At 46.7% G+C, this 57,671-nt stretch carries 50 protein-coding genes and 1 pseudogene (2 of these 51 cut by a window edge); 36 read left to right on the forward strand and 15 right to left on the reverse strand.

Translation table 11 applies throughout. The annotated features are described in order from the left end of the window. Positions 1–1,449, forward strand: partial view of a TPM domain-containing protein gene (locus SK066_RS01875; protein ID WP_320543428.1) — the 3' portion only. 609 nt of this gene lie to the left of the window's left edge; only the last 1,449 of its 2,058 coding nucleotides appear in the window; its start codon lies off the left edge, out of view; the stop codon is at positions 1,447–1,449. A 226-nt stretch (positions 1,450–1,675) separates the two neighbouring features. Here the strand turns inward: SK066_RS01875 and SK066_RS01880 are convergent, their stop codons facing one another. The 3 genes from SK066_RS01880 to SK066_RS01890 form a co-directional block, all read right to left on the reverse strand. Continuing rightward, a complete protein-coding gene (locus SK066_RS01880; protein ID WP_320543429.1) occupies positions 1,676–1,900 on the reverse strand; it encodes a hypothetical protein in 225 nt (74 codons plus the stop codon). A gap of 104 nt (positions 1,901–2,004) precedes the next feature. Beyond that, on the reverse strand, positions 2,005–2,844 hold the full coding sequence (locus SK066_RS01885) for an HNH endonuclease (protein ID WP_320543430.1): 840 nt from the start codon (positions 2,842–2,844) through the stop codon (positions 2,005–2,007). A 54-nt stretch (positions 2,845–2,898) separates the two neighbouring features. Then, positions 2,899–3,384 (reverse strand): hypothetical protein, encoded by a 486-nt coding sequence (locus tag SK066_RS01890; protein WP_320543431.1) that lies wholly within the window; start codon positions 3,382–3,384, stop codon positions 2,899–2,901. Between the two features lie 220 nt (positions 3,385–3,604). Between SK066_RS01890 and SK066_RS01895 the strand changes: the two genes are divergently transcribed. From SK066_RS01895 to SK066_RS01915, 5 genes are all read left to right on the forward strand, one after another. Beyond that, complete coding sequence (locus tag SK066_RS01895; RefSeq protein WP_320544780.1) at positions 3,605–4,885, forward strand: ABC transporter substrate-binding protein; 1,281 nt, start codon at positions 3,605–3,607, stop codon at positions 4,883–4,885. A 107-nt stretch (positions 4,886–4,992) separates the two neighbouring features. Further along, complete coding sequence (locus SK066_RS01900) at positions 4,993–5,877, forward strand: carbohydrate ABC transporter permease (RefSeq protein ID WP_320543432.1); 885 nt, start codon at positions 4,993–4,995, stop codon at positions 5,875–5,877. Beyond that, positions 5,874–6,755, forward strand: coding sequence for a carbohydrate ABC transporter permease (locus tag SK066_RS01905; protein ID WP_320543433.1), 882 nt, complete (start codon positions 5,874–5,876; stop codon positions 6,753–6,755). Before SK066_RS01900 ends, SK066_RS01905 begins: the two co-directional genes overlap by 4 nt. A 288-nt stretch (positions 6,756–7,043) precedes the next feature. Further along, a complete protein-coding gene (locus SK066_RS01910) occupies positions 7,044–8,675 on the forward strand; it encodes a DUF4127 family protein (protein ID WP_320543434.1) in 1,632 nt (543 codons plus the stop codon). 481 nt (positions 8,676–9,156) lie between these two features. Continuing rightward, positions 9,157–10,815 carry an FAD-dependent oxidoreductase gene (locus tag SK066_RS01915; RefSeq protein ID WP_320543435.1) on the forward strand — a complete coding sequence of 553 codons (1,659 nt, stop codon included), beginning with the start codon at positions 9,157–9,159 and terminating at the stop codon, positions 10,813–10,815. 179 nt (positions 10,816–10,994) lie between these two features. Here SK066_RS01915 and SK066_RS01920 read toward each other — a convergent pair whose 3' ends face one another. Both SK066_RS01920 and SK066_RS23140 read right to left on the reverse strand, forming a co-directional pair. Beyond that, complete coding sequence (locus SK066_RS01920) at positions 10,995–11,216, reverse strand: hypothetical protein (protein WP_320543436.1); 222 nt, start codon at positions 11,214–11,216, stop codon at positions 10,995–10,997. Continuing rightward, entirely contained in the window at positions 11,168–11,509 is a 342-nt protein-coding gene (locus SK066_RS23140; RefSeq protein ID WP_407673732.1) for a DUF1492 domain-containing protein, read from the reverse strand. The genes SK066_RS01920 and SK066_RS23140 overlap by 49 nt, the downstream gene beginning before the upstream one ends. A gap of 231 nt (positions 11,510–11,740) precedes the next feature. Here SK066_RS23140 and SK066_RS01925 point away from each other — a divergent pair, with 231 nt between their 5' ends. Further along, a complete protein-coding gene (locus SK066_RS01925) occupies positions 11,741–12,256 on the forward strand; it encodes a DUF2179 domain-containing protein (protein ID WP_188774365.1) in 516 nt (171 codons plus the stop codon). A 152-nt stretch (positions 12,257–12,408) separates the two neighbouring features. On the opposite strand, the gene SK066_RS01930 is transcribed toward SK066_RS01925, so the two are convergent. The 3 genes from SK066_RS01930 to SK066_RS01940 form a co-directional block, all read right to left on the reverse strand. Continuing rightward, a complete protein-coding gene (locus tag SK066_RS01930) occupies positions 12,409–14,598 on the reverse strand; it encodes a peptidase domain-containing ABC transporter (protein ID WP_320543437.1) in 2,190 nt (729 codons plus the stop codon). A 35-nt stretch (positions 14,599–14,633) separates the two neighbouring features. After that, a complete protein-coding gene (locus tag SK066_RS01935; protein ID WP_320543438.1) occupies positions 14,634–17,720 on the reverse strand; it encodes a type 2 lanthipeptide synthetase LanM family protein in 3,087 nt (1,028 codons plus the stop codon). 157 nt (positions 17,721–17,877) lie between these two features. After that, the gene (locus SK066_RS01940; RefSeq protein WP_320543439.1) at positions 17,878–18,036 is read right to left on the reverse strand and encodes a type A2 lanthipeptide; all 159 of its coding nucleotides are present in this window, start codon (positions 18,034–18,036) and stop codon (positions 17,878–17,880) included. A 198-nt stretch (positions 18,037–18,234) separates the two neighbouring features. Between SK066_RS01940 and SK066_RS01945 the strand changes: the two genes are divergently transcribed. The 8 genes and pseudogenes from SK066_RS01945 to SK066_RS01980 all read left to right on the forward strand — a co-directional run. Beyond that, positions 18,235–18,948 carry a response regulator transcription factor gene (locus SK066_RS01945; protein ID WP_320543440.1) on the forward strand — a complete coding sequence of 238 codons (714 nt, stop codon included), beginning with the start codon at positions 18,235–18,237 and terminating at the stop codon, positions 18,946–18,948. Continuing rightward, positions 18,945–20,054, forward strand: coding sequence for a sensor histidine kinase (locus SK066_RS01950; protein ID WP_320543441.1), 1,110 nt, complete (start codon positions 18,945–18,947; stop codon positions 20,052–20,054). Before SK066_RS01945 ends, SK066_RS01950 begins: the two co-directional genes overlap by 4 nt. Before the next feature lie 116 nt (positions 20,055–20,170). Next, positions 20,171–21,100 carry an ABC transporter ATP-binding protein gene (locus SK066_RS01955; protein WP_407673733.1) on the forward strand — a complete coding sequence of 310 codons (930 nt, stop codon included), beginning with the start codon at positions 20,171–20,173 and terminating at the stop codon, positions 21,098–21,100. Beyond that, complete coding sequence (locus SK066_RS01960; protein ID WP_320543443.1) at positions 21,097–21,855, forward strand: ABC transporter permease; 759 nt, start codon at positions 21,097–21,099, stop codon at positions 21,853–21,855. The genes SK066_RS01955 and SK066_RS01960 overlap by 4 nt, the downstream gene beginning before the upstream one ends. Positions 21,856–21,866: 11 nt before the next feature. Next, positions 21,867–22,610 (forward strand): ABC transporter permease, encoded by a 744-nt coding sequence (locus SK066_RS01965; protein WP_320543444.1) that lies wholly within the window; start codon positions 21,867–21,869, stop codon positions 22,608–22,610. A 595-nt stretch (positions 22,611–23,205) separates the two neighbouring features. Then, a complete protein-coding gene (locus tag SK066_RS01970) occupies positions 23,206–23,934 on the forward strand; it encodes a LytR/AlgR family response regulator transcription factor (RefSeq protein WP_320543445.1) in 729 nt (242 codons plus the stop codon). Between the two features lie 207 nt (positions 23,935–24,141). Then, complete coding sequence (locus tag SK066_RS01975) at positions 24,142–24,990, forward strand: aldo/keto reductase (RefSeq protein WP_320543446.1); 849 nt, start codon at positions 24,142–24,144, stop codon at positions 24,988–24,990. Positions 24,991–25,038: 48 nt separating this feature from the next. Further along, positions 25,039–25,137 (forward strand): annotated as a pseudogene (locus tag SK066_RS01980) (alpha/beta hydrolase); the annotation flags it as partial. Positions 25,138–25,311: 174 nt separating this feature from the next. On the opposite strand, the gene SK066_RS01985 reads toward SK066_RS01980, so the two are convergent. After that, positions 25,312–25,560: a hypothetical protein gene (locus SK066_RS01985; protein WP_320543447.1), complete on the reverse strand. Its 249-nt coding sequence runs from the start codon at positions 25,558–25,560 to the stop codon at positions 25,312–25,314. A gap of 103 nt (positions 25,561–25,663) precedes the next feature. Then, positions 25,664–26,269, reverse strand: coding sequence for a PadR family transcriptional regulator (locus SK066_RS01990; RefSeq protein WP_320543448.1), 606 nt, complete (start codon positions 26,267–26,269; stop codon positions 25,664–25,666). Between the two features lie 207 nt (positions 26,270–26,476). Here SK066_RS01990 and SK066_RS01995 point away from each other — a divergent pair, with 207 nt between their 5' ends. The 15 genes from SK066_RS01995 (at position 26,477) to SK066_RS02065 (ending at position 44,990) form a co-directional block, all read left to right on the forward strand. Continuing rightward, complete coding sequence (locus tag SK066_RS01995) at positions 26,477–26,974, forward strand: phenolic acid decarboxylase (RefSeq protein WP_320543449.1); 498 nt, start codon at positions 26,477–26,479, stop codon at positions 26,972–26,974. A 449-nt stretch (positions 26,975–27,423) separates the two neighbouring features. Then, positions 27,424–28,617, forward strand: coding sequence for an aminoglycoside phosphotransferase family protein (locus tag SK066_RS02000; protein WP_320543450.1), 1,194 nt, complete (start codon positions 27,424–27,426; stop codon positions 28,615–28,617). A gap of 21 nt (positions 28,618–28,638) precedes the next feature. Continuing rightward, complete coding sequence (locus SK066_RS02005; protein ID WP_320543451.1) at positions 28,639–30,678, forward strand: ABC transporter substrate-binding protein; 2,040 nt, start codon at positions 28,639–28,641, stop codon at positions 30,676–30,678. Positions 30,679–30,930: 252 nt separating this feature from the next. Next, positions 30,931–31,473, forward strand: a complete 543-nt coding sequence (locus SK066_RS02010) for a GNAT family N-acetyltransferase (RefSeq protein WP_320543452.1) — start codon at positions 30,931–30,933, stop codon at positions 31,471–31,473. 296 nt (positions 31,474–31,769) lie between these two features. Further along, positions 31,770–32,771, forward strand: coding sequence for a glycosyltransferase (locus tag SK066_RS02015; protein WP_320543453.1), 1,002 nt, complete (start codon positions 31,770–31,772; stop codon positions 32,769–32,771). Positions 32,772–32,909: 138 nt separating this feature from the next. Then, positions 32,910–33,713: a metallophosphoesterase family protein gene (locus tag SK066_RS02020; RefSeq protein WP_320543454.1), complete on the forward strand. Its 804-nt coding sequence runs from the start codon at positions 32,910–32,912 to the stop codon at positions 33,711–33,713. 179 nt (positions 33,714–33,892) lie between these two features. Continuing rightward, positions 33,893–34,861 carry a nucleoside hydrolase gene (locus SK066_RS02025; RefSeq protein ID WP_320543455.1) on the forward strand — a complete coding sequence of 323 codons (969 nt, stop codon included), beginning with the start codon at positions 33,893–33,895 and terminating at the stop codon, positions 34,859–34,861. 188 nt (positions 34,862–35,049) lie between these two features. Beyond that, positions 35,050–35,796, forward strand: coding sequence for a TolB-like translocation protein (locus SK066_RS02030; protein ID WP_320543456.1), 747 nt, complete (start codon positions 35,050–35,052; stop codon positions 35,794–35,796). A 47-nt stretch (positions 35,797–35,843) separates the two neighbouring features. Beyond that, positions 35,844–36,983 (forward strand): WG repeat-containing protein, encoded by a 1,140-nt coding sequence (locus SK066_RS02035; RefSeq protein WP_320543457.1) that lies wholly within the window; start codon positions 35,844–35,846, stop codon positions 36,981–36,983. A 29-nt stretch (positions 36,984–37,012) separates the two neighbouring features. Next, positions 37,013–37,945, forward strand: a complete 933-nt coding sequence (locus SK066_RS02040; RefSeq protein WP_320543458.1) for a copper amine oxidase N-terminal domain-containing protein — start codon at positions 37,013–37,015, stop codon at positions 37,943–37,945. A 76-nt stretch (positions 37,946–38,021) separates the two neighbouring features. After that, positions 38,022–38,762, forward strand: coding sequence for a LytR/AlgR family response regulator transcription factor (locus tag SK066_RS02045; protein WP_320543459.1), 741 nt, complete (start codon positions 38,022–38,024; stop codon positions 38,760–38,762). Continuing rightward, complete coding sequence (locus SK066_RS02050) at positions 38,762–40,051, forward strand: sensor histidine kinase (RefSeq protein ID WP_320544781.1); 1,290 nt, start codon at positions 38,762–38,764, stop codon at positions 40,049–40,051. The genes SK066_RS02045 and SK066_RS02050 overlap by 1 nt, the downstream gene beginning before the upstream one ends. A 151-nt stretch (positions 40,052–40,202) precedes the next feature. Further along, positions 40,203–42,332 (forward strand): serine hydrolase domain-containing protein, encoded by a 2,130-nt coding sequence (locus SK066_RS02055; RefSeq protein ID WP_320543460.1) that lies wholly within the window; start codon positions 40,203–40,205, stop codon positions 42,330–42,332. Between the two features lie 391 nt (positions 42,333–42,723). Beyond that, positions 42,724–43,149, forward strand: coding sequence for a hypothetical protein (locus SK066_RS02060; RefSeq protein ID WP_320543461.1), 426 nt, complete (start codon positions 42,724–42,726; stop codon positions 43,147–43,149). Between the two features lie 191 nt (positions 43,150–43,340). Next, positions 43,341–44,990, forward strand: a complete 1,650-nt coding sequence (locus SK066_RS02065; RefSeq protein ID WP_320543462.1) for a GGDEF domain-containing protein — start codon at positions 43,341–43,343, stop codon at positions 44,988–44,990. A gap of 161 nt (positions 44,991–45,151) precedes the next feature. On the opposite strand, the gene SK066_RS02070 is transcribed toward SK066_RS02065, so the two are convergent. Both SK066_RS02070 and SK066_RS02075 read right to left on the reverse strand, forming a co-directional pair. Further along, positions 45,152–45,427, reverse strand: a complete 276-nt coding sequence (locus SK066_RS02070; protein WP_188774348.1) for a YesK family protein — start codon at positions 45,425–45,427, stop codon at positions 45,152–45,154. Between the two features lie 109 nt (positions 45,428–45,536). Continuing rightward, on the reverse strand, positions 45,537–45,839 hold the full coding sequence (locus tag SK066_RS02075) for a hypothetical protein (protein ID WP_320543463.1): 303 nt from the start codon (positions 45,837–45,839) through the stop codon (positions 45,537–45,539). Positions 45,840–46,473: 634 nt separating this feature from the next. Between SK066_RS02075 and SK066_RS02080 the strand changes: the two genes are divergently transcribed. The 4 genes from SK066_RS02080 (at position 46,474) to SK066_RS02095 (ending at position 51,940) form a co-directional block, all read left to right on the forward strand. Then, positions 46,474–47,709 carry an ABC transporter substrate-binding protein gene (locus SK066_RS02080; RefSeq protein WP_320543464.1) on the forward strand — a complete coding sequence of 412 codons (1,236 nt, stop codon included), beginning with the start codon at positions 46,474–46,476 and terminating at the stop codon, positions 47,707–47,709. Positions 47,710–48,303: 594 nt separating this feature from the next. Next, a complete protein-coding gene (locus tag SK066_RS02085) occupies positions 48,304–49,170 on the forward strand; it encodes a carbohydrate ABC transporter permease (RefSeq protein WP_188774345.1) in 867 nt (288 codons plus the stop codon). Then, entirely contained in the window at positions 49,170–49,997 is an 828-nt protein-coding gene (locus SK066_RS02090; RefSeq protein WP_320543465.1) for a carbohydrate ABC transporter permease, read from the forward strand. The genes SK066_RS02085 and SK066_RS02090 overlap by 1 nt, the downstream gene beginning before the upstream one ends. A 566-nt stretch (positions 49,998–50,563) precedes the next feature. Further along, the gene (locus SK066_RS02095; RefSeq protein ID WP_320543466.1) at positions 50,564–51,940 is read left to right on the forward strand and encodes an amidohydrolase family protein; all 1,377 of its coding nucleotides are present in this window, start codon (positions 50,564–50,566) and stop codon (positions 51,938–51,940) included. A 173-nt stretch (positions 51,941–52,113) separates the two neighbouring features. Here the strand turns inward: SK066_RS02095 and SK066_RS02100 are convergent, their stop codons facing one another. Next, entirely contained in the window at positions 52,114–53,523 is a 1,410-nt protein-coding gene (locus tag SK066_RS02100; protein WP_320543467.1) for a DUF2252 domain-containing protein, read from the reverse strand. A gap of 284 nt (positions 53,524–53,807) precedes the next feature. On the opposite strand from SK066_RS02100, the gene SK066_RS02105 reads away from it, so the two are divergent. Next, the gene (locus tag SK066_RS02105; protein ID WP_320543468.1) at positions 53,808–54,407 is read left to right on the forward strand and encodes a hypothetical protein; all 600 of its coding nucleotides are present in this window, start codon (positions 53,808–53,810) and stop codon (positions 54,405–54,407) included. A gap of 160 nt (positions 54,408–54,567) precedes the next feature. On the opposite strand, the gene SK066_RS02110 is transcribed toward SK066_RS02105, so the two are convergent. Further along, a complete protein-coding gene (locus SK066_RS02110; protein WP_320543469.1) occupies positions 54,568–55,011 on the reverse strand; it encodes a GNAT family N-acetyltransferase in 444 nt (147 codons plus the stop codon). Between the two features lie 307 nt (positions 55,012–55,318). Here SK066_RS02110 and SK066_RS02115 point away from each other — a divergent pair, with 307 nt between their 5' ends. Beyond that, positions 55,319–56,110: a hypothetical protein gene (locus SK066_RS02115; RefSeq protein WP_320543470.1), complete on the forward strand. Its 792-nt coding sequence runs from the start codon at positions 55,319–55,321 to the stop codon at positions 56,108–56,110. A gap of 171 nt (positions 56,111–56,281) precedes the next feature. Here SK066_RS02115 and pdxR read toward each other — a convergent pair whose 3' ends face one another. Beyond that, on the reverse strand, positions 56,282–57,671 hold the 3' portion of the coding sequence (gene pdxR, locus SK066_RS02120) for a MocR-like pyridoxine biosynthesis transcription factor PdxR (protein ID WP_320543471.1). 113 nt of this gene lie beyond the right edge of the window; the window shows 1,390 of its 1,503 coding nt (coding positions 114–1,503); the start codon falls outside the window, past its right edge; the stop codon is at positions 56,282–56,284.

Genomic DNA, 57,671 nt, shown 5'->3' on the forward strand with positions numbered 1-57,671 from the left:
CTTCAGATTGGAGCAGGCATTTTGCTTCTGCTCGTACTGGCTACTGTTGTACTAATATGGCGGCGTTTGTCCGTCCGGCGTAAGCTGCTTCGGCGTCGAACAGCACTTCAGCGACGCATTAATAAAATAGAGCATCGACTCGCCGTTCTGCTCGGCTCGGATGTGCTCAATACGGATATCGCTGCCAGCGGTGGGAGCAAGGATAAAAGTATGCTGCAATCTCAGCTACGTCAGGAGTCAGAGCAGCAGCTTGCACAGACACAGCAATGCCGTTCAGCTGTGCGAGCGATTCGCCTGCCGCTTCTATCCCTTTCACGTCCCAGGCTAGAGCTTGGACGATTAGAGCATGATCTACTATTGATTGAGGAGCAGCTGGTACCACTGGAGCAGCAGCATGCTTTACTTCATGGTACGGTGCCTGCTGATGTGATAGCGGCGGCGACCTCAACGGCCATCACCGCTGTACCTGGAAAACAAGCACGAGAGCAGGAGCAAGTAGCCGCTCAGTCGATCGATGCTACCTACGATCTGGATCGAATCGCCGATGAATTGGAAGCACAGATTGCCCGTGAAGGATTGTATACAGGTGGGGATGAGAATCCGCTAGCCCTGCTGGAGCTGGCTCGTACCGATCAGCAACGTATGCGCAAGCTACAGGCTCGTGGTGATCGTAATGGTGCGATGGCAGCAAGGCGAACACTGGACAGCCATATTCAGCAGGCACAGCGATTAGTACAGGATATGCTCCGTTTTCGTCAGCAGGCGATGCAGGTATCGGAGGAGGCAGAACGAACGATAGAAGAATATGAATCGCTCCCGGATTGGCATGCCCGTGAGTGGGCAAGTCTGGAAGGGCATTATGCGGTACATCATCTGAATGAGCAGCAGGAGCGCTATGAGGATATGCAACATTTACTGCAACGGATGGAACGACTTTGCCCGCAAATTGTGCATAATCTGCTCGGGAAGACGCCGCATTATGCGCGTGCTTATGAGGATAGCTTGCAGATTAGTGCTGCGATTCAGCGGCTACAGGAGCAGCGTCTCGCGCTAATGAGCTATCCCGAGGAGCTCGATTTACGTAAAAAGCTGGATATGGAGCGCTGGGAAGCATTGAGCAGTCATCATCGTGATATTGCCAGTCGCCTCACCGAGCTGCCATTAGATCATCTACAGATTCGTCCCTTTCAGGAGCAAAGCTTTCAATCATTGGAGCATGCAAGGCTATTACTTTTAGAGGAGCCAATCGATCTGCATGCAGCGGAAGGAGCCCTTGAGGTGATCGAACAGCATCTGGAGCTGCTGATTCGTCAATTCGAGACAGTGGAGCTGCCGATTCGTACGGATGAGTATTCTGAAGAGTCATCGTCGATGAACGATAGCGGACAGGATCAGCAAGAGGATGAGCCGCAGTCAGCGGATGATTGGAAACGCAATGACCGTGAATGATGGGATGAGGCGAAGTCCGCACATCCGCACAGTAGTGCAAGTATGAAGCGCATGCCTCCGTCAGCACCAGTCTATGCAGCGATCATAAAAGCGAAGCCCTGCTTCAACAAGTTAGGCCGCTAATCTAAACGGTCAGACTCGTTGAAGCAGGGCTTTCGATTGTGTAGAGCTTGAGTCTTGTTCAAGCTCCTATGGATACATCCTATCTATTGCAGCGAATAAAAGTTTATTTATCGGGTTGAGAGCGGACGGATTTCCAGCGCCAGATGAGCTCACCTAGCAAATAACCGCATAACAAAAAGAGGGGTACGGTACGCGAAATTTCACCTAAAATGCCGTCCAGCGTCAGTGTAAAGGTATGATCCATATAATGCATCGCCATGACTCCAAGTGAGGTGACGCCGCCATAGCCGCATACTCCCTCACACCAGATGAATTGATATTTGTTCATCCTGACCTCCAACGCTCTGCGTATGATGGTTTTATCATAATGCATTACGAAAGCGGCTTCAATACTAAAAATGGGAACCGATGGAATGCAGCACACTATTCATATTATGCTTCCGCATCAGCAGGCTGGATAAAATGGTGCAGATCATGATCGGCTTTGGCTTGATTGCACAGATTGCAGGCGCACACACAATTGAGCGGTGTGGTGTGTCCACCTCTGGCACGTGGTAGCAAATGGTCGATCGTATCACCAGGCCCACCGCAGAAGTAGCAGGTGTAGTGATCTCGCTCCAAAATATATTTTCGAAAAGAACGGTTGCTGTATAGTCGGCGAATCGTATGGCGATTGACGACGACAGCGGCATATTCCTTCACGAGTGTAATCGCCGTCTCCATATCGGTTTCCTGATGCCAGCGGCGACCTTTGTCCGTGCGTCCACGCATGTGTACAATCCCACGGCGAGTTGGACGCAGAATCGAAAGATCCAGACCATGACCACGAATATCGCTGGCTTCGATCGAGGGCAGGCTGCGAACAGGGCGAGCGGTGACGATCGATGAACCGCTCTCATGACCGATGGCAGGGGTAGAAGGATTATCAGTATGATCTACCGCTGGATGAGCTGGATGCTGGGAAGCATTCGTATAAGTGGCTGCAAGATGCGCTTCGGCGCGTGTAATTTCTGCCTGTGGTGGCGTGATAGAACTGGAACCGTCGATTTTGGCGGCTTTTAATTGTTTGCGGCAGTTCCGACAGGTGCCGCGCCGTCTTGCTCGTCCAGACTTGCGTCCGGTGCGCTTCAAGTAATGGGAGAGCGGATGCATCTGGCCGCAGCGAGAACAGACCTTACCTGAGGCTTGTTCTGCCGCGTGTGCATCGTGCTCCTGAGCCGGGTCGACTTCACCGGCAGCGGCTGCTGCTGATTCCGGATAAATATGCTGCATCGTTCTCACCTGTTTTCTGTAAATTATCCTGTTCCATGTACTGCCATGTTGCCTCTATAGCGGCAGCAGATCCTGACGTTTGGCGATAGGCTCGCAATCTTTACATACGCCGACCAGACCGCCATTATCTGTAGCGTAAAAGGTTAGTCGATGAACTTCTTTTTTGCAATATGAGCATTTTTGCAGGCGTAGCTTAGGTAGCTCACCTGACTTGGATAAAGGAAGCGGTCTGACGGTCGCAGGGACTGCCTTTTTATGCTCGTGTACTTGATCGCGTTTGAGCAATTGTTCTGGTAATTGGTTTGCACGCTTGCTCTCCTTACCTGGTGTGCTGCGGCGCTGGCGAAAGTCGGCAAGATCGACCACATTGCGTGGTGTCGTATCCCGTTCCACTGGTACGGGCGGAAGCGAATCATCTGGCCGTGGTGTATGATGGTTGATCCATTTACGCGGCTGGGAAAACAGCATCAGGATGATCCAGACGGCGACCAACAATATTGCGGCAATTCCGACTGCCAGTAAAATCCATGCAGGCTGCATCTAATTCACCTTCCTCGCTGATAATTAAGCCATGGTACGCTGTACTGTGTGCTTGATTCCCTTTTAATTCCTGCTCATCCCTTTTTTGTTACATTTTAATTTGATATAATGCGTGACAAGGGCAGGGAAGAAGATGGAAAACAATTTTCCCATGCAAGCTACATATGTTTAGAGTACGGAAATGGTAGAGCAGGAGAAGCTGATTGAAACTATGAAAGGAATGAAGCCTGTGAACAAGAAAATGAGACGGTTAACCCTATTTAGTCTGCTGGCTGTCCTGTTCGCTTCTTTGCTCAGTTCGTGCGGATCGGATGCCGGAAGTAGTAAGGAAGAAGATGGACGTGTAACGATTAAGTTTTGGACGATTGCGCTGCAACCGACGTTTAACGATTATTTTAATAATCTAATCTCAGAATACCAAAAAAACCACCCCGGCGTCACGGTCGAATGGAGTGATTATCCATACGATGCCATCTCCAATAAACTATTAACCGGAATTGCGAGTGGTAACGTACCGGATGTGGTCAATTTAAACACGGAATTTGCCAATCAGATGGCTTCCAAGGGAGCACTGGCGGATCTCACGCCATATTTGAGCGATGAGGAGAAGCAATCGTATTTTGATGGCATCTTTAACTCCACCGTGCTTGGTGGCAAGCCATATGCCCTGCCATGGTATACCGGCACCGAGGTATTGTACATGAACACAAGGCTCGTGAAGCAGGCAGGTCTCGACCCATCCAATCCGCCGAAAACGCGTGATGAGCTAAATGAATGGGCACGCGAGATCAAGGCGAAAACCGGAGCGAGCGGCTACGCGTTAACCTTTGCTGCACGATTGTTCCCGGTAGAAGGCATTTCAATCCTGAACGACGATAAAACGGCTGCCGCCTTCAACACACCTCAAGCGCTGCAAATGATCCAAAATATGCAGCAGCTCATTCAACAGGGCGTACTGGTTGGTGAGGATGCTAATTTTGATAAGCAAATTCAATACTATTCCAGCGAGCAAACTGCCTTTGAGATTGCAGGCCCTACCTTTATTAACTTTATTAAAACAGCCGCACCGGATGTGTACCAGAATACGATTGCCGTACCGCTACCAACGGGTAAAGCCGATGTGCGTCTGTCCAACACGATGAATCTGGTTGTACCTGCTAAGTCAGCCAATCTGGAGCAGGCATCAGAGTTTGCCAAATTCATCACCGATGCAACAAATCAGACCTCGTTTGCGAAGGCAGCGAATACATTGCCGAGCACGAAGGCATCGATCAAGGATGCGTATTTTACCGAAAATAACAATTCACTCGAAGCGCAGGCAAAAGTCGCTTCGGCGGAAAGTCTGGATAAGGCTGTTGATTATATGGTCGGCGTGCCGAATGCTGGCGATATCAACTCTGCGATTGCCGTGCAGCTACAGGAGATTTTCCTGAACGGCAAGGATCCTAAGCAGGGTCTTAGCATGGCAGAGCAGGAAGTGAATCAGATTCTCAAGCAGTAATAGAAGGCATGTGTACCCGGGCAACATTTAACGCAAATAGCAGATCATCATGATTCATATCATCTGGAAATGAGAACGGACTGACCCTGAAAAGGCGGTGGACGAGCATGACAAGATGGATGAGAACAGAGACGTTTGCCGCGTGGGCTTTTATGGCTCCCGGTTTGCTGATTGTCGCCGTATTCGTATTGTGGCCGATTCTTTACGGCATTCCGCTATCCCTGACCGACTATTCGGTAATCGGGGAAACGCATTATGTAGGCTTTGAAAATTATGTAACTGCCGTGCACGATCGCAGCTTCCTCACCTCGCTGTGGAACTCGCTCGTGTACGTGCTAATTGTACCGTGTATTCAGATTATCTCGATTCTGATGGCGATTCTGGTCAATACACGCTTGCCGCTGATCAAAGCGTTTCGCGCCGCTTATTATGTGCCGGTCGTAACCTCGATGGTCGCTGTCGCCCTGATGTGGAGCTGGCTGTTCAGTAGCAACGGTGTGGTCAACTATATTCTGATGCAGCTTGGCATTATTCAGGAGCAGGTCGGCTGGCTCTCCACGAGCAGTACAGCACTGTACGCGCTCATGTTTATTACACTCTGGAAAGGTCTCGGCTACTATATGGTGCTGTACCTTGCTGGATTACAATCGATTCCGTCCGAGCTGTATGAAGCAGCGATGATCGATGGCGCGAATCGCGGGCAGATGATTTTGCGGATTACAATTCCGCTGCTACGTCCGCATATTCTGTTCTGTACGCTAATCTCGCTTATGGGTGCGATTCGCGTCTTTGACGAAATGTTCGTGCTGACGAAGGGCGGCCCCGGTAACGCGACCTTAACCTCCAGCCTGTACATTTACCAGAAGGGTCTGGAGCAGTTTAATTTCGGTTATGCGTCTGCACTGGGATTGATCGTTAGCGTGATTATCGGTGCGCTGAGCATCGTCGTGTTCCGTCTGAACCGGAAAGGCGGTGTACAGACTTACTCATGAACAAAGCGATGGAGCATTCTCGTGAGCATACCCTGTCGTCCGCTGCTACTCTGCGTATAGTGAAAAAGATTATTCGTTACACGCTCATTTATGCGCTACTGATTCTGATTGCGCTGCTAATGACCGGCCCATTCCTATGGCTACTCAGCGTATCACTAATGCCGGGGCGAAATGTATTTTCCAATCCGCCAGCGATTCTGCCGACATTTATTGATTTTGCGAACTATGCGCAGGTATGGAATTATATGAATTTCCCGCGCTACATTATGAACACGGTCATGATTACCGCGATGGGCGTAGTAGCCAATATTATTCTGTCCTGTATGACTGCCTATCCGCTCGCATTGTTCCGATTCAAAGGGCGAGATACGGTATTTGCAATTCTGATCGCAACGATGATCATTCCATCTGCGACCGCGATGATCGTGCATTATTTGACGATTCAGTGGCTGCATCTGGGGAATACGTATCTTGGCGTTGTGCTACCGGCGGCCGTATCGGTATTTAATATTTTCCTGATGCGACAGACCTTTCTCAGTATTCCATCTGAGATTCGGGACTCCGGTAAAATGGATGGCGCGTCAGAGCTACGCATCTGGTGGCAGCTGGTTTTGCCACTCGTGAAGCCGGGGATCGCCGTGATTCTGCTGCTGGAAGTGATGGCGTTCTGGAATAACTTCCTGTGGCCGATCGTCGTACTGGATGACCCGGAAAAGTATCCGCTGGCGGCTGCACTCACGTATCTTAATGGACAGTTTTCGTATAATTTTGGCTGGATTGCAGCAGGTACGATCATCTCGGTTATTCCGATTATCGTCGTATTCCTGTTTACCCAGCGCTATTATATGGAAGGTCTGGCGGGTGCGGTGAAGGGCTGATGCTATAGCGAGCAATGGGTTGAACAGATAGAAGGTAAAGAGTATCAGCTCTGTTATCTGTTGAAAGTGATGATATTGCATGAGCTTCCGAGTTAGAACAAACATGTAGGGTGGAGGCATAAGTTCATTTTCGCACGTTGACAGAGCGTTAATCGCTAGCATGGAATCTATATTTTAAATTGTAGGATGAATGGAGCCAGCCTGTATCGGGCCAGAGTGGCAGATGTGCCAGATTCTGTGCAGCCGAGCAGGCTGGTGGTGTGATTATGCGAGAGGAGCTGTAACGACATGAGTATCGGTAATAACACAGAGCATACCGCAAAAATGATCATCATGCCGCTGGATGAGCGGCCATGTAACTACCATTTCCCCTATCGACTCGTTCGCACAACCGATGTGGAGCCAGTACGTCCACCTCTAGAATGGATGGGACGTAAAAAGGAGCCTGCCGATACAGATCGACTATGGACATGGACGGATATGGAGAGCCAGGGAGCTGCTGGAGCCGTATTATCACTGGATACGCTACTATATGGCGGCATTGTGCCATCACGCTTGCATGAGCTGAGCACAGCTACGATTGCCGGAAGACTATCACGTTTGCGTGAGCTAAAGGCGAATCACCCGGAGCTGATCATCTATGCCTTTCAACTCATTATGCGCTGTCCGCAATATTCGTCCTCAGATGAAGAACCGGATTATTATGCCGATTGGGGCAGAGAGATTTTCCGCAAAGGCTATCTGGAGCATCTATCCGAGCATCAGGAGCTGACGGCAGCAGAGCAAAGTGAGCTGGACGATATTAATAGCCGACTGCCGCAGGAGGTGCTGGACGATTATCTCGGTCGCCGCGCCGTAAACCGCGAAGCGAATCGGCTGGCGCTGGAATATGTAGCAGACGGAACGATTGATTTTCTAATTTTCCCACAGGATGATTCCGCACCGTATGGCTATACTGCACGTGATCAGCAGCGAGTACGCGCTGGCATTCGCGAGCGTCAGCTTGGAACGAAGGTATACATGTACCCTGGCGCGGATGAGGTCGGCTGCACGCTGATCGCTCGAATGCTAAATACGTTTAATGGCTACACACCGCGTGTATACCCACGCTTCGGCTCTGTACGCGGCCCGCAGATTGTCCCTGCATACGAGGATCGTCCATTACTGGAAACACTCAAGTACCAGATCATTGCCGCTGGTGGCATGATGGTATCGAGTCAGCAGGAAGCAGATGTTGTGCTGCTGCTCAATACACCGGGCGAACGAATGGGAGAGGCAGTCAATCAGGGCACACCGTCACCGAACTATGACACCGAGCGTGGCATTGTCGAGCTGGTCGAATACGCCGCCTACTTAATGCGTCAGCAGCGAGCAGCTACTAGCATCGCAGATGAGACAGAAGCGCCAGCCCATTCAGATGACAAAGGATGGCGATCATCGAGATCCCATCATCCTGTTGTTGCTGTAGCGGATATCGCCTACGCCAACGGCGGCGATCTGGAGCTGCTTGACCTATTGCGTCAACAAGGCATCTTATACGAGCTAGGAGGCTATGCTGGCTGGAATACAAGCTCCAACACACTCGGCACCGTCATCGCCCAATCGATGCTGTTCGCCCAATACGGACATTCGCAGCGCCAGATGAACTTCCTGGCACTGCGCTATGTCGAAGACTTCGGCTACGATTCCATCGTCCGCAAAGCCCTGAGCAACGGCCCGATTCAGGAACTCGGACTCGACAAATTCAACCTCGACGGCCCACGCGGACACGTATCCGTCATGGTCAAAGAAGGACTGGAACAATTCATCGCTCAATATCTAACACAGGAAGGCTATACCATCGACATTCTGGACTGCTACATGCCATGGAATCGAATGTTCGAGGTCGGCTTATCCGTAAAGGCGAGACAGGAACAATAAGTAAAGGGTAAGTAATGGATGGGCTGGACACCCTATCGTTCCATTCATAATGAGTAACAACCATAGTGAATGAATAACAAATGTAAGTAATGTTATCTGTATGCATCTTACGAGCTGGCTGATCAACATAGGTGAAATGTACATTATGAAATAAGAAGTACATTTAATCATTCATTTGATTGTATAAATCCCCCTTTTATTTACATGAATAGTAAGTCGTACATTTTTACGGCTCAGGCTCACGTACTTGTATGATTTAAATGTTTATACTACGAGCATAGCGGAACGGAGGAAAGGAAATAAGGGGAAAGGACGATTTTGGAGGGGCGGGAATCTACATTCTATCCTACTCCAGTAGATTCCCGCGGCTCCACCCGAGTCCGTCCCCTTATTCCTTACCGGAGTGGTGTAAGCCCCAGCATCCCATTAAATCCAGCAAGTATAGCCAATGATTTTTTATAATCGAAAGGAGATCATACCTATGACCGAACAACAATCGAATTCCCCTGCGCACAAGCAGTCCAACCACGAAACCCTACAAGCCGATGTGATCGTCATCGGAGCCAGCCTGGGTGGAACACTGGCAGCACTGGCAGCAGCCAAGCAGGGCTTGCATGTCATTTTAACCGAGCCTACCGATTGGATCGGCGGACAGCTCACCTCGCAGGCGGTTCCCCCAGATGAGCATCGCTGGATTGAAAAAGGGATTGGCGCACCAGGTACATTTATCGAATTCCGCGAGCGCGTGCGTGAATTTTATCGATTGAATTATCCATTAACCGAGGAAGCGTTGGAAAATCCAATCCTAAATCCCGGCAATGGCTGGGTCAGTCGACTTGCCCATGAGCCGAAAATTGCACTTCAGGTGCTGGAGGACATGCTATCCGTTTATGTGAATACTGGACGAATTCGCATTCTGTATGGCACTGTGCCTGTAGAGGCAGTGACCGAGCAGGATCGAATCGTATCCGTCACTGTGCAAAAGAACGACCATGCCCCGGCTGGCGTAGCTAGCTATACGACACTATTTGGTAGCTACTATCTGGATGGGACAGATGAAGGCGATCTGCTAGAGCTGAGCGGAACCGAGTATGTGAGCGGTGCGGAAGCACGTTCGGATACAGATGAGCCGCATGCGCTGGAGGAAGCTGAGCCGCTTGATATGCAGTCGATCACGCATGTAGCCGCAGTTGATTATATCGAGGGTGGCGACTTTACGATCGAGCGTCCAGCAGAATACGATTACTGGAAGGCGTACAAGCCGTCCTTTTCCGAGTATCCGATTCTGAGCTGGTACGCTACAGATGCCAATGATACGAGCAAGCTTAAAGAATTCACCCTATTCCCAAATGAGCAGGGCGTAACGTCGCTGTGGGATTATCGCCGTATCGTCGACCCAGCAATTTGGACAGAAAAGCTAAGCGCAGAAGTATCGCTACTCAACTGGGCGATGAATGATTACTATGCGTCTCCAGTGACTGGAGTACCCCTACAAGAACGACTGCCCAATCTGGAAAGTGCACGTCAATTAACCCTATCGCTCGTCTACTGGCTACAAACGGAAGCCCCACGATTAGATGGTGGTAAAGGCTATCCAGGAATTCGTCTACGTGGTGATATTCTCGGTACAGAGGATGGGTTGGCGAAGGCGCCATACATTCGTGAATCGCGCCGCATCAAGGGCATGTATACGATCACTGAGCATGATGTGAGCAAGGAGCTACGCGGAGAGCAAGGGATTAAGCGGTATGAGGATAGTGTCGGTATCGGTAGCTATTCACTCGATCTGCATCCAACGGTCGTAACCCATCGGACATTCTACATTCCGAACTATCCGTTTGAGATTCCGCTGGGCTCGCTCATCCCCGTACGGATGACGAACCTGCTGCCAGCCTGTAAAAATATTAGCATGACCCAGATTGCTGGTGGATGCTATCGCCTGCATCCGGTCGAGTGGAATATCGGTGAAGCCGCAGGCTATCTAGCGGCGTATGCGATCGCGAATGAACTGACACCGCAGGAGGTATATGCTTCAACTGAGCATGTGAGTCGTTATCAGGAGCTACTGGAGAACCGCGGCGTTCAGCTTCATTGGCCGGAGGAAGTGGAAGAGGAAGTGCTCCAGCCGCCAACGTCTTGATGGGATTATCGCAGCGAAAGGTAGGAAACTATAGTAACGATTGCTACATGAATTGTAGATAAACGAACTATAGATATATGAACTGGGTGTACACAAACTCTACAGCTATAAATTATGAAGATATGAACTACAATGGATCATCGTAGCAAGTGGCGAATACAATCAACTGACGAGCCGGATTAGAGCTGCTCGACTTTGAGCAGCTCAATCAGCTCCAAACGAAGCGCCTGCATGGCATCCTCGCGCGACATCGGCATATAGCGGCTAAGCTGGCGCATTTCTGGCTCATAATAGTCCAGCAGCTCCAGCATCGCTTGCTGTCCATCCGGGCGACGTGCCTGTTCCAGCAGGCTTATGAATTGTAGGTCTGGGAGAGGTACTGAATGCTTTTGCGTTTCCATCGATTCACCGCCTGTTGACTGATGTGCAGCTTTGCTGCCAATTCTTGCTCGCCCTGTCCTTCTATATACAGGCACGTCATAATTGTACGTGCCTTTTCCCATGGAAGGCTATCGATCCATTGCTGTACAATAATGGTATTCATTTCATCGGATTTTACGGAAAAAGGGTCAATTTGCTCATTTAAACTTAAATTTTCGTGATATAATCGGGTCTTGGCGCGGTATTGCATCCGCCAGGATGCTTGCCGTAGCCGCTGCCTGTATTGTTCGCTTAACGGTAAAATGACTGACATACGATTCAGCTCCTTTATGATCGAATGATGGAAATAATGTATAATGTAGGGAACTTATGTTCTTATTTTACTCTTGAAAGTGTTCCACAGCGCAGGAGTTCGATCGGTTCCATAGCTAAAAAAAAGACGATTTTTGGCGGAACCTTGCTGCTCTGACGGTAGGTTATGCAGCGTGCAGAAGATAGGCACGCGAGGAAGCTGAGGGAATGACCCGGAAAGGTGTTTTGGGGAATGTTTACGATTTTACTGTTTATTTTTGCGATTCAGATCGTGTATGTAACCGCGTATACGCTACGCACGATTTTGACACTCAAAGGTCAGAAATATATCGCCGCTAGTATCGGGACGATTGAGGTTGTCATTTATGTCGTTGGTTTGAATATGGTGCTCAGCTACCTGGATCAGATCGTGAGTCTGATCGTGTATGCTGTCGGGTATGGCATGGGCATTCTGCTTGGCTCATGGATCGAGGAGAAGATCGCGCTCGGTTATATTACGGTTAAAGTAATCAGCGATGCACCAAACTACAAGCTTGCTGAGGTGCTACGTGATAAGGGCTATGGCGTTACCGCCTGGATCGGTCACGGTCGTGACGGTGAACGGATTATGATGGAGATTTTGGCGAAGCGTAAAAACAGGGAGAACCTGTATAAAAACATTTTAGAGATTGATCCAAAAGCATTTGTGATCATGGTTGAACCGCGTGAATTCCATGGAGGATTCTGGACGAAGGCGATCAAGCGGTAGGCGATTGTGCAAGCTTGAGCGATCATATAGTATGACTTGCTGGTGTTATTCTGATAGGAAACTGAAAAAACCGCTACTACATCATTTGGATGTAATAGCGGTTTTTTGTCAATTAAACGGATATTAGTTGATAGAACTGCTTTTAATTAACGTCATGTGCCTTTTTTTTCATAGCTCGCTACTGGAATTTGTTCCTGCTCTTTTTGCTTATAAAATGCTTGATATTTCGTAGAAGATTGCAGTAGCTGAGAATGTGTACCTCGCGCAGCAATTTCGCCATTTTGCAATAAAATGATCTGATCAGCACTCATAATCGTACTCATTCGATGGGCAACTACGATACGTGTACAGCGTAGCTGATCAAGGTTATTGCTGATGATATTTTCGGTAATCGTATCGAGTGCACTGGTGGCTTCATCCATAATGAGTACAGCGGGGCGTCGTGCTAAAGCGCGTGCCATAATGATTCGCTGCTTCTGTCCTCCAGAAAGGTTGGCTCCCATTTCAGATACCATTGTTTCATAACCCATCGGCATTTTGATAATATCTTCATGAATATGTGCGAGCTGACAAGCATATACAATGTCATGGTGAGATATATGCTCATTATACATTCGAATATTTTCAAGAATGCTTCGGTTAAACAATAAGTCTTCTTGTAGTACCATACCAATATGCTGACGCAGACTCGATTTATTCAGTTCAGCAAGCGGAAGCTGATCATAATAAATGGCACCGGTGATAGGGGAGTATAATCCTGCTAGCAATGCAGCTAGTGTGCTTTTTCCTGAACCGGATTGCCCCACAATGGCTACCTTTTGTCCAGACTTGATCGTTAGATTGATGTTATTTAATAACGGCTGTCTGGAACTATAACTAAAGCTAACCTGTTGAACTATCACATTGCCTTGTAGCTGTGGCACTATTTTATCATCAGCAGTATGTTCAGACGAAGTATCTAAAATGTCGCGAATTCGATCTAGTAGCGTATCGATGCGAATTACTTCGCCAAATGAAGTTGCAAGCGAATGAAACGGCGTTAAAAACGTAATGACTAACGCTTGGAACGCAAATAATGTACCAAGCGTAATCTGCTGCTGAAACACCAGTATAGCTCCAATCCAGCTCACCAGTAGCGGAGCAATAAATAGGAAGGATGACTGTAAGGACTGTAGTTCATTTTGAAAAGAAAGCTTACGTCGTGTCGATTCTAATTGCTGGCTGAAAAGCTGATCCCATCCACGATAAGTTCCCTCTTCTGCGCCGAGTGACTTAATCACAGAGATACCTTGTACGGCTTCAGTCAAGTAGCCACTTGTTTGCGTTTGAGCGGTAATTTCTGTTTGAGTCAGATAGCGCAGGCGTGAGCGTGTTACAAATACAATTATCGTCTGAATCAATGCAATACCTAGAATTGTACTGGCGAGTGGAAACGATTGAGTAAACATATAAATCGTAAGTACTACAATAAGCAGTATATTGATTACGCTAGAAATCAATTGATTAGAGATAATCTGCCTGATTGCAACATTGCTGCTCGCTCGCATAATCAGATCTCCACTGGAACGTAGTTGAAAGAAAGAGTAGGGCAATGAAAACAAATGTCCAATAAATCGATGCATTAATGACTGATCCAATCGATTTTGTAGACGAATCAGCAATTGTCCATGAATCCAGTTAAAAGCAAAATATAATACCATCATGACTAGACCGGAAATGCCAATCAAATGAACCCATTGCAGTGAAGTAGTACTCAATACATGATCCACAATATATTTCAGCAATATTGGAATGCTAATCGCAATACCTTGAATTAGCAATGACCAGAGTAAAATCGAATATAACAGCTTCTTTTGCTGCCAGAAAAGCTGAAAAAATGCATATCGCTTTTTAGAGGACATCGATTTTGGCGTGAAGCTAGAATTAGGAATAAATGACATGGCCACACCAGAATAATGCTTTTGGAAGTCGGCTAACTTCCACTTGCTTCTTCCAGTTTCAGGATCAATGATAATCGCTTCTTGATCATTAATTTGCTCTAGTACAACATAATGTTTACGATCCCAGAATAGAATCGCCGGCAACATCATATGTGAAAGCGATTCTGGTGGCATTCGTTGCCCGCTTGCCTCCAGATGGTAACAAGCGGCAAGCTTTTTAAGTGTGAGCAGTGTAGTGCCCTGTCTAGCATCATCAGTATGACGACGAAGCTCTGGCAGATCAATATAATAACCGTGATAGCGAAGAATCATTGCCAGACAACATAAACCGCACTCCGATTGTTGCATTTGTTCAATAAATGGCACTTTCCGCTGTCGCCTGGATATGAATGCAGTCAACATCGTATATCCTCCTTCTGTTCCTTACATATACATCATTAGACTTTTGTTGGAACAGGAGACTCCAAAATAAGTACTGATGGAATCGAATGATTATGTAAACGAAGAAGTACATAACCGATTCCAGCAAGTCCGGTGAACAGATTAGGGGTAGGCTGTTCACTGCCTGGAATTCCACAGCGCCAATCTTCTGCCTTCGTATCCAGCTCATTCAGCATCATATTCATGCGTGTATATACTACATGGAGCAAGGAATCCTCCTTACGCTTAATAGCAGCGGATAGCAGAAAATCGAGATTACCCATATTGCCATGACAAAGGGAATGGCTTGTTTTATCAAATCCAGCTCGAATGGTTTTATAAATTGCTGTCTGCATATCTTGCTCCAGTATTTCATCCACGGCATAATCGCTAGCAAACAGTCGACTCAATCCTACACCAACGGCTCCATTGCACCAGTACACAGGGAATAATGGCTCATTAGTCACCTCAACATTGCGCAGGTCAGTCCAGTTTTGCTGTTGTTCATTGAATAGCGAATTATCGTAGCGAACTGCTCCCTGTGCTGCTTGCAAATAACTCATCTCACCTGTGGCGTGGTGCAGGCGATATAGTGCAAAAGCGATACCTGAGCTACCATGGGCTAACCCCGCAAGCGGTTTGCCGTGACTACGGTTGCTTTGTAGCCAAGCAAGTCCTCCATGCAGTGGAATGGCTTGTTCGATTAATCTCTCTCCATAGACTTTAGCGGTCTGCAGACTGTTTTCATAACCAGATAACTCATAAAAGTCGAGCAAAACTGGAATAATTCCTGCTGCTCCACCCAGAAAGTCATACATCGAATCCTGGGATGGCTGAGCAGCAATGCGATCAACAATATGTCTTCCTCTAGCTAGTAATTCTGTTTGTGGAAATAGATGATAATAATGATGAATAGCATACAATATTGAAGCATAGCCAGTGAACGCGGAAGCACTAGCTTTAGGATAAGTCGTATCGGTATACTCTTTCCATACACCTTCAAGACAGGCCCAGGCAGCCTGTTCAAAGCGAGCTTGTCCACTTTCTTTAGCCAGATAAGCGTAGAAAATACCGATGCCCATCAGACCATCATAAATGCCCAACTCCATTGCTTTATATTCTACCTGCTCAAAAGGGTTAATACCTAATGATATCCATGTTACATCCTGATCATTCTTACCCCAGATCGCTTCTTCCAGCAGGCGCTCTCCAATTTGAATCGCTTCTTGCACATAGCGTTTGGTTTCATATTGATAACGACGATTATCATCAAGAGGCTGAGGTGTAAGCTGATGCTGATTATCATCCGTTAATTGATGAATAACACGTACCGTGCTTAGTGCATACTCGATATGTTGAAGCTGCTCTGCCAGATCTAACGTAGTCAGCTTCTCGACTGTGCGCATGACTCTCGTATAACTACCCTGCTGATAAAATCCATTAATGCGAGTTGCCCTCTGGTCATAGACGACTGGAGAGCATGGAAGTGACCAGAAATAAGGCACATCATCTTGGAGCAGATCCATTATTTCCGATTGTACGACTTTGGCAAGAATCGGAAAGCGATCAGCACCCTTCTGTACAATGGAGCATAGCTGCTCGCGTGCCTGACCATTTTTTAAATATTTGGGATGCCTGCTCGCATCCAGAATTGTACTATACACTTGAGTTTCTCTGACGATATTACGAATAGGCACGTACTTAAAAGGCGCTAACAGACCGTTTTCGCTGAGAAATACTTCTCTGTGTTGCATAATAACTTCATACATGGCTGTAAAACCGTGCTTGATCTCAGTTATAAAATGTCCTGCGTCATCGAATAGTTCCTGTTCATAAATAGGATGATTATGTTGAATTTTGACTGGAATGAATGATTTGGCAATTCGCATTTGATCCGTAAATGGCTCAGCAAATTGATAGGCGACCATTTGCTGTGCTTGCTGAGATCCTAATCCACTAATGTCCAATCGGATATCAGTGGTGTTACGTATAGAGATAGGCAGCAGACTTGTGCGAAGTACCGATTCATTCAACTTGCTTAGTGCACGATTGGTAGCTGTATCCGTTTTCGCATACAGTGTATTGTTATGGAATAGTGCTTCTAGATCGATGAGTACCGGATCTTTTCCGGAAGCGATAATATTCTCATAATGCATATCTGTAGCATTCAGTATGTATAGCAAAGCAAGATACTGACCTTGACGTATATAAAATTCAGTCACATCCGTCATCTTCTCGCATGGTTGATGATAGACAAATTCAACCCAGCCATAATCGTCGCGATTGGTGACAGCGATTGTACGGAATGGCGCAGGGATCGGTTTATCATTGAACCATTGCAATAGGTTCTGGAACTGCTGATCTACAGCGAGCGAATGCGGTTTGTAGACGATTGAAGTATGATCTCTAAAATGGAATAACAGTACACTTTGGCCTCCATTATGCAAGTCGCCGAGAAACGCAATGTCGGTAATCAGTGGAATCGACGGCATAGGAGCGGAGAACAGCACGTGAGCATCCTGAAGCAAGCGTGCTACGGGCTGCAAAATAGCATTAATAATTGCCGTAGTTTTCTCGCATAACAATCTTCCCAGCACTGGATAATGAGATAGCCATTCCAGTATCGCACCTTTAGAGTGAAAGTGCTGCTCTACAAAATAATGATAACGTGCTTCAGTAGTTTCTCCTTGAAGATGACCGGATAGGCGACTTTTATTTAGTTCGAAAATAAGAGTTTTGCCCGCAATTTGTATGGTTGATTGCAACGTTTGCAATAAACTGGCTCTCAAAATGGCTTGTTGACCATCCATGTCGATCTTCTGTTCTGTTAAGGCCTGGGACACTGTATGATATGTATAATTCAAAAATGGCAGTGCACACTCATGAAAAGGAACGGACTGCACATCTAATGTATTCAATATTGTAGTGAATGCATGATTTTGCGTTGGCGCAGTATCTGTAAAAATCGTGCTTAATGTGCGAAACCAGGGGAGCGTCTCCATATTTTCAGCAGGCACAAGCTCGTAAGAGTAAAGGGCATCCAGCCAGACGCTACTTTGAAGTAGCGAGGCGAGGTTCATTGTACGATTCATTTGCATTGCCATCGAGCAACCTCCTCATTGTTCAAAACTATAATAAGTAACCCATCCATCAGTACAATTACGAATAGAAACAATTTCAAAACAGCTGGTAAAAAAAATCAAGAATAAAGGCAGGGCGCCTCTATTCTTGATTTGCTTCCTTTGATTGCAAAGCTTTCTCTTAGCCTCTACCCAGACAACAGATAAATGCGACTGTACCAAGGTAGCACTCCGAAGTCGCTGTTTTTACAACGCCATCGCCGCCGCCAGCGATATTTTCCAATTCTTCGTCGGACAGTTCGTTAATCGCTTTCAAAGCTTCCAATTCAACTTTGTTCAATGAACTCATCTCCTTTCCTTATGTATATCCATATTTTATTAAATAATAAATTTATTTCCATAGATTGTTAATGAACGGATTATATAACGACATGAACAGATAGCTAACGATACTGAAAGGATAAATTCGAGAAAGTTTCCTTTTTTTATTAAAATATGAAAAAATAAGATAGAATACTACGTGAAATGAGGGATTGTAATGCAACGTTTATTACTTGTGGATGATGAAGAAGGATTACTCGATATGCTCAGTGCCGCTCTGAAAATGGAAGGGTTTCAGCATATTGATACAGCGACAAATGGGAAGCAAGCGCTGGAATATGTAGCTAGCCGATCATACGATGTCATTGTACTGGACGTTATGCTACCCGATACAGATGGTTATATTTTGTGTGGGAAAATTAGAGAGGTCACACGTTGTCCGATTTTGTTTTTGACGGCGCGCTCTACCGATTTGGATATGCTGACCGGGCTCAATGTGGGTGGGGATGATTATATTACCAAGCCCTTCAAACCACTAGAAGTTGTTGCCCGTATCAAAGCGAAGATTCGTCGTGAGCGTGTATACCGTGATACGAACGATACGGCTGAGCATGCGGTATATGAGTACGGCTTTATTAAAATTCATACGGGAACGGCACAATTGTTCGTGCATGGTGAAGAGGTGGTATGCACAGCACGAGAATTTCAGTTGCTAGCTTTTCTGGCACAACATCCAAACTATATTTTTAGCTTGCAACAGTTATACGAGCGAATCTGGGGCATGGATAGCGCCGGGAATACGAATACCGTTATGGTACATATTAACCGCCTGCGCAAAAAGATTGAAGTTGATCCGAACTCGCCCAAAATTCTGGTGAATATACGGGGACTTGGTTACAAATTTATTCCGCCAAAGGATGAGGAAGCATGAAGCTACGACTCAAGCTGATTTTATTATTTTTAATTCATTTGTTCATCGTAGTGAATGTGATCTATCTCGGCTTTGCCCTTCTGAATTCGGTGAGTTTAGATTTGCTATCTCGCTTGAGTGGGGAAGTGACTGTTGCCGATCGTATTGGACGTACGATTGCTGAATACCATACTGTGATCATTTTTCTGCTTGTTGTACTGTCGTATAGCTGGATTCTGATTAGTCCGATTTTACATATTTTAGAATGGATTCATCTGCTGGCGAACGGACAATACGATGAGCCGATAGATAAAAAGGGTATTCCACGCAGCATCTCGAGGCGTAGAGGAAAAATTAAGTATACGTTTGTACTGTACAAAGGTGTGATCGATCATCTTCATCACCTGAGCTATACATTAGAACAGAATAAAAAAGCACGGGAAGAGTTGGAAACGATGAAGCGCGAATGGGTGGCAGATATTGCTCATGACTTAAAGACCCCATTGTCGTATGTAAAAGGATATTCCTCCATGTTGCTGGAGCAAGGGCAGTGGCATGAGACGGATCAACGTAAATTTATATCCAAGATCGAAGAGCAGGCAGAATATATGGAGCATCTGTTGCTTGATTTGAATGATACGTTTCGCTTTGAAGCGCCGGGCTTTACGATCGTCAAGCAGAAGCAGGATATACTGGCAAGTATACGAGAACTGCTTATCGATTATACGAATAATCATACTTTAGCGGATCACCAGATTCAGCTATTGAATGATCCTGAGGAAAAGATGATGTATGCGTTCAATGGGCCATTTCTGCAACGTGCTTTTGTGAACATTCTTGGTAATGCCATACAACATAACCCGCCGCAAACAACAATCAAGGTTCACGTGCAACGTATGTATGATCGCTTAACCATACAGATTGAGGATGACGGTAATGGAATGAGTCCGGACACGGCCGCGCATCTTTTTGAGCGGTATTATAATGGACGTCAGCAATCTGCTCGCAAAAGCTCCGGTCTCGGCATGAGCATCGTCAAGCAACTGGTCGAAGCTCATAACGGTACCATTGAGGTAGAAAGCGAGGAAGGCAAAGGCACCGTCGTCAAAATCACATTGCCCTATTAGGATGTACATTTCCAGCATCATTTTCTAATCCAGCCGTATCATTTGAAAAGTTTAGGTCAAGTTAAGGTAATACGTATTACGTGTTTAGATTGGTCTCTTATACTAGCTTCGAGGTGATGAAGATGGTCCACATTATTGAGACCCGTCAATTGAGAAAAGACTATAAAGGTACGGCTGTAGTGAATGACATTGATCTAGCAGTGGAAGCGGGAGATATTTATGGATTTCTTGGGCCTAACGGTGCAGGAAAAACAACCACTATCCGCATGCTGTTGGGATTGATTCAGCCTAGTGCAGGCGATATCCGCATTTTCGGCAAGTCACTCGCTGATCATCGAATGGAGATTTTGCGCGGCATTGGCTCACTTGTGGAATATCCATCCTATTACGGTAATCTGACTGGTCAGGAAAATCTGGAGGCGATTCGTCGCCTGCTGAAGGTAAGAGACAAGAAGCGCAATCTGGATATTTTGAAAACGGTTGGATTGATGGATGCGAAGGATAAGCTGGTTAAAAATTACTCTCTTGGTATGAAGCAGCGTCTTGGTATCGGCATTGCGCTGCTCGGTATGCCCAAGTTGCTTATACTAGATGAGCCAACCAATGGACTTGATCCGGCAGGTATTCAGGAAATCCGTGAGCTAATCAAGACATTACCTGCTCTATACGGAATTACGATCCTAATCTCCAGTCATTTATTGAATGAAGTCGATCAAATGGCGAGCAAGGTAGGTATCATCCATGAGGGAAAATTGATTTTTCAAAATAGTATTGAAGAATTACGCAAAAAGAGCAATCCACGTATCACAATGAGGCTCAATGATTCGGATCATGCACGTATGCTACTACAGCAGGAAGGCTGGAGTGTTGCCGTACAGCCTAATGGACAGCTAGAAATCCATGAGACCGATGATCAGAAAATCGCCTATATTGCAGATAAGCTCGTACGCAAAAATATGGAGATTTATCGGATTGAGGAACAGAAACGGTCGCTGGAAGATATCTTTCTTGAATTTACCGGCCCTCAAAGGGGAGTTATTTCATGAATCCAGCTATTGCAGCCGATCGGATTAAATTAAAGCGTTCGTTTATCACTCCATTGTCGTACGTATATCCCCTGTTTATTATTGCGGCTGCTCTCATTATTATGGCTGCACAGCAGCAAAAGCTAATGGAGCAGGGCAGCAATATGTGGTATACGATGGTCGCTGTAATCCATTTTCTGATTATGTTTGTCGTGCCGATCAAGCTTACCATTATTGTGTCTAATCTGATCAATGTGGAGCACCAGACGAATGCATGGAAGCTATTATTTGCCTTACCGGTGAAACGATCCAGTCTATACTTTAGCAAGCTCTTTTATGTATTAAGAGTATGCGCCGTATCTGCAATCTTTTTGTTCATTGGTTTTATTGTGATTGGCAATCTGTTAGGATTTGCAGAGTCACCGCCGTATAGTGTGCTTCTTAAAGAGGCAGTCTATCCTTATATTGGTGCGCTACCGATTATTACCTTTCAGCTCTGGCTGTCTATGAAGTTTAAAAACCAGGCATTTGCAATCACGATTGGTATTTTCGGCGCGATCTGTATGTTCTTTTTACAAATGAATACGATCACTTCCTATCTGTTCTGGGCTTATCCTGCACGAATGACACCGCTTGTCCAGGTTATTGAGAATAACGAGCTGGCAGGTATCGTACCGAATCCAGATATCGCAATCTACATGGTGCTTAGCATCATATTCGGATTGTTGTTCATGCTGCTAGGCTTGCGCCAGTTCAGACTGCAGGAAACGGATTAGGAGGTTAGATTATGCTCAAAACATACGTTGGATTTGAATGGTTTAAGCTTAAAAGACAAAAAGTGAGCTTGCTGCTTATCATTGTGCCACTCGTCAGTGTCCTGCTCGGCATCGGAAACTTTTTCGGTAACTACGATGTACTGATGGATCAGCCGGGTGATAATGCATGGCTAGAAATGTGGACACAAATTACGCTCTTTTATGGCATTTTATTTCTGCCTGTATCGTCAGGAATATTTGCGGCACTGGTGTGTCGAACCGATCATTTGAATGGTGGTTGGAAGCTACAATTTGCCTTGCCTATAGCGCGTTCTATCATTTACTGGGCGAAACTGATTGTCATTTTGACGCTTGTCCTAATCATGCAGCTCATCTTGCTGGTCTGCTGCCTGATTGCCGGAAAGCTTGCTGGCATTGATGACGCGATTCCTATTGGCTTTATGCTCGGCGCCATTCTGTTAAGCTGGTTTGGCACATTTTCATTATGTGCGATTCAGCTCTGGTTGTCCTATCGAATCAAAAGCTTTGGTATCCCGCTCAGCATCAATATTGTGCTTGCACTAATGGTATTCGCAGCTTTTGCTTCCAAATGGGGAATGTTATACCCTTGGGCTCAGCCTGCCTTTGCTATTGCTGCACCGCAGGAAAGCCCGGTCGAATCGATGCCTTTATTCATCACCAGTATCGTGATCATATTCGGCGTACTGGTTACGCTAATATCTACTCGCTTTGGCAAAAGTGACCTGAAAGTATAATCTCAATCTACTGTGATTGTCCACGTGGGCTCGACTTGCTAACGTACAGAAAGGAAGTGTGAGTGAAATGGAACAAGAAAAACACCAGCAAAAGCAAGGCCAGGACATGATCCGCTGGATAGCGCTTGTCCTTAACATATTTGCAGGCTTGTTTCTGTTACTTGCTGTCTATTATATCGTTTGGAGCATATGGAATCAGGAAAATTACTCCAGCATCATTGTATATTCCATTGCGTTATCGCTAAGCTTCATTACCGTACAACAAGTACTTAACAACCGTAAAACGTTTATCATATTTGCAATCGCCGCTGTGATCTTCTGTATTATGGGTATCTTTCACGTAAATGTTACTTCTATGTTCTATTAACATGCATACGATTTATTTTGGCTCTAGTCATATAACTTGTAGCTTTCAAACCTGGGAATCTACCAACCATATCTGTAGAACGTAAATTCCCAGGTTTCACTTAAAAACAATCCTTTGTCCTCGTTTATGTATTTGATGTAATAGTCTATGAGATTTGAATAAGCCCGTCCTTTAAGATTTTTATACAGCATAAGCAACAAGAATAAACAAACAAGACAGGTGATAATCATGCTACATGCGCTAATTGTTGGTTCATCCAAGTCGCATTCCGATTACATGCTGAATATGCTTCGCTGTTTGAACGTGAGTCTGTCTCATAGCATTGCCTGTACCGAGCAAATCAATCGCCGTCTGAGCGAACATTGTATTGATATTGTATTTTTTAATGCGGATCTGAATGAACCGGATATACGGCTTGTTGTAGAGCGCCTTCGTCTTCAGCATCCATTTCTTGGAATCGTTTTTCTCGCTACATGTCCATGCTTTGCGTTTCGAGCGTTTGAGCTAAATGCGATCGATTATTTAGTTGATCCATGCAGCGAGGAGCGCTTCCGAAGTTGTATTCAAAAAATATATGTATACTTGCAACAGCGTAACAAAGATGCCGTACATACAACCGCTCCTTTATTGTCGATCAAGATGGATAACGGTATTCATTTACTTAATCAGAAAGAAATCGCCTATATTAATGCTGATGGACGCTCATCCAGATTAATCGTAGGCACAAGTGCCAAAAAAGCATTTGTTGTCGGCGAGTCGCTCAAATCTATTGAGCAACGTATCGATTCGGGCATGTTTATTCGTACACATCGTAGCTATATTATTAATCTGAATCACATCCGCAAAATTGAAGCATCGGGGCAGACTAATCTCGTCTTTTTCCGTTCATGCCCGGATATTGCTTACTTAAGTAAAAATTATGCCATTTCTTTATATGAAAAGTTGAATTTACGATGAGCATCATCAACCCATATATAGTAACACTATAAAACATCGTCAAATCCCATATAACCGCATCCAGCTTTATTTCTAGCAAAGAAACCCATCACCAATGTAAAAAGATGGGTTTCTTTGCTGCTACTGTATGTTTAAAGTGCTAGGGTAGGACTAATGCCGTCTATGCCATTAGTAGAGGCTAGATAAAATCGAAGGAGGATGATCAACATGACAAGCAATGTACCGATGATCACGATGAACGATGGACACAAGATCCCCGCGATTGGATTAGGCACATACTCACTCAACGGCTATGAAGGTGCCGACGCGATTCGCCAGGGGATCGATACAGGCTACCGTCTGATCGACTCGGCGTTCAATTATGAGAATGAAGGAGCAGTAGGTAAGGCGATACAGGATAGCTCGGTGCCGCGCGATCAGCTACATATTTGTTCCAAGCTGCCGGGACGCCGTCATGCGTATGATCAGGCGCTGGTGACGATTGAAGAATCGCTGCTGCGCACAGGGCTGGACTATTTTGACCTGTATATCATCCACTGGCCGAATCCGAAAACCGATAAATACGTCGAAGCATGGCAGGCGATGATCGAAGCGAGAAAGCGCGGCTATGTGCGCTCGATCGGTGTGAGTAACTTTTTGCCAGAGCATCTGGAGCGGATCACTCAGGAAACGGGTGTGGTGCCTTGCTTGAACCAGATCGAGCTGCATCCGTACTTTGAACAGGAGGAGCAGCGCAAGTTCCATGAGAAGCATAACATCGTTACCGAATCATGGAGCCCGCTTGGTCGTGGACGCGGAGAGGGTGTGCTGGAGGACGAAGGTATTCGAGCGATCGCCGAAGCCTATGGCAAAACGCCGACTCAGATTATTTTACGCTGGCATACCCAGCTCGGCGCTGTGCCGATTCCGAAGGCTGGTTCGCTAGCGCATCAGAAGGAAAACCTGAGCATTTTTGACTTTGAGCTAACCGCCGAGCAGATGAGCGTTATTTCCGCGTTTAGTAAGGACAATAAACGTCTGTGGGATCAAGACCCAGCGGAATACGAAGAGTTTTGATGACGACGAATATAGTTGTAGTAGGTTATTGTAGCCGTAGTAAGTTATATAGTAGAAGGAGCGAGTCATTATGATCGATATGACCAGCCGGAACCAGTGAACCAGGCGGTCGATAAGCTCCTGACTTTTCATAAAAAATTTCTTTGACCTCTACCATAACGTTATGCTGCTCATGGCGATTGAGACTGTTGATACAAGTGATCAACAGTCTTTTTTATATGCTAAAGGGCAATTGATCATCTTGCTGCTTGGAATGAGGTGCCTGTAGCATTCCGTATTTTACTCTGTTAAGCGTATGCTTTACTTATAATTAAAAAATCCTTATACATAGTCATAAACTAGAACTAGCGCGGTATGCATAATAGAGTCGGATAACACGACCTGGTTTCTCAATGAATGATTGTGGTTCGGATTCATAGACTGGAGGGGTGGTAACATGGCTGCGCTATACTGCACATCGACCTCTAGCTCATAGTTTTGCGCATCATTAATGACTTCAGTTAGCTTTCCGTGAAATACGGCTGCATTGGATTCACTAATCATAATCGTACGAATGATATGCTTACGCATTCTCCTACACTCCTTCAGGGTGGGATATTCTGCTGATGCCCCAATTCGTTTCAGCCTATTACAGCGGAGGACATCACTTATAAGACAGGCTAGCTGTACAGGTTTATACGAATAGCTTCATATGGCGTTCCAGCCAGTCGACATAGCTCTGCTCACGCGCCAGTGCCTTGGTAAGCACAAGATAATGCCCCAGATGCGGATTGTGAAATGCAAGCGGTGCGGTTTCACTAGCTGTGTCTCCATTTAGATCTTGTGTATGCGTCTCCCGATCCTCTTCCCTGACAAATATAGGCATAAGGTTCTCGTACCGCTGCTGCAAATAAGCCAGCTTTGCCCGCCGCTGCTGCAATTGATCCTCGAACAGTGCCCGCGCTTGCTCCGGCGAAAGGGTATGGATAAAGTACATTTTCAGCATAAACTCATCTTTTTCCGTTTCCGGCAAGGATTCAGGCTGGGCAGCCCATGCTAGCAGCTCCTGTCGACCTTGCTCGGTGATGGTGTACATTTTCTTTTCCAGCTTTTCCCCTTGAATCTGTGTTCGAAATTCCACCAGACCTTCATCGACCAGCTTGCGCAGCTCTGGATAGATCTGACTATGCTTTGCACTCCAAAATTGACCGATTTCCTGCTTAAACTGACTGGTGATATCGTAACCGCTATATTCTTGACGATATAGCAGACCGAGAATGGCATATTTTAATACTCGCACAGGTAATATCTCCTTCAATTAGTAATTTATATGTACATTTGACCATAGCATATGATCATGGTAAAATAAACATGTTGATATTTACATGTTTGGTGAACGAGATGCTCATACTTTCCGCTGTTGATCGACATCGTTCACCGAGCATGCTTGATGTAAGTCATGTTCACTGCTACACCCATCATCATAACGGAAAGCTGGTGCTTAACAATGGAAAACTTTGTAGGCAGTCATATGATCTATACGTATGAGAATGGCTGGGAGTATGAGATTTATATTAAAAATGACCACACCATCGATTACCGTATTCACTCCGGTATGGTTGCAGGCCGCTGGGTTCGCGATCAGGAGGTCGATCTGGTGAAACTGACCAAGGGCGTATACAAAGTATCATGGACAGAGCCAACAGGCACAGACGTATCCCTGAACTTTATGCCCGAAGAAAAACGCATGCATGGTATTATTTTCTTCCCAAAATGGGTGCATGAGCGTCCAGATATTACCGTATGCTTCCAAAATGATCATATCGCGCTGATGGAAGAATCGCGTCTCAAATACGAAACGTATCCAAAATATGTCGTACCTGAATTTGCCGACATTACCTTTATCGAAAATGCAGGCGTAGACAATCAAGAAGTGATCTCGGTTGCTCCTTATCCAGGCATGACCGACGATATTCGTGCAGGTCGTCCGCTGCGTAAAGACTAATCATAGCGAGTATGCTGTAATAGGATACCGTTACAATCGTATCAGCCCGTGGAGTTAGATGATGTACATCTAGCTCTGCGGGCTTTATTTATATTTATATGTGCTGAGTGTGGGATACGTGCGATAGAAGCTTTTCGTTGAACTGAAGTATACTAATCTGAAACATACTGCACTGTCGAATTTGATCCATTTCAGATCAGGCTGCACTCACAGCTTCATGTATAGTAACCCGTATGCTAAAAAGCAGGTGTCTGCGCTCTACCTTGATCCTATGCATATTTATCAGTAGATCACATGCTTTTGCGTTTATGAGCCAGTTGCTGCATCATATATAGATACATCTCTTGCTGGAATGCGCTAGGAGCGAGGGTTACTTTTCTATTTAACGAGTCGATACATAAAGAAGTCAACAAGCGCGTCTACCTATCATCGGCAAAGGAGGACTGCACATGGAATCGATAAACAGGGACTGGACTCAGATCGTGCAGTCAGACGGTCAATTGAATCGCCAGCTGGCACAGCATGTTGAAATTCTATATACCGGATTGCATGGATTATCGGTACAGCGTTTCTGGCTGGAGGATGGTCGTAGTTATATTTATAAACCACTGCCGCCAGGAGAGGAGCGATTTCGCGAGATTAGGGCGTACTTACAGGTGATGCCACTGCTAACGAAGCTTGCTCCGCCTCCCGTCTACCCTTCATTAATCGCCTATGCTGTACCAGCCGATGAGCTAGAACGATTACAGCAATCTTTATCAAATGGGGGAAGGCTAGAGCCGACAGAGCCGCTTATCCATCCGGTATGCTGGATGATCGTTGAGGATATCGGAGTGGTGGAGCATCAGCATTCGCCAGCTGTATTGGAGCAGATGGTCAATCAGATGGCAGGCTGGCATCGAGTAGAGGAACAGCATCTCACCTCACTACCACAAACAGGACAAAAGCCGCCGCTATCTCAGGCGGCATCGTCACTGCTGGAACGCTGGGAGCAGGTAGAGACGATCGTACAGACGCTTCTTACCTCAATGGAGGATACTGAGGCTTCATTGGCTTCATCGCAGCATTCGGATTCGACTGCGCTACCCTGGTCAGAGCTAGCGAAGCCGCTACTTTCCGCATTGCAGAACGATATTCAGCATGTCATGAAGCGCATATCGGCACAGCCAGCGGTTTTGCTGCATGGTGATCTGCATGCTGGTAATTATGGACTGAATCCGCAGGGGAAGCTGATTATTTTAGATTGGGAGCACAGTCATGCCGGGTCACTATTCTGGGATCTGTATCATTTGATTGATCTGTCGCATCCGCTATTTCCGAGGGAGATGACGGACAAGCTTCGTCATCAGCTAGTGGAGCGGTACTGGAATGCGGGCAGCGAGGTGACAACCGCGCCAGCACATTCGCCGCATCGGCGCGCAGCGCTGGCTGATTACAGGGATCTGTCGGCATTTGAATACGATTATCTGCTCTATGCGATGATCTATTCGATCTGGATGCTGTTACTAATTCAAAGCGATCTCCAGCAACAGCCGCCGATCTGGCCGCATGCACTGTTGCTGGCGCAGCAATATGAGACAAAGCAGCATTTGCAGCAATGTCTGAAGGCATGGTGGACGGCTCAGTCAGAAGAATTACGCTAAAGCAGTGAAAGGAGGAGCCATATGCGACTTGCGGAGGAATATGTGCGTTTACGAAGCCACTGGTATGAGCAAGGCGAACAGCAAGCTTTTCATGTAACGATCGCAGAGTTAGCTGCTGCTTTATGTTGTACGACACGCAATGCCCGTCTCATTACAGCACGTCTGGTTGAGGCAGGCTGGATTGTATTCGTATCCGGGCGAGGACGCGGGAATACGTCTGTGCTGACCTTTTGCCAATCGTGGACACAGGTGGCGCTGGATGAAGCGCAGGAGCGAGTACAACGGGGGGATGTCGCTGCGGCGTTAGCGTGGATTCGTCAGCCCCATATGCCAGAGCAGGTCGAAACGACGTTTATGAGCTGGTTGGGTGAGTATTTTGGTTATACTACGGGGCATTCTCCGCAGGCAGAACAGTCTGAAACGCTACGGCTTCCCATTTATCGTCCAGTTGTCTGTCTCGACCCGGCGGATGCGGTGTTTGCCTTTGATACACAGCTGGTAGATCAGCTGTATAGTCGATTGGTGGAATACCGTGCAGAGGATCGCACACTGCTGCCGGGTCTTGCTCATGACTGGGAATGTAATGCGAACGGAACACAATGGAGCTTTTACTTATACAAGCATATACGTTTTCACGATGATCGCCTGCTCACCGCAGAGGATGTTGTGGCAAGCTTGCAACGATTACAGACAGGGCAATTCGCTCATAGCTGGCTACTGGACAAAGTCACCGCTATTCATGCCATCCATCCATATACCGTTGTGATCACGCTACGGGAGCCGAATTACTGGCTGCCCTTGCTGCTTTCGCATAGCGGGGCTTCGATTGTACCTCAGGATATCGGACAGCATAGTCAAAAAGAACACGCATTGCCGATCGGTACAGGTGCTTATCGCTTAATAGAGCGAACGGTGGGGCGATGTGTACTGGAGCGCTTTGATCGCTATTACGGTACAGGAGCATTGATCGATCGGATCGAAATTCTGATCGTACCGGAGCAGGAAGCTGCGGTCGCGCTTGGTAATGGACACGGGATGCTGACGATCTTAACAGGTGAATGGGATACGACTGCCTTTGATCATTTGCCACGTCAGAATGTGCAGACAGGTGTATCGATGCTCATACTCAATCGTAGACAGGGCATATTGGCAAAGGATGAAGCGCTGCGACAGGCGCTCTATTACGGCGTAGATCGTGAGGCTCTAGTTGCCGCGATGGGGGATACATATACCGCTCCAGCGCGTGGATTGATACTGATGAATGAGACGTTGAAAGCTAACCCTATGCGCTGGATAGCTCCAGACATAACTTTGAATGAGTCACCTCAAGGTATAGCAAATACGCCTCCGGTCGATGAAGCCAAGTTGAATACACATCATGCGGCGTGTTCTCATCCGTCCAGCGAGCATTCTTCCACGCCATGCATGGAATATGATCCACAGCGTGCCATTCAGCAGCTCCAGCAATCTGCATATGCTGGCAACGAGCTCCAGCTCTACACCTTTCAGCGTCATGAGCAAGCAGCATACTGGCTACGTGAAGCCTATCGTCGCATCGGTATTTGTATAGCCGTACATATTGTATCCTGGTCGGATATGATGAGCGAGGCTATACTGGCACAAGCCGATATTATATTATTCGAAGCTGTAATAGGTGGAGAACTTCATCGTCAGCTCGAATATATGCACTCTAATCGAAGTTTGATCCGCCGTATGCTGCCGCAGGAGCTGTTGACCGAGGTACAGCCGTTAACTCATCAACTGTTGAGAAGTTTGCCAGCAGTAGAGGGGAACAGGCAAGGTCAGCTGGATCGGGAAGAGCAAGAAGTCACTTCGTTATCCGCTAGCACATGGCTGGGCAGTATTCATGCGCTATTGCAGGGTACATATAGCGCTGTATTTTTAGCGGAGCGATCCGCAGGAATCGTCGTGCCTTCATTTTTACGCGGAGTCCATATGAATGAGCGAGGCTGGGTCGACTTTAGCCGATTATATGTAGTCGCTACGGAGGAGCCGGCCGAATCCAATAGGATGGGGAACGAGGATGAAAACCCAAGCTAAAACGGGATACTGTGAAGCAGAGACTACACACGATTAGCGATACATACTGCTAAAAGAGGAAACGATCTTGAATCGTTTACCCTTTTTCCTGCCGCTAGATCACCCTATACTTTAGATCAAATGCTTCGGTCGCTTATCGTCATCTATGCATGAACCGAGTCGAACGGTTCGGATTCGTGCAATAGATCAAGATAAACACGAACCAGAAGCCAGATCACGTTGAAGCGTAATCGCATAATAGGGGGAAACCATATGGAAAAAGAGATTCGTATCGAACGACTGGAGGAGCTGGACAGTCGATTGTCTGCCTTTGCGGAGATGCTCATTGAAGTGGTGCATGATGGCGCATCGATTGGCTTTCTGCCACCTGTGTCGGTAGCTGAAGCGGAGCAGTACTGGCGAAATGTGCCAGGTTCGGACGTGATCGTACTGATCGCTGAGGTCGATGGACAACTCGCAGGCACTGTACAAATTCATCTATGCAGTAAACCGAATGGCATGCATCGCGCTGACATCGCTAAGCTCATGGTACATCTCCAATTCCGTCGCCGCGGCATCGCGCGTCTACTGATGGAGAAGGCCGAGCAGTATGCAGCGGACGCTAATCGTATATTGCTCGTGCTCGATACGCGAGATGGCGACCCTTCCAATACATTGTACCGCTCACTTGGCTATATTCAGGCAGGACAGATTCCGCATTTTGCGATGTCCGATACAGGAGTGCTGCATTCGACGAATTTGTATTATAAGCTGCTTCAGTCGCCTGTCGATGATGCGGATGGAGTTACACGTTAATGTAATGTATAGAGGAAATGGAGAATGGTGCGGTGTAGGTATACATGTATATCACGTACCTGTACATGCTTATCCATCATAACCAAATTATGCGCATGGCACTTGCTCATCACTATGCCAATTATTCATGATATAACAATCTAATACGTCGTTATGACAAAGCTCTGTCAGATACTATTCATCGTATCCAGCAGGGCTTTTCAGCTGTCACGCTATCCTCCCACAGTTGGCATATGAAAGCAAAATCGCTATAGTTGTAATGAATATGGCAGCAAGACGGGAGGAAGAAATACATCGTGACAAAAATCGGACTTGTAATGCGTAAAATCCAGTTTGCCGAGAATCAGGGGCCGCGAGTGTTTGCGGAGCGACTCAAGGCGCTGAGTGCGGAGCTTGGGGTGGAGGTTGTGTTTATTTCCCCGGAGCGGCATGTGAGTGGGTATGACTGGTTGCCTGGCTATGAGCATGAGAAGGGCGATCTGGTCAATTATGATATTGTGCTGGATCAGATTCATCAGCATGGCATTGAGCATGTGCTGTACACGGTATCAGGCTTTACCTTTTTAAATATGTTTTTGCCGAAAAGTGTACTATTTCCGCATAGCTTCCCTGATCCTGCACTCACGGGCTATGAGATGATGAAGCCCTTTTATACGATCGTCAATAAAGCAGTCGTACAGACCCCATTTCTAAAACGTCAGATGGCGGCACAGTTTGGCATTACCGATGTGGATGTGATTCCGATCGGCTTTAGTGAGGAGCTGGCAGAGCGGCATTATAATCCGGATCTGGTCGTGGATAATCGGATTTTATGGATTGGTCGGGATGAGGAGAACCGCCGCCCGGATCTGGTGCTGGAATATGCGCGTCGTAACCCGGATAAGGAAGTATATATGGTATTTGGCGGTGAACGCTATCGTGAGAGTATGAAGAAATACGATATTCCGTCCAATATTAAGCTACAATTCGCCCTGTCGCAGGATGAGATTTTCCAGCTTATGAACAGTGCAAAGGTGTACTGGAGCTGCTCCAAATTCGATACGTTTGCGATGCCACTAACCGAGGCGCTCGCGATGGGCAAGATCGTCGTCAAGCCCGAGCATCCGTGCTATGACCATATTAGCTCGACGCATTCGTTTGCCGGGAATGAGCAGAACTGGTTTGAGCTTGTGAATATGGCGGCTTCTTCTCCACGACGGTATTCGCAGGATAATCGCGATTATGCCTTTGCTACCTTTGCCAGTCGGATCATGAAGGAAGGCTACCGGAATTTCTATTCGGATTGGCTGCAATCGTAAGTCACCGTTCAAATAGGAAGAGGTACATGCAGGTTACAAGAGTAGAAGTATAGCGTCATATGGCTGGTGTACTTTGCTAACCCCGTTTTTTATTTCGTTTTACGTTAGGGATTCACCCATAGAACGGAGGAGTATCTCATGGCAAAAGAAGGGCAGAAGATCGCCATCATCGCGGATATTCATGGTAATATCGCTGCACTCGATGCTGTATTGCATGATATCGATCAACAGGGCATTACGGATATTTACAATCTAGGCGACAGCGTATATGGCCCCTTGCAACCGAGAGAAACAGCGGAACGACTGATCGCCAGAGGCATCCCTTCGGTTCGGGGTAATCAGGATCGGGAGCTGGAAAATGGAATCACAGGTGTTGAGGGACAACCCGATCACTTGCACAAACGTACGGAGCCTATGAATCCGCCTAACGCTACCTTTGATTACATGCTCGAGCAGCTCAGCGTGGAACAGATCCAGTGGCTGTTGGCATTGCCGCTCATACGGATGACCGAAGACTTGTATATGTTCCATGCCCAGCCCACCGTGGACGATGTACCATTACTGGAAAAGATTGAACCGAGCGGTGCACAGTGGCGTTCGGATGAAGAGTTGAATCAACTACTACATGGAATCGAACAGCCGATCATTCTATGCGCGCATACGCATGTACCGAATCTGAAATACCTTCCAGACGGACGTATTGTGATCAATCCCGGCAGCGTCGGCTTGCCCGCCTACCATGACGATCTTCCTTACGATCATGTAATGGAATCACGTGCTCCACATGCTCGTTATGTTGTACTGGACTATACAAATGGACACTGGCATGTCACTCATCACTCGCTGGTGTACGATTGGGAACATGCAGCACAGCAAGCATCTGAGAATGGAAGACACGACTGGGCGCATGCACTTCGGACTGGACGAGCACTGCGAGTTTGATACGTTTTTGAATCTATACGATCCATAAGTGGCAGAGATCCAGAGCAGATTTTGTAGATCAGGATATGGTTGTTCATAGTGAACGTTGAACATGGTTACCAACCTTTGCCCATCTCAATCATACGTATACAGCAATGTATCCATACTAGAATAGATATTAGAACAGGAGAGAACGAGATATGACTACCCTACGTAAAGCCATTATTGATACCGATACTGCTGGTGATGATACGATCGCCATCTTAACTGCACTGCATCATTTTGATGTACAGGGCATTATGATGACGGGCGGTAATGTACAATTCGATCAGGAAGTGGAGAATGCGTTATACACGATTCAGGTCGCTGGCAAGGGCGGCGAGAACGGACAAATTCCTGTCTACAAAGGCTGTGAGCGTCCACTCATGACCACCTGGAATGCTGAGCATCATCGTACAGTAGAGGATGTACATGGTAGCGATGGGATGGGTGGCTCCAACTTCCCGAAGGCGATCCAGCGTCCAGCAGATGGACACGCGGTCGATTTTCTAATCGAAACAGTGCATCGGTATCCGGGTGAGATTCATCTACTGGCGATTGCACCGCTGACGAATATCGCGATGGCGATTCAAAAGGACCCGACCATCGTACCGAAAATCCCACATCTATACGTGATGGGCGGTACGAACAATGCACTCGGCAATATCACACCAGCCGCAGAGTACAACTTCTACGTTGATCCTGAGGCGGCGCATATCGTGCTGCGCTCCGGTATTCCAACGACGATGGTGGGCTGGGAGATGTGTACCCGTCACTCGCTGATGGATGATAATGATCATGCGGAAATTGCCGCGCTGGGTACATCAGGCGGTCAATTTTTCATCGATGTGAATCGTGTAGTGATGCAGTTTAACAAGCAGGTTCATCGACTGAATGGTACCACGCACCCGGATACGCTATTGATGGCAGTGGCTGCCAATGAAGCCGTTATGACCGAATCGCATGAGTACTTCGTCGATGTGGAAACGAAGGGCGAATGGACACGCGGGTATAGCGTCGTCGACATTAACAGGCGCCTCGGTCAACAGCCGAATGTACGTGTGTGTGAAAATATCGATCGTCCATTGTTCAAGCAGATGCTGCTGGATGTGTTGATGGCGATTAAATAAGTCCACGAATGCCAAAGAAGGTTCGTATATATCAGTAGAATCTATATCATTCTGCTGAAGCTTAATATAGGCAACAAGCATGATGCAGAAACGGTCTTTTAGAGCATGTTTAAGAAAGATCGTTTCTGCATTTGCTTTAGTTGAGCTGTATATCGTTTAACTACTCTGAATCAATAAGGAGCTTGGTTATGAAAAAGTCTATTGTTGTTACTTGTGCTTCTGTACTACTCGCTACCACCGTTTTATCAGGAAATGTAACCGTAGCGGCACAAGCTACATCGGCCTCATCCTATTTTACGTCCAATGTACAAATGTATAAGCAAGAATCTAACAATAAAATCATGTTCCAACAGGGGCAATTAACGATCAGTGCTACTAAGCAAGCTGAAACTGAACCAGGCATGTCCACATCTATTCAATCTATTCACATCGATCGTGGCAGTGCTGGCTTTGCCGTGGAGCTAAAAGAACGTGCAGCTACGATCCAGTCTATTGCTGTATCGTCTGACCAATCGTATGTAGCGATTCAGGTCGAAAAGGAAGCTGGATCTGAATTACTTGTAGTGGATTTGAATGAACAGACGTATAAAATCATGAATCAAATCGTGAAAAATGCTGCCTCTGTTGAGACGGTGTGGGCATATCAGTGGTCACCTGTAGGCAACACGCTGGCTTTTGCGTATGGTAATACTTCTCTCAGCCGAGTAGCCCTATACAATGTAAGTACAGGAATGTTCACCTATGTACCTAGAGAAACGAATACGATTTCGACTGCTGCTGTATTATGGAATGCTAAAGGGTCTGGTGTTGATTTTGTAAGTGAGTACCCTTCGGATCATTACAGACTCTATCGTTATACATTACATACTAAAAAGGTAAAATTGCTTCAAAGTCTTACTCGAAGTGAAGTCGCACAGTTGGCGAAGCTACAGTGAGCATGTATAAAAGTGAGTTTTATTTTACATAAAGGAGCCGAAGAACGATGAATCTCAAAAAGGCGAGTATACCTGCGGCTGTGCTTATAACCATTGCGTTAACATTAGGTAGTTCTTCAACGTCCATATATGCTTCATCCACTAGCAAGATCGTACAAGTATCCAGTATAGAGCGTAAAGCAACAATTAGCTTAAACGTGAACAACGCTACGATCCCATATACGACTGTACCTACACAAAGCGATGGATCGTTCCACGATGGGCGGATTCTTACCGCTGCTAGCTCAGGCGACATGAACTTTTATGATCAAAAGGGAAAGGTCGCCTTTACGTTAGCGAAAAACCTTTTCCCTGTAGCAGATTTTCACGATCAACGGGCGTTGGTGAAGGATACAGCCACTCATTTATATGGCTACATCAACACGAAGGGTAAATTAGTCGTCCCCTGTCATTATGTCGAAGCCAGTTCATTTTCGGACGGTGTAGCCGTTGTTAAGAAAAATAAAGATGAACATGGATCACTGATCAACACAAGTGGAAAGCAAGTAACCACGTTAGAGCGTACATATGACTCGGATTTTCAATTTTCGGATGGATTAGCGGTAGCCTATTCAGCTGATAATGGCAAGGCAGGCTATTTGAACACAGGCGGGCGTATCGTTATTCCGTATACCTATGATTATGCTCGTACATTCTCAGAGGGTGCAGCAGTCGTTCAAGACCCTACAGGGAAATACGGATTCATTAATCGTCAAGGAAAAGTGATGATTCCACTTCAATACCAGGCAGCAGGAGATTTCAGTGAAGGACTAGCGGCAGTACAAAATAGCAAAGGCGTATGGGGCTATATGGATACGAAGGGGAAAATAGCGATTCCTTTTCAATATGCCTCCGCAGCAAGCTTTAGTGAAGGTCTTGCCGCTGTATACAATAAGCAGGGAAAAGTCGGCTATATTAACAAACAGGGAAAAGTTGTAATCGACTATAGCCAATATAATAAAGTTTCTTCTTTCAATGAGGGTGTAGCTGTAGTGGGAATCGAGACCAAAACAAGTCGTTCCTTCGGATACATCGATACTAGAGGGACATTGCTTACTGCTTTAAAATACAAAAAAGCCTACCCCTTCCATGAAGGAGTAGCCATTGCTTCAATTTCGGATCAAGCTGCTGTCATTTTGAGTAAATAAATGATGATATGAAGTGGAGGAGAATTGAAATGATCCATACAAAGCCTATTGCATCCACTATACTTGGAGCTATCTTCGCTGGAGGTCTAATCACCTCGCCGCTGGGCAACTATACATACGCCACACCGAACCCGATCCAAATCGTAAGCGAGAACGGCATCATTTCTTCAGATATAGCACCTTATGTTCTTCATGGAGTGACGCTAGTTCCAATCCATGTCATCAACAAACTCGCGAAAAAGGATACTCTAGTTACATGGGACAATACCACCAAAACGGTAACTGTGACTTCAACTGGCAAGCAAACACTACTACAGATCAATCAAAGCCATGCCATGCAAAATGGACAGCCGATTGCATTGTCACAGGCGGCAATTTTAAAAGATGGCAGGGTAATGATTCCTCTACGCTTCATCGGTGAATCGATTGGCGAAAAGGTACGCTGGGATGCTCAAAATAGAATGGTTACTATTGGCGATGTTAGTTCCACAACCCAACAAGCGGCGATCATTCAAGCTCTGCAAACCGCAAGAACCGTAAATACAGAGCTAGAATCGGTTACGTTAGGAGCAAAATTACCGACGATCGGAATACAAACGATCATTCAATACTTTCCAGTAGGTCGATCCGATGTATATTTCGATTCTACAGATGATTTGATTAGCTATTATAAGGTGGAAAATAATAAGCGTTATGAATTGTGGACAGCTAATTATAAAATGGATGTACCTGCTAAAAATGAAGGCTTACCGTTCTTCCCTTATACAATTACCAAAGAAGTAGGTAAACGACCAACGATGACGACACCGATGGCTTATTATGTATTCAGAGGAGCGATCTCGGATTTGCGTTACGGCGTTATCGATATGAATGGAAAGGAAACGGAAATTAGCCAAACCGACCCTTCCCAAACGAAAGTAGGCTTTCCTGTCAGTCCAAACGAATTATCTCTTATAAAATAGAGCTATATGTATGCTCAATGAGTACATGATCACGATGCAGGTAGTTAAACAAAACCTCACGAAAGGAGCGTCCCTCATGTATCGTATCGCGATTTGTGACGATGAGCAGCAGCGCAGGGAAGACGTACAGCGTATGCTACTGGAGCTGTCGGTGAAGTCGGGTATCGATTTTGCAACAGAACAATTTTCTTCAGGCGAATCGCTGCTGTCGCATTACAGCGATGGCGGTGAGCCTTTTCATATCTGGGTGCTTGATATCGAAATGGACGGCTTAACGGGTATCGAGACAGCACGTAAGCTGCGAGAGATGAAGCGACTGAGTGAGCAGATTATCTTCCTGACGAGCTATGCAGAATATATGCTGGAGAGCTTTGATGTGATGACGTTTCAATATCTGCTCAAGCCAGTCGATCCAGAGGTGTTTGCGGAGAAGATGCTCAAGCTATGCCGCTACTTTGAGGAGAAGGAGCAGGAGATTCTGATCGTCAAGTCTGCCGACGGCGAGCTGGTGCTGCATCATGATGATATTATCGCGATTGAAGCCGCGAATAGCCTGACCGTAAAGCATAAGCTGAAAATCACCACCACGCGTGATATACATGATGGACGCGGTTTAATTTCTAGCTATGCAGATGCATTAAAGGAAGGTCGCTTCCTGCAAATTCATCGCTCTGTGCTGGTTAATCTGTCTCATGTTTATAAGTTTGCCGGGAATCGGGTGGTTATGTCGAACGGGATGGAGCTGCCGATCGGGCGCTCCAAGCTCAAGGAAGTAAAGGATGCTTGCACACGCTTTATGGTGCTGAGGATGGAATGATGCAGAGTACCATTCTGTTATGGCTACTAAATCTGGGAACGGCGCTCATGATGACGGTACAGCTGCACTTCTTTTTTAATACGGTATTTGGTAGTGAGCAAAGTAAACCGAGCAAAAAATACTGGATCATCGCTTTTATTCCACTGACCTATGCCTATTTAATGCTGGACTTGCCGGATCTATTTTCCTCGCTTATGGCGGTCGGCATTATTTTTCTCATGGCGCAGGGATATGAGGTATCGCAGAAGCTTAGAATCATGTTCACCATTTTGTTCGTTGTGCTGCTAACGCTCATCAATCTGATGCTGATGTACTTGTTTATTCCATCCATTCAACTGAATGCCGTTCTAATGAATGATATGCCGCTACGTATCTGGCTATCGATTACACTGCTGGTGAGCTGTACGGTGATGTTTGCCATTACGCTGGTGATTCGGCTATTTGTGAAGCGTCGACGTTTTCCACTGGAATCAAGATACTCGCTCCTGTTTCTCAGTGTGCCGATTATTAGCATCTATCTGGTGAACGTATTTACGATTTATAGTCAGAAAAATATACACTACTTTATCTCGATCTTCGGCTTTATCGTATTGAATGTGCTTGTTGTGTACATGCTCGATACGCTGATCGCTCGCTTTCATCTCAATCTGCAAAATGATCGATTGCAGCGGCAGATGGATTACCAGGATGCAAATTATGAGAAAACCGTCCATAGCTTTAAGGAGATCAAGCGTATCATTCATGATACGAATAAGCATATGCTCGTCGTCGCCGAATATATAGAGCGCGGACGTAGCGAAGAAGCGATTGAGCATATTCGCACCTCAATGAATCATATCGACCATGCGTATTTACGGGTGAACACAGGCAATCTGGTTATCGATGCGCTGCTAACCAATGCGCTCAATGTTGGACGTGCCAACGGGATTCGTATCGACACCGAGCTACGCTTGCGGCAGCCAGAGCTGCCGATCGAGCGCTATGATCTGTCGATTGTGCTGGGCAATATGCTGGATAATGCGATCGAAGCCTCCAAGGAGGTACGGCAAGCCGAGGATCGCTTGATTCGAATTGAGATTCATTCCAGCGAATCGGCGCTATTGATCCGAGTGCGTAATCGAACCGAGCGGCAGGTGAATGAGCTGCGTACCCGTAAAGCAATGCCAGATGATCACGGCTTTGGATTGACGAATATCCAGCGCATTTGCGAGAAATATGGTGGTCATATGACGATTGAAACGGAAGCTCGTACGTTTGATAATATGGTGATGCTGCCTTTTTCAGAGTGAATTGATAGCAGTGTGAAAAGACGCTCGAACATGTCGTTCGGGGGTCTTTTTGTGCTGTTCAGGGCAATTTTCCGTACGAATACTCGTTATCCGTTATGCTCGGTTCATACACAGCAGAACCGAAAACATAGACGAGAGGATGAATAAACAGATGACACGATCTACAATTATTTGGAAAAAGACAGGCACAGCAGCGCTTGTTGCCTTAATGCTAACGTTACCCATCGCAGAAGGACAGAGCTTCGCTGCACCTGTGACCCCTTCTACAGCAACCTATACTATGCCATCATCAGCAACCGCACAGAGCAATCTCACGCAAGCGAAGGCACAAGAAATGGTCAACGCGCTCATGGAAAGCTATGGCGTGACCGGTGCACAGTATGCAATTCGTGATGGCGGTAAGCTGGTTCTATCCGGCGGCACGACACTGGACGATAGTGGCAAGAAGCAAAAGATCGACGCAGGCAGCATGTTCGGCATTGGTTCGGTCAGCAAAATGTATGTGACCGCTGCGGCGATGATGCTTGTCGATGAGGGCAAGGTCGATATCGATCAGCCGCTGACCACGTACCTGCCTGATTTTAAAATGGCGGATGAGCGCTACAAGCAAATCACCGTGCGTATGCTGATGAACCATTCCTCTGGTTTATATGGCTCGCACTACAAAAATACGATTCTAATGAACGATAACGATACACAAAATGTCGATCAATTGCTGAGTAATCTGAGCAAAGAGCATCTCAAGTCTGATCCTGGCGAGTATTCCGTTTATGCGAACGATGGCTTCCAGCTACTAGAGCTACTCGTGGAGCGAGTGAGCGGCATGAGCTATAGCGAGTTTTTGCAGGAGCGTATGAGCAAGCCGCTCGGGCTGAACGCGACTAAGACACCGCTGGATACCTTTGATCGCGGTCAGCTAGAGCCAGTCCGTCTGCCAGGTCTGTTCAATAAGCTTCCCTCTGAAAATGCCAATATTCTCGGCACAGGTGGCGTCTATTCAACAGCTGAGGAGCTGACTTCATTCTCCGAGGTATTGATCGGTAAGCATCCAGAGCTGCTATCGAAGGCGTCCACCGACGCGATGCTTCAGCCAGAATATCGCAATGGAGTGTGGGTACCGGAAACGAAAAATGCCTTTGGCTATGGATTGGGCTGGGATTCCGTCGATCTGGAGCCATTCGGCGACTATGGTATCCGCGCAGCGACCAAGGGTGGCGATACGATCATGTATCATTCGGCATTGATTAGCTTGCCAGATCATGATATCTCGATCGCACTTGTAACAGCCGGGGGTTCATCGGTATTTAACACAACAGCAGCTACGAATATTTTGCTGCAATATTTGAAGCAGAATGACATCATCACAACCATTGCCCCTGAGCCTACATTTGAAAAGCCAGTCCAGCAAAAGATGCCCGAAGCCTTGAAGCAATATGAGGGCTTATATGCTACGGTAGGCGAGACACGCACGATTGCGATCAAGGACGGCAAGATCGAGATGCCTGCAATGATGAGTGATCTGATCCCAGCTCAAGCTTACGTGTATACAGGGGATCAGCAGTTTACGAGTGAGGATGGACGCACGATTCTTGCCTTTGACAAGCAGACCAATGGACATACGTATGTCCGTATTCGTAGCGACCTTGTATTCCCAGGCATTGGACATGCACGTATGGCATTCTATGAGCTGCAAAAGCTGGATAAAAATCCAGTAGACGCGTCCGTATCAGCAGCCTGGAAGCAACGTGAAGGCAAGTCGTATTATGCAGTAGATGAGAAAATCAATTCCTTCTTCTATATCTCGCCTTCGATTCTGACCAAAACGATCAAGCTGGATGCTTCAGGTGGCTATGCGAATGGTACAAAAATCGTCGATAGCGATCATGCCGTCAATACCGTCGAGATTCCAGTCATGAACGGTCGTGATACGTTCGATCTGGACTTTTCCCGTCAACATGGAGTCGAATATTTGCAAGCAGATGGTCGTACCTATGTGAGTGAGAAAGCGATTGGCAAGCTGAATCATAGCAAGCATTCTGTCGTCACGATTCCAGCATCGGGCAATGTACGCTGGTTTAACATTCCAGATAGCGCAGCAGGTAAGAAAATGACAGTCAAGCTGCCTAAGGATGCAGGATTTATTGTATATGATAAAGATCAGACTCCGGTGAGCTTCTCCTTTGTAACAGGTTCGAATACGGCTGTACTGCCAAAGGGCGGGAAGATTGTATTCGGCGGCAAGGCTGGAGAAGCATTAAATATTACGCTGGAGAAGAAGTGAAGAGAACGGAGTCGAGGTACGGAGAAGGGAGCAGAATGAGCCGATAAGTGACACCGCTTCTACGGGATCGTTTACCCGATCTAGCTCCTATCCTCATTCATCTCCATAGCGAGTATATCGTAAAATAGAATCCGATTTCCGTTCATTGTGACGGGAATCGGATTTTTGTATTGACGTCTCGTTTCAATTCTTCTGTTGCCATCATGATGCTGCTGGTGTATCCGCCATTCTTGAGCATTCTTCTGCGCTTCATCGGAATAGTCTATAAGCATCTGTCGCACATCCTCACAGTCATTGTATGCTTAACAAAGCATTATAGCGCAGAACCTCGCCATCCCTATAGAGTGAAGATGGTGGTCATCATGAAGCGAGAAGGAGATGAGGTATAACGATGGGACAGAACATACAGGAATTGCTACAAGTTGGTCAGCAGCTGGGCATCCACGTCACTACACTGGATCAGCAGCAAGCTCAGCATTATATCGAGCGTGTACTGGCTAGATACAAGCCCGATCAGACATCGAGCCATCTATCGATTGGAGATGGGGCACTCACGCTTCCGTTAGAGCAGCATGAATTTACCTACTCCGAAATGCTAGAGCAGGAATCGGTATATATGTTTTTTGATCAGGAAGGGGCGGATCGTCAGCAGGTGGCGGTAATCCAGGATGCACGTCTCGTTGGCAAGCTGATGGAGAATGCATTTGGAATGGAGTATTTTCTATCCAATGAACAGGTAGAATTTCTTATTGCGGTTAACTGGTATACGATTCAAGCTGTAGGCACAGCGATTAGCCATTTAGCAAGGCTGAAATAAGCTTGAGCGATGAGAGCGTACGCTTGACCTGATCTGTTCGACATATAGCGCGTTTTTACTACAAAAGGATACAATTTCTCCTTCAAAAAACTATCACTTTTACCGATACAGTTTATAACAGCAAGAGAGTGAGCATCACGAACGATGTACAGGTAACAATGAAGTATACATAGAGATACGGAGGAAATTGTATGAGCTTCAAGCTGCGTACCGGATTGGTACTCATCTTCATTCTGCTCTCACTGGTCTTGTCGATTGTGCTCGGTCTGGTATTAAACCGATACTCGGCGCACAGTGTGAAGGAGGAGATTGGAGAATCGCTATCCAGCACTGCCTACGATACGGCAGATAAGCTGGATAATTTTATGTGGACGCGTTCAGGAGAAATGGACATGCTGGCTCGTTTGCCTATGCTGATCAATTCGACTGACAAGGAAGATATTCATATGATGCTGGAGCAGCTTCAAACGAGCTTTCCTTCCTTCTCATGGATCGGTTATATGGATACGAGGGGTAAGGTGGTTGCATCGACTGATAATATTTTGTTAGGAAAGGATCTATCCCAGCGTCCGGTATACAAGGAAGGGATTCAACAAAAGTTTATCGGAGATGTGCATGATGCTGTATTGCTTGCAAAGCTGTTACCGAACCCAAGCGGAGAACCGTTACAATTCGTCGATATTAGCCTTCCGGTAACGAATCGTTCCGGTCAAACGATCGGCGTGCTAGCCGCTCATATGAGCTGGGAGTGGGCACGTGAGGTGAAGCGCTCCATGCTGTCCTCTCTGCGTCGTGACGATAACAATGTCGATCTGTTCATCATCAGTCGTAACGATCAGACGGTATTGCTGGGACCGGATAATATGGTCGGTAAGCCGCTCGATCTGAACAGTATCCGCGAAGCACAGACAGGTCGAAATGGCTGGGAGCTGGAGCAATGGCCAGATGGTAAAACATATCTGACCGGTTATGCGTATGGCAAAGGCTACATGGATTATAAAGGGCTTGGTTGGACGGTGCTTGTCAGGCAGCCTGAGGCGACAGCACTGGCTTCCGTCACCGAGCTGAACCGTTTTAGTGTGATTGCTGCGATTTGCGCTGCTATCGTATTTGCTATCCTGGGTTGGTTTGTTGCAGGGCAGATTGCGAAGCCGATCCGCCGTCTGACCAAGCGTGCAGATCGACTCGCCGCTGGCGAAGATGTTACATTGCCAGAAAAGGTTGGCTTCGAGGAGATTCGGATACTGTCGCGTTCACTGAATCGGATGGTTCGCTCGCTTGTGCAAAAGGAGGTAGAGCTGGATCAGATGCAGACGATCGCGCATTATGATCATTTGACAGGCTTGCCGAATCGTACAGCGCTAGAGAACTATCTGGAGCAGACCATCGTATCTGTCGATGAACAGCAGCAGCAGTTAGCTTTCCTCTATATCGATCTGGATGGCTTCAAAAAAGTAAATGATACACTCGGTCATCAGGCAGGCGATCATCTGCTACAAAAGGTCGCTCAACGATTGAACGAGATCGGTAGTGAGGGCGATATTACCGTACGTCTAGGTGGTGACGAATTTCTCGTCGTGCTACGCACCCAGCGCGAGCAGCTTATCGCTCAGGCAAACGCCTATGGCGAGAGCATTATTACCAATCTGAATCGCCCCTTTGTATTGGAATACGAAAAGGTGGTAATCGGCTGTAGCATCGGTGCCGCTGTGTATCCGCTCGACAGCGGTAACCCGATTGAGCTCATGCGGATGGCAGATCAGGCATTATATCAATCCAAGCGTGCAGGGAAGAATCGAATGACCTTTTATGAGGAACAGGCATCGGTATCTTCGTTATAGGGCTCGGTATGGCGAGATGCCGAGTTCATCTGATGCAATCAGCAGCTCATTCATAGTCGTATCAAAAAGCCTGTCCTCATTCGCATCACGCGAAAAGGACAGGCTTTTTTTGATGCTATATCGGTAACAGGATATTCACCCTATACGCAGAACATCCTTGATTAACGCCGCTGTCCTGCAATCCGTGGCCCAACCACGAGCATAATGAACAAGACAGCCAGCGCGCCCAGAATAATAACAATCGATACGATCAAATAACCCAGACCCGTCCAGCCGGCTTGAAACAGACTATAGATCATCATCAGTGCCCCTAGCAGAACACCGATCAATCCAGGGATAAACTGAATCGTACGCGAGTCTCGATTACGCCGCGTGAGTACGATACTAACCAGTAGCAGTACAATGCCCGTCGCACCACCAATGCCAAGCAATCCCATACCTATACCTCCTCGGTCTATCTTTTCTCTCATCGATCTGCACCATCGATGTTCGTTAACATCTATTCCTATCATCGGAACGATTCCCTGGCGCATGACGCTGTGATCATCAATGGCCGCCGCTACGTTCACTAGATAGCTGGTAAAAAAGCTGGAACATCAGCAATACCAGTCCAATCAGGCACATTGCGATCAATGCCAGCGAAAAGGCTGCAATGCCCTGCCATACCCCTTGCTTGGTATACACATCCATATAAAGCAGCACCAGGCTGGCAACCAGACCAAGCAGCCCCGGCAAAAACCGCAAAAAGCGTGGTCTAGCAAAAAAATAGGCGAGCAATAGCCCCAGTAAATACAGGACTAAGCCAGCGCTTAGTCCAGCATACACAAGCGGATGAATCGGGTGTAGCATATCGAATCCCCCTTTCGATCAATCTGTCTCCTGTTCATCTTACCACCTGATCTCGTTACCGCAACACCGTTACGTGGCAAGCAGAGGAATATAGCAGAAGTCAGTCTCAGACGCTCGTTATTCCGGTGCTTCTAGCTTGATTCGGCAAGCGCAACAGCCAGCTTCACTCAGCGCGTAATAAACTTCCTGTGAGCTTCGTATAAGCTCCACAATTAAATCGCATTCGATTAAAAAAAGGATAAATAGGCGCATCGAATCAGAGGATATTGAAAAATGGAATCCCCTCTGCGGCTAAGTGAGGGTTGGCAAAACTCCCAAAAAAACAGGGTATAAAGCAGTTTAGATAGCATCCGATAGGGTAATGGATGTATGGGAAAAGAGAACTGCTTAAAATGCAAAAAAAGTAATAAAATCATCCGATTCATCCAGCTTTTTCCGACTTCATGCTTATTGTAAGCGCTTCACAAGAGGTTTATCGTAATATTCAATCGCCACTGTAAATAAGAGCAGCTGTAATTCCGAGCCTGCTCAGCTTATGACCAAGCATCGAGTGAGACGAATGGCAAATGTAGGGTACAGCCCTGACACATTCGTTTGCATCGCTCCATCCATTAATCTTGAAAGGGATGATCGCATGAGAAAATGGGGAAGTGCAGGTATGGTGACCGTACTGCTTGTCCTGATTTTGACAGCATGCACAGGCGGCAGCACCAATGGCAGCAATGTGGTACAGCTTGAATTTTTCCAGAACAAGCCGGAAGCGAAGGCAAGCTTCGATGAATTGATTGCCAAGTTCAACAAGGAGCATCCGAATATTCGGGTCAGTCAGGTGAATCCGCCGGATGCAGAGACCGTGCTCAAGACGCGTGTCGTTAAAAATGCCGTGCCAGACATCATCGGTATGGGCGCAACAGATACATATTCCTTGCTGGCACAGAGTGGAATTTTCCTCAATCTGACCAATGATCCATTATTGAAAAAGGTGAATCCGCAATACGTGCAGATGCTAAATGATGTGACAGGCATGCAGGAGGTCACAGGTGTTCCATTTGCGCTTAATGCAAGCGGTATCATTTATAACAAGGCGATCTTTGAAAAGCTCAATCTGTCCGTTCCGAAGACATGGGATGAGCTGATCGCCACCGCACAAAAAGCTAAAGACGCGGGCGTGATCCCCTTCTATTTTACGTACAAAGACGACTGGCAAAGCAATCTGCCATTTAACGATATGGGCGGCTCACTCGTTGGCATCGACTTTTACAAAGAGCGCCGCGAGAACAAAACGACCTTCCAGGCAGCCTATCAGGAGGTCGCCAAAAAGCAGCTGGAGCTGCTCAACTACGGACATAGCGATAACTTTGGTAAAGGCTATTCCGACGGTAATCGCGCATTCGGTAACGGACAAGCAGCGATGTACATTCAAGGCAGCTGGGCAATCTCCGAGATTCGTAAAGTTAACCCGGATATCAAGCTAGGCTTCTTCCCATTGCCAGCAAGCAATGACGAATCCCAAACCAAGCTCACCGCCGGCGTCGATACCTTGCTCGCAATCTCCGCTCAAACCGAGCATCCAGAGGAAGCCAAGCAATTTCTATCCTTCCTGCTGGAGCCCGAAAATAGCCAGCAATACATCGACCAACAAAACCTGTTCTCCGCCGTCGATGGCGTACAACAAAAAGATGACAGCGTATCCGGCTTATTGCCCTATTTCGAACAGGGCAAAATCGTAGACTTCGTCGACCACTACATCCCAAGCGCCGTCCAACTCAACCCAACCGTCCAAGCCTTTTTACAAAACAAAGACATTAACGGCTTCCTAAGCACCCTCGACAAAGAATGGGACAAAGTAGCCGCCCGCCGAGCCAGTTAAGGGCGAGATGACGAATGAACTATAAGCTTCAACAGTAGAGCCACACATTGATCAATTCCAATCCGATACGCCTGAGCACATCCATTTGTTCAAGTCAAAAAATCACCAAGCTCATATCAACTCACCCTAATCCTAAACTTATCCAATCTACAAAATGAACTACAAAATAATACACATGTCGCTTATTGATCATTTTCTTTCTCTTTTTAAATGCCACACCCCACCAAGAACCTTAACTTCTTTTACAAATGATGCACGCAAGCCATCGTTCACTAAGTACCTGCCTTTTAAAATTATTGCTTCAAAAAATCATTGCTTTTGAACCGTCCAAGCAAACATGCTGCAACCCGCACAGAACGGAGGCAAGGAAATAAGGGAAAAGGACGACTTTGGAGGAGCGGGAATCTTCATTCCTTCCTATTCCAAAAGATTCCCGCGGCTCCACCCGAGTCCGTTCCCTTATTCCTTGCCGAAGTGGTGCCACTCTCAGCACACCATGCCTGCAAGCACAAGCAATCATGTTTAAGAAAAGTCCCTTCCCACGCACCTGTAAAAAATTAAGCTTCCACTCACAGTAAGAAAGGAGCCATCCCGATGTCCAAACGCATGTACACCTTCTACTGGATGACCATTCCCGCCGTACTGCTGTTTTTCTTATTTCTAACACTGCCAGCCATTCAAGGTGTGTATTACTCCTTCACCAATTACAACGGCTTTGGTAAAACGTACGATTTTATCGGCTTGCGCAACTATGTGAACCTGTTTACCGACAATGTGGTCGGCGATGCCTACTGGTTTACGATCAAGTTTGCTGTCGTAGTAACGATTCTGGTCAATATTTTCAGTCTACTGATCGCACTCGGGCTGAATGCCAGCATTCGACTCCGTAACTTTTTCCGTGGTATTTATTTTCTGCCGAATATTTTGAGCGTATTGATCGTTGGTTACATATTCAACTACCTGTTCTCCAACGTGTTTACCGTCTGGGGACAGACGCTGGGCATTCAATCGCTGTCGACTAACATTCTCGGTAATGAAAGTCTGGCATGGGTCGGTGTCGTGATCGTTGCTGTCTGGCAGGGTATTGCTCTGAATACGATTCTGTATCTGGCAGGTTTGCAAACGATTCCGAGCGATGTGTATGAAGCCTCCAGCCTCGACGGTGCTAGCAAATGGCGCGAATTCTGGAGCATTACGTTCCCGCTGATCGCCCCGTTCTTCACGATCAATATGGTACTGGCGATGAAAAATGCGCTCATGGTGTTTGATCAGATCGTTGCCCTGACCAACGGAGGCCCCGGTCGTGCAACCCAATCGATCTCGTTCCTGATCTATACGGGCGGCTTTGAGGGCGGCGAGTTCGCGTATCAGTCGGCAAACTCGGTCATCTACTTTATCGTTATCGCCGTTATTTCCATTGTTCAAATTCGTTTCCTCCAGAGAAGGGAGATGGATATGTAATGCAGGATACACGGAAAACCAATTGGCCGATCAACATCCTCGTTGCTCTCGGCACGATCGTCATTCTATTCCCGCTCTATATGGCGCTTACCATTGCACTCAAGGATCCGCAGCAGATGGCACAATCGTTGTTCGGATTGCCAACGAACTGGCGCTTCGATAACTTCGCTAATGCGATTGAAGTGACCAACTTCTTTCAAGCATTCCGCAATAGCGTATTGGTCACAACAGGTACAGTGGTTCTCACGCTACTGACCAACTCAATGGTCGCCTACGCGATTGGACGCAATATGCAGCGCAGTAAATTTTTCAAAGGGTTGTATTTCTACTTTGTCAGCGCGATGTTCATTCCTTTTCCAATCATTATGTTGCCCATCGTTAAGCTGACCGCAGCCCTGCATATGACCAACCTGATCGGCTTGACCATTTTGCATACCGTATATGCGCTTGCCTTTAACGTATTCGTCTATGTCGGTTATATCCGTTCCATTCCCGTCGCGCTGGAGGAAGCCGTAACAGTCGATGGGGCGAGCACATGGGGAACATTCTGGCGTATCATTTTCCCATTGATGGCACCGATCAATGCAACCGTAGGGATTCTGGTTTGCCTGTCGACGTACAATGACTTTTTGCTGCCGCTTATCATCATTAGCGATCAGAACATGTACACACTGCCGCTCGTACAGTACATTTTCCAGGGACAATTCAACACAGATTACAATCTCGCCTTCGCTTCTTACCTGCTGGCGATGTTGCCGATGATCATCATCTATCTCTTTGCCCAAAAGTGGATCATCAGTGGAGTCACTCGTGGATCGGTAAAATAAACATTTCGCTCCATTTTTCTCTATATCGTTGTTTCTCCACTAATCCACTAACAAACACAAGCCTCTTCCATGCAACGTACAGTTTGCATCGAAGAGGCTATTTTAATTCATTCCAAATATTATATTTCCTCTATACGATCCAACTTTGTATCTAACACGTTCAAGCCGCTGAGGCATGTCTTCAAACTGCTCTGTAAGCCATTCGATACAGTTGATCCGTACTTTATTGGTTTGCAATCACTATCATGTTGGAAGAAGCACAGAGCAGAGGAATCTTCATTTTTATCCTTTTAAAAGATCCCCAGACTCCACCTGAGGACACTCCCTAATTCCTTACCAGAAGTAGCGTTAGCTCCCAAGCGAAAGTAAATAAGACTGCCTACTAGTATTGCTTTTAACTAACTTTTTGATTGTAAATAACTTTTACATAATGTATCATATAGCATGAAAATCCCAAAAATACCATTTATAGTGTTAGTGCTCTTCTAACACGCGGTTCAATGAGCAAGTGATTTTGGGGAAGCAACATATCGTACATTTCTGACATGATGAAGGAGGAAAATCTTATGGGAACTAAAGGCTATCTTCTGAAAAATGGAACGGTATTAACGATGGACAGCGTGCTGGGCAGCTATCGGCAAGCCGATGTGCTGATGGATGGCTCGCGCATTGAGCAGATCGGTCCGAATCTGCACGTATCAGAGCATGACTATGAGACGATCGATGCGACAGGGATGATCATACTGCCGGGGCTGGTGGATACGCATCGTCATGTATGGGAATCACTTGTGCGTACAGCAGGGACGAACTGGTCGTTACCTGTTTATTTGCAAAATCTATATTATGGGGGACTGGGGAGTCGGTTGCGTCCGGAGGATAGCTATATTGCTAATCTGTTAGGTGCATTGGAAGCGCTTGATTCTGGAGTAACCACATTGCTCGATTGGAGTATGCCCTATTCACCCGAGCATACGGATGAGCTGATTCGCGGCTTACAGGAATCGGGGATGCGAGCGGTATTTGCGCTCGGGGTAAACGGAGAGACCGAGTATTGGAATCGAGAAAGTCGACTGGTGCTATCCGACGATGTGTATCGGGTGAAAAAGCAGTATTTTGCATCCAACGATCAGCTGCTGACACTGGGACTGGCGATTCGGGGACCAGAATTCAGTCACTGGGATACAACGGTCAAGGAGATTGGTATCGCACGCGAGCTGGATGCAGTCTGTTCGATGCATATTGGCTTTGGTAACTGGGGAGCCGCGGATCATTCGGTGACGCGATTGTATGAAGCAGGCTTGCTTGGCTCGGATCTGAATATGGTGCACGGCAACAAAATGTCTGCCGATGAATACCGTATGCTGGCAGATGCTGGAGCCTCGTTATCGGTAACACCTGAGGTGGAGATGATGATGGGACACGGTTATCCGGCGACAGGCTTCTTTATGGAGCAGGGCGGGATGCCAGCCCTTGGCGTAGACGTGGTAACCTCAACTGCGGGAGAAATGTTTACGCAGATGAAGTTTGCCCTACAAGCAGAGCGTGCACGTGTGAACGAGGAGATTATTGCTTCGGGTAATATGCCCGGTGAGCTGAATGTGCAGGCAGCACAGGCATTGGAGATGGCGACAACGGCTGGAGCAAGAGCGCTCAAGCTGGATCATCGTATCGGTCAATTGAAGCCGGGGTATGAAGCAGACTTGATCATGATTCGTACCTCCGATCTGAATGTGCTGCCTGTGATTGATCCGATCGGCGCGGTCGTGCAGTTTGCGCAACCGTCGAATGTAGAAAATGTATTCGTTGCTGGACGTGCCGTGAAGCGTAATGGTCAACTCGTAGGCGTTGATCTGGAGCGTGTGCGTAAGCTAGCGCTACAAAGCCGTGAGTACCTGGCTGAGCAATATACATTTACAGATGCGGATCGTGTGGTGTATTCCTGATTCCAATTTGACACGAGGAAAACACAGTAGGCCATATCAATAAAACATATGCCAGTAGATACACCGAGGCTACGGTTAACATAGCAAAAACAACTCCCGTCACATACGAAGCGGGAGTTGTTTTTGTATGAATGATAAATCTGAAAGTCATTGTGAACAGATCGATGTCATATTTACTCCACTTCTGTCTCTGACTGCTGCTCGACCAACTCACTCACCTCAGCAGATTCATTCACTGTAGCTGCGTTCACTGTCGCACGTAACGGCGCAGTCCATTCATAGAATAGTGCATAATCTCGTTCCACCTGATCGGCGTAGCCGTAAGCCCAGCGTGAGATATGATGTGCAAATGAATCTGGCTCATCGCCCATCGCACGGGCGATTTCACGCTCACTATGATAGTCCAGCAAGCCACTACTCACGTCAGAATCGGCGCGAGCATGCATTTTGGCGGTCAGACTTGCCATGCTGGCTACGATTTTTTGCATATCGCTGAGGCTCGTGATATTTTCCAGCTTGAGCCGTTTTTTATAAGGGGATCGTTCACGAACATAGAAATCGCGTTCTTCGAGCGTTACATAGCCAAGATACGGGTCTGCCTTATGATGCATCGCTTGCTGAGTCGTCGTCACACGCTTGCCCTGATGAGCGAAGGTTTGCCAGAACGATTCGCTATACGGGAGGAAATAAGCAGGCACAGGTGCGCGAACCTCTTTGACCTCCAGTACGATATCATCCTGTCCTTGCTGGAGGGTACCGCCCTCGATTAGCACATAATAACGATCCAGTCCGATCGATGCGGTGCCCGAGCCGTGCTTGATAGCGATATCCTTGATTTTATAATGCGATACATCATCTTCACAGCAGAGCAGGGACTGCTGGTAATCTCCCCAGGCTTGCTCTAATAGCTGTTGCTCCTGTGTGGAAGGGACGACCAGCTCACTATTTTCAAGGAAAACTCGATCGGTCTGCATCACCGCCGTTACTTTTTCGAGGAAATGACCCTGCCGACGCTTCTCCAGCTTGCGCAGCAGCTTACGAATAGCACCGTTAGCGTGCTCCTCATCCATTCGGAAGGTGGCAGGATTATCCTTACCTGAAGCAAAGCGGCGAATCTGCTTGTAGTATGTACGCGCATATTGCTCTAGTACAGCTAACTGCTGCTCACGATCATAGCCAAGCTGTCGACCGACCAGCGCGATGCTCACTGACATGCGCAGCACATCATACAGATACGAGCCTACATAGCCTTCATCAAAATCATTCACATCATAGACGATATCACCAGATTCATTACGGAACGCACCAAAGTTCTCAAAGTGCAGATCGCCTTGAATCCAGGTTGGACGATCATCCGGCGTATGATACGGAAAATAATGTCGGGTCGCATCAAAATAAAATAAATACGCACTCCCACGAAAAAAGGAAAACGCAGTCTGTGCCATTTTGTGATATTTCTCCGCTCGCTTGGCTTCGTCGAGCTTCATGATCGTTCCATCAAATTCATCCAGTACCGAAATGAGCGTATCTCGGCGTAGCTTGTTGCGTGTGCGAATAACATGTTCATTAATGGTTGCGTTCATATACAGTCCCCCTGTGTATTATGTAACGTTTAGCCTTATGATAGCGTAAACGATGTAGCTGGAAAAGAATGACCTGACCCTATTCATGAGCTTACGCCCATAAGGCTGACTGTCGTATTATCGCAGCGCTATCGACATCTGCTCAGTGAATCGTTAGCTGAATCATAATACGTAGCAACATGCGACGAGTTTTCACATCTTATAAAAATAAATGTATAATAAAGTTGTAGGTGTTTCCAATAATGATGATTATTGGCAAGTGATGAATGTAAGGGGGATGACATATGATACAGTGGATCAAACAGCAAATGTCATGGAGATTCAGCGTGATGGTAATCGTAGCGGCTATAGGCCTGGCAGCTATTTCGAAATGGTGGCTTAATGGGCTGACGAATGGTGGCGGTACATTCAATCTATTTCTTGTCTTTATTTTATATACCAGTCTTGTGATCAAGGGAATTCACTGGCTTACGTACGAAAAGGAAGACGGCATAACGGATAATCTACAACGGCTGGCCGCCTATCTCGGAATGTATGCACTGGCTTTTATCGTGAGCAGCTTCGTGCTGGGTATTCATGGTCGAGATGTGATCATGCTGGCATTCATATCGGTCTGTTTTGGAGTGATCTATAGCTTCAACGATCTGAAGTATGTATTTCGGCGCGGTTGGAATACGTTTTTGAGCGTGATGGTGATTCCTGTATTGCTGGTGGTCTGGCTCATTATGCATGGGTGGACAAGTGCTTCATGGTTTGATGTGTATAGCATGTACGATTACTTTATCGCTTCAGGCGTAGTGTACTGGTTGCTGATCATTTGTACATTAGCACTTTTTAGTCGTCATATTATTAAGCAGCCTCAGGATTCTTCCTCCACACAGTGAATACAGCTTCGTGTCTGTGCTCGTTATAAGCTATTGGATGATCAAGAATCCAGTCGACTTATAGCGAGCCAGATTGTTATTGTCCTCATGCAAATGTATTCTATCCCTAAACTGTGCTTACATAAGTATCAATTCAGGATAGCGTATTCCATTACATAGACTAGGATTCAGAATTTATTTCCCGGGAAAAGACGTCCAGTCCCAAGCGTTGCTCCCAGCCACTTGCTGTCCAAAAGGCTTTGCCCTCTTCGTTCGTATTCATGACAAATAAATGCGCCTTATCAATTCCTTGCTGCTCCAGTGCCTGCATACTGTGCGTGATCAGTTGTCTGGCGATACCCTGTCCGCGATTTGCAGCTGCTACAGCCATATGATATAAGTATCCGCGGCGTCCATCATGTCCAGCGAGTAGCGTGCCAACGATACCATTTCGGATAGAAAATTGTGTATCGACTGCAACATAACAGCAGCCTGGATTGCGTTTAAGATAGCGGTCGATCTGTTCTGGCGCATCCGCTTCGCTCAAGCCCATGCCTTCGGTATGGCTCCATAGCTGATACATTGCGTCATAATCGTCCATGGTCATTTCGCGAATAGTAATCACAGAATCATGGCTCCTTTGCATAGGGGATTTTATCAGGATTCCTACATTTGCATATCGTTTTTGTACCCATTTCATTCCTGTTAAGGTACGAAAATAGCTACACATGTTCGGTATTTTTATATCGATCACTCTATTATTGATTGTTGTTCGGAAATTTTCAATTTTTTCTGGTAATTATGGTTAATAAGGCTTAGCATAGAGGAAGAAACCGAATAATCCAGTCAGGCAACAGGCTCCGCTTTGTCTGATTTTCCGAAGCGGAGCTGAATTTTACTGATTTAAGCATAATTTTTCAGGAGGCAATCCTTTGAATATAAAAAAGAATATGAAAAAATGGCTGTTTTTGGCGTTGATTTTAAGTGCAGTATGTGTTGAAACGATCTCTGCGACTCGTTTACATTCGTGTCAAACGCTTGCAAATGCAAGTGCTACACCGATTCGCGTGAACGCGGTTACGGTTGATAATTCTGCTATTCCGACGGTGTCTGCTGCGGATGAAGGAACAGGCAATCGTGAAACCGTATTTGCTGATGGCGCGCTCGGAATGATGATTGAGGGCGAACTGAATGCAGATGGCATGTACAACAGTCTGACGCTACGCACTCCAGTCTTCCAATGCAGTCTGCCAGGAGAACAGGTACAGAATCCGACCTACGCACCGTGGGTGGCTGAGGCGGATCTGAACGGGGATGGCGAGAAGGAGATTATCGTCAATCTGACTTCTGGCTATGGTACAGGCATGGAGCTGAATACCATACAGGTGTTCAGCCAGAATGGTGAAAATATTCCGGTGGAATCGCTGCAAACTGGCATGGCACGCCAGTTCAGCTCCAGCGTGAATGGCGATCAGCTCCAGCTCCAGCTGAATGGAGTCACACATTCACTTCCGTTAAAAGGGCTGCCCGAGCAGCCTGCTTCCAATAAACCGCCAGTATTCGGAGGGGCGGTACAGCAATTCAAGGTAGACAATAACAAATTGACTGCGATCTATTCGCTACAGGTAGGCATGAACGGATTTATCGGCGAACTGGATGCTACGTATCAGTATGACAATGGTGTATTGCGTCTGGTGCCAGCCAAGCTGAATCTGGAGCAATAATCTATCATTGTACAGTCACGGACAGTCTGTGACTTCGTAAGTATTCGGCTCGTAAAATGGTATTTTACAATGACAATAAGCGCTAGAATCACAGTCTAGCGCTCGGTATAGGTGTGGTTTGAAAGTATAAATTAGCCGTAAAAGTATAGCGGAGTCATACTTGTAAAGTCGCTACAGCTCATCGGCAATGCGGATCAACTCGCGCATTCCCTGTTGAATCAGTGTTTCATTGGCAAAGGAAAAGCTAAGACGGATATGCTGGCTTGGACGTTTGCCATAGTCGAATAGGGAGCCGGGCACGAAGCTGATGCCCTCGGTTAAAGCATGGCTGAGCAAGCGGGAAACCGATAGCTCTGGCGGTAGCTCAACCCATAGATTCAAGCCGCCCTGTGGCTCGATATAGTGCCAGTTTGTCTGCTGTAGCTCGGTCTGCATCGTTTCCATACGGATGCGTAACGCAATACGTAGCGTATCCAAGTGGCGATGTAGCCGATCCGACATAAAATAATGCAAGAATACCTTTTGATTCAGCAGTGGTGTTCCTCCGTCAGTCAATGATTTGCAGGAGATCAGCATCTGCATCCATGGTTGTCGGGCAGCGATACAGGCGATGCGCAGACCGGGAGAAATGTATTTGCTAAAGCTACGAATATACACGGTGTAACCCTCAGTATCGTAAGCAAATAAGGGTGGAGGCGGTGCAGCGCCAAAGTACATATCGCTGCATGTATCGTCCTCGATCAGCAAGCACTGATGCTGGGCTGCAAGATCGACCAGCTGCTTGCGTTGCTCTGCCGGAATACACAGTCCCGTCGGATTGTGAAAGGTCGGATTCACATAGAACAGACGTGGACGATATTGCCGCATGAGCTGCTCGATTTGCTCCATATTGTAGCCATCCGCATCGGTACTGACCTCCAGAAAGCGTGCGCCCTTTTGCCGAAACACATCCAGTGCCGTCGCATACGTTGGCGATTCGACGAGCACATAATCGCCCGGACGAATCCATGCCTCAGCAATGAGGAAAATCGCCTGCTGTGCACCACTGGTGATCAATAGTTCCTCTGGCTCCAGATAGAAGCGTGAATGCTGGCTAAAATAACGTGCCAGTAGCTCGCGCAGTTCCAGATCGCCCTGTACATGGGCATAGGTGCCGAGTAGCTTCGGATACAGATCGAATATCTTTTTCGTATATTCCGTAAAATAATGATTGGGCAGTAGATTCGGATCAATCAGCGCCTGTGAGAACTGATAGCGGGCAGGCAGACGATGCAGCTCATTCATCGTGCCTTCGAACAGCGCAGGTTCCAGCTCATTCTCATTCGTTAGCGTGTGTACCGCAGGTGGTGCGACATAATAGCCGGACTTGCTACGTGCATAGATGGTGCCCTGCGTTTTCAGATGCTGGTATGCCTTGAATACGGTCAGACGATGCATTCCACTATCGCGTGAAAGCTGCCGTACAGACGGTAGACGCTCATGCGCTTGCCAGTCGCCGCGCTGAATACGCGCCTCAATATACGAGCTGATCTGACGATAAGACACACGGGCTGAAGTGTCC

The organism is Paenibacillus hunanensis, from assembly GCF_034055775.1.
In the GTDB taxonomy this organism is placed as follows: domain Bacteria; phylum Bacillota; class Bacilli; order Paenibacillales; family Paenibacillaceae; genus Saccharibacillus; species Saccharibacillus hunanensis.

Coding starts and splice junctions, on each gene's coding strand:
- SK066_RS01925 (WP_188774365.1), top strand. CDS start 11,741: ATGTTTACGATTTTACTGTTTATTTTTGCGATTCAGATCGTGTATGTA.
- SK066_RS01930 (WP_320543437.1), bottom strand. CDS start 14,598: ATGTTGACTGCATTCATATCCAGGCGACAGCGGAAAGTGCCATTTATT.
- SK066_RS02040 (WP_320543458.1), top strand. CDS start 37,013: ATGATCCATACAAAGCCTATTGCATCCACTATACTTGGAGCTATCTTC.
- SK066_RS01920 (WP_320543436.1), bottom strand. CDS start 11,216: ATGGAAACGCAAAAGCATTCAGTACCTCTCCCAGACCTACAATTCATA.
- SK066_RS02060 (WP_320543461.1), top strand. CDS start 42,724: ATGGGACAGAACATACAGGAATTGCTACAAGTTGGTCAGCAGCTGGGC.
- SK066_RS01960 (WP_320543443.1), top strand. CDS start 21,097: ATGAATCCAGCTATTGCAGCCGATCGGATTAAATTAAAGCGTTCGTTT.
- SK066_RS01890 (WP_320543431.1), bottom strand. CDS start 3,384: ATGCAGCCTGCATGGATTTTACTGGCAGTCGGAATTGCCGCAATATTG.
- SK066_RS02020 (WP_320543454.1), top strand. CDS start 32,910: ATGGCAAAAGAAGGGCAGAAGATCGCCATCATCGCGGATATTCATGGT.
- SK066_RS01895 (WP_320544780.1), top strand. CDS start 3,605: ATGAAGCCTGTGAACAAGAAAATGAGACGGTTAACCCTATTTAGTCTG.
- SK066_RS02105 (WP_320543468.1), top strand. CDS start 53,808: ATGATACAGTGGATCAAACAGCAAATGTCATGGAGATTCAGCGTGATG.
- SK066_RS02065 (WP_320543462.1), top strand. CDS start 43,341: ATGAGCTTCAAGCTGCGTACCGGATTGGTACTCATCTTCATTCTGCTC.
- SK066_RS02035 (WP_320543457.1), top strand. CDS start 35,844: ATGAATCTCAAAAAGGCGAGTATACCTGCGGCTGTGCTTATAACCATT.
- SK066_RS02000 (WP_320543450.1), top strand. CDS start 27,424: ATGGAATCGATAAACAGGGACTGGACTCAGATCGTGCAGTCAGACGGT.
- SK066_RS01975 (WP_320543446.1), top strand. CDS start 24,142: ATGACAAGCAATGTACCGATGATCACGATGAACGATGGACACAAGATC.
- SK066_RS02045 (WP_320543459.1), top strand. CDS start 38,022: ATGTATCGTATCGCGATTTGTGACGATGAGCAGCAGCGCAGGGAAGAC.
- SK066_RS01915 (WP_320543435.1), top strand. CDS start 9,157: ATGACCGAACAACAATCGAATTCCCCTGCGCACAAGCAGTCCAACCAC.
- SK066_RS02095 (WP_320543466.1), top strand. CDS start 50,564: ATGGGAACTAAAGGCTATCTTCTGAAAAATGGAACGGTATTAACGATG.
- SK066_RS01905 (WP_320543433.1), top strand. CDS start 5,874: ATGAACAAAGCGATGGAGCATTCTCGTGAGCATACCCTGTCGTCCGCT.
- SK066_RS02025 (WP_320543455.1), top strand. CDS start 33,893: ATGACTACCCTACGTAAAGCCATTATTGATACCGATACTGCTGGTGAT.
- SK066_RS01880 (WP_320543429.1), bottom strand. CDS start 1,900: ATGAACAAATATCAATTCATCTGGTGTGAGGGAGTATGCGGCTATGGC.
- SK066_RS02090 (WP_320543465.1), top strand. CDS start 49,170: ATGCAGGATACACGGAAAACCAATTGGCCGATCAACATCCTCGTTGCT.
- SK066_RS01995 (WP_320543449.1), top strand. CDS start 26,477: ATGGAAAACTTTGTAGGCAGTCATATGATCTATACGTATGAGAATGGC.
- SK066_RS01950 (WP_320543441.1), top strand. CDS start 18,945: ATGAAGCTACGACTCAAGCTGATTTTATTATTTTTAATTCATTTGTTC.
- SK066_RS02050 (WP_320544781.1), top strand. CDS start 38,762: ATGCAGAGTACCATTCTGTTATGGCTACTAAATCTGGGAACGGCGCTC.
- SK066_RS02075 (WP_320543463.1), bottom strand. CDS start 45,839: ATGCTACACCCGATTCATCCGCTTGTGTATGCTGGACTAAGCGCTGGC.
- SK066_RS02085 (WP_188774345.1), top strand. CDS start 48,304: ATGTCCAAACGCATGTACACCTTCTACTGGATGACCATTCCCGCCGTA.
- SK066_RS01885 (WP_320543430.1), bottom strand. CDS start 2,844: ATGCAGCATATTTATCCGGAATCAGCAGCAGCCGCTGCCGGTGAAGTC.
- SK066_RS02030 (WP_320543456.1), top strand. CDS start 35,050: ATGAAAAAGTCTATTGTTGTTACTTGTGCTTCTGTACTACTCGCTACC.
- SK066_RS01970 (WP_320543445.1), top strand. CDS start 23,206: ATGCTACATGCGCTAATTGTTGGTTCATCCAAGTCGCATTCCGATTAC.
- SK066_RS01910 (WP_320543434.1), top strand. CDS start 7,044: ATGAGTATCGGTAATAACACAGAGCATACCGCAAAAATGATCATCATG.
- SK066_RS02070 (WP_188774348.1), bottom strand. CDS start 45,427: ATGGGATTGCTTGGCATTGGTGGTGCGACGGGCATTGTACTGCTACTG.
- SK066_RS02010 (WP_320543452.1), top strand. CDS start 30,931: ATGGAAAAAGAGATTCGTATCGAACGACTGGAGGAGCTGGACAGTCGA.
- SK066_RS01900 (WP_320543432.1), top strand. CDS start 4,993: ATGACAAGATGGATGAGAACAGAGACGTTTGCCGCGTGGGCTTTTATG.
- SK066_RS01935 (WP_320543438.1), bottom strand. CDS start 17,720: ATGGCAATGCAAATGAATCGTACAATGAACCTCGCCTCGCTACTTCAA.
- SK066_RS02100 (WP_320543467.1), bottom strand. CDS start 53,523: ATGAACGCAACCATTAATGAACATGTTATTCGCACACGCAACAAGCTA.
- SK066_RS02055 (WP_320543460.1), top strand. CDS start 40,203: ATGACACGATCTACAATTATTTGGAAAAAGACAGGCACAGCAGCGCTT.
- SK066_RS01945 (WP_320543440.1), top strand. CDS start 18,235: ATGCAACGTTTATTACTTGTGGATGATGAAGAAGGATTACTCGATATG.
- SK066_RS02080 (WP_320543464.1), top strand. CDS start 46,474: ATGAGAAAATGGGGAAGTGCAGGTATGGTGACCGTACTGCTTGTCCTG.
- SK066_RS01965 (WP_320543444.1), top strand. CDS start 21,867: ATGCTCAAAACATACGTTGGATTTGAATGGTTTAAGCTTAAAAGACAA.
- SK066_RS01955 (WP_407673733.1), top strand. CDS start 20,171: ATGAAGATGGTCCACATTATTGAGACCCGTCAATTGAGAAAAGACTAT.
- SK066_RS01985 (WP_320543447.1), bottom strand. CDS start 25,560: ATGCGTAAGCATATCATTCGTACGATTATGATTAGTGAATCCAATGCA.
- SK066_RS23140 (WP_407673732.1), bottom strand. CDS start 11,509: ATGTCAGTCATTTTACCGTTAAGCGAACAATACAGGCAGCGGCTACGG.
- SK066_RS02005 (WP_320543451.1), top strand. CDS start 28,639: ATGCGACTTGCGGAGGAATATGTGCGTTTACGAAGCCACTGGTATGAG.